The following is a 56991-nucleotide window of genomic DNA, read 5'->3' as shown; positions in this document are numbered from 1 at the left end:
AAAAAGCGATTGTGGCAATGAGAGAACCTTCCCTTGGTCCGAGTATGGGCATTAAGGGTGGCGCAGCAGGTGGCGGGTACTCACAAGTCATGCCGATGGAAGATATTAATTTGCATTTTACTGGTGATCTTCATGCAATTACTTCTGCCCATAATGCTTTATCCGCTTTAATCGATAACCATATCCATCAAGGAAATGAAGTTGGTTTTGATACACGCAGAATCACATGGAAGCGGGTAGTCGATTTAAATGATCGAGCTTTACGTCAAGTGATAGTGGGACTAGGAGGACCGACTCAAGGTGTGCCTCGAGAAGATGGATTTGATATTACGGTAGCTTCTGAAATTATGGCTATCCTTTGTCTGGCTTCTGATTTAACTGATTTAAAAAGAAGGATTTCATCAATTGTTATTGGCTATAATTCAGTGAAAGAACCGATTACGGTTTCAGATATTGGTGTGCAGGGTGCAATAACATTACTTCTAAAAGATGCTTTAAACCCTAACCTTGTTCAGACACTTGAGAATACGCCAGCCCTTATTCATGGTGGCCCATTCGCCAACATTGCACATGGCTGTAACAGCGTTGCTGCTACTAAAATGGCTCAAAAGCTCTCTGATTATGTTGTGACTGAAGCTGGGTTTGGAGCAGATCTTGGCGCAGAGAAATTTTTTGATATCAAAACAAGAGCTGGGGATATTGATCCTGCTGCAACTGTTATTGTAGCAACGATACGAGCGCTTAAAATGCATGGTGGTGTTCCGAAAGATCAGTTGAAAGATGAGAATGTTTCTGCACTTGAGAAAGGACTAGCGAATCTTGAGCACCACGTTGCATCAATCCAAAAATATGGTGTGCCATTCGTTGTCGCAATCAATCGATTCGTTACTGACTCTGATCTTGAAGTTAATAAGCTTCTTAATTGGTGCGAAGAGAATAATATACCTGTTGCATTAACAGACGTGTGGGCAAAAGGAGGAAAAGGTGGGATAGACCTTGCAAAAACCCTTCTTGATGAGATCAAGACGAAAGAAAATACCTTTAAGCCTATCTATGAGCTTGACATGCCGATTGAAGAAAAAATTCAAACGATTGCAACTGAAATATATGGTGCAGATGACGTGGAATTCTCTCCAAAAGCATTAAAGCAATTAAAGGAATTTGATTTGAACGGTTGGAGTCATCTTCCGGTTTGTATGGCAAAAACGCAATATTCCTTATCCGATGATCCTGCTTTACTTGGTAGGCCGTCAGGATTTACGATTACAATAAGAGAATTTAGACCTTCAATTGGAGCAGGCTTTATCGTGGCTCTCACAGGAAATGTGATGACCATGCCTGGATTACCAAAAAAACCAGCAGCCCTCAATATGGATGTTTCTGAAGATGGAACAGCAATCGGGCTTTTCTAGAAAGAGGAAGTAGACATGTCAGACACAGCGTTACCCAAAAAACTAATCCGTGCATCAAGAACAACAAAATCAAGCTTTGTCTTACCGTCAGATACTAATACTCACGGTACATTATTTGGTGGAAAGCTCATGGCTTACATTGACGACATTGCTGCGATTACAGCATCAAAGCACGCACGATCAGCTGTTGTTACTGCTTCCGCTGATTCCATTGATTTTCTCAGTCCAATTAGAGAAGGTGAAGTAGTAAGTCTTGAATCGTATGTTAGCTGGACACACAATACGTCAATGGAAGTCTTCGTGAAAATAGTTGCAGAAAATGTGTTAACAGGCAAAAAGAAAGTTTGTGCAACATCCTTTCTAACCTTTGTCGCATTGAATGAAGACGGCAAGCCTTCTAAAGTACCTGAAGCAATTCCAGAAACAAAAGAAGAGAAATACGTTCACGACGGCGGTTATGAGCGAATGATTGCAAGAAAAGCAAGGAGAAAGAACTCTGAGAAGATGGCGAGCGAGTTTGGCTCTTTTTCTTAGGCTCTTTTGGTAGGCATTGTTGCTGAAAGAGTGGATTCATTTCCGCTCCAGGATGCTCGCTTTCCGCGGGGCGGGCGGTGAGCCTCCTCGTCGCTAACGCTCCTGCGGGGTCTCACCTGTCCCGCTAGTCCCGCAGGAGTCGAGCATCCTTCCGCTCCAATTAGCTAAGTATGGTTTCTTATTCAATAATTATTTCAAAAGCAACAATCTTTTAGAAAAGAGCCTTTTATTAAGAACCGAGCATATTAGAGCGGGAATTAACCACTTTTAAAGCAATAATTCCTAGGAAAGCATCCAATACAACAGAAAAAGATCTGCTAACAGCAGATCTTAAGTATCAAATCCTAATATAAAGTCATTTTGGCAATCCTGAACTTGCTGTTGTGCTCGTGATAACGCATCACGCTGTTCAGGATTCGCACTATGAATCATTTTATCAAGCTCTACAGACATACGTTCAAGCAGCTGTTGAGTTTCGGTGTACCCTTTATCTGACACAGCTGGTTGCTGCTTTGTTGCAAGCTGTAGCTGTTCATCAGCAAATTCTACAAGTTCATGTGCATGTTTTAACATTTCTTCGACTTTACGGTAAGTAGACATCGTTCACGACTCCTTTTCGATTTGTGTCGATGTTAGTATTTACAACATAAAAACTTTTATGATAAATGATAAAAAACAAGCGGATGAAGTGATATACTAAGACGAGTAAAAAGAAAGGCGTGAATTAAGTTGGCAAGTGAATTACTAGCAGGAGAGATTACACAATTACGTGTAGCGCGTATGCAGGAATACGGCTACTTTTTAACGAATGGTTATGAAGATGTTATGCTTCACAAAAAAGAAGCTAAAAATAAATATGAAGAAAATGATGAGGTAGAAGTATTTTTGTATCATGATCATCAGGGCAGACTTTCTGCAACAGAAACAATGCCAACCGTTACACTCGACTCTTTTTCCATTCTTAAAGTGGTAGAGGTCAAGCGCAGTCTTGGTGTCTTCGTAGATATTGGCATCCAAAAGGACATGCTTCTTTCAAAAGACGATCTTCCTTACGATTGGGCCTTGTGGCCAGCAATTGGTGATGAGTTGTATTGTGGATTAAAGCTTGATAAAAAGCAGCGTCTTTTTGCTGATTTAAGTAAATTTGAAGAAATTCAAGAGCTATCCATTGTGGCACCAGCCGAATCAAAAAATACAGAAGTAGAAGGACTTGTCTTCAGATTTTTAGAAGATGGTGTGTCGATTCTAACAAGTGAAGGTTATCTTGCTTATCTTCATAAAGATGAGATGAAAGAGCAGGTAAGACTTGGACAGCGACTGACAATGAGAATAACTTTTGTTCGAGAAGATGGTCGAGTGAATGTATCGACACGACCGCTTGTCAAAGAAGCAAGAATTGAGGACTCTGACCGCCTTCTAACGTATATGAAGGAAAGAGATAATCAAATGCCTTTTACAGATAAGAGTGATCCTGAAGCAATTAAAAAGGAATTTAATATTAGTAAAGCAGCATTTAAGCGAGCAATGGGTAAGTTGTTAAAGGAAAAGCAAGTGGAACAGAAAGACGGCATGACCTTCATTAAATCATAATATGACTGTTATCTTTTTCTTCGTGTTATCGGAGCCACCATGTAGATACTATAGGTAAGCTCCTAGAAAGGGGGCAAGTCATTGGACATTACTGACTATGACAAAGCTCTTTATTACACCCACCACTGCGCTTGTATCGATTTAAGTGTATTGATGATGAAGACTCAAGATGACATTCTTTCCAAGCGAATTGAGACCTTCGTTTACGCGTTTATTCGTGAAACGGAATTCCTTAAAGTTAAAGAAGCCAGAGATCAGCTTCTTTCGTATATCGATTACGTGTATCGAATGGAGCCAGAAACTGGTGAAGTTGCTGCGATTAATCAGACTTTAGACTGACCTTTTTTCCTCGGGTTAGTCTTTTTCGTACAATAAAAAGGTTAAGATTTGTCGAAAAGGGTATAATCGTAGTAAAAAATAAGGAGCAGGTGAGGAATATGAATCAACATAAGCTGCACAGTGTTTTAGAGAGTATGCGGTTACCGAATGGCGCATATGTAGCAAGTACTTCAGATGACTACGATTACGTTTGGATTAGAGATGTATGTTATGCAGTAATGCCATATTTGAACTCAAAATGTACAAGATACGAAAAAGCCTATCATGCGCTACTTTCATTACTTAGAAAATATGAGTGGAAGTTAGATATTCATACAGAACAAAAGCCACAATATCTTCATGAATACATTCACGCAAGATACACGAGAAATCTTGAAGAAATACCGGTTGAGTGGGGTCATGCGCAAAATGATGCAATTGGGATTATGCTATACGGTATAGGACAGGGGATTCTTAACGGGAAACCAATTCTAAGAGATAAAGTCGATCTTAGAATCGTTCAAAAGCTTGTTAATTATTTAGAATGTCTTGAGTACTGGGAAAGTCCTGATAACGGGATGTGGGAAGAGAATGTTGAAGTTCATGCATCAAGTGTTGGAGCATGTGTCGCCGGACTAAAGGCAGTTAAAACACTTGTAGATGTTCCAGAATATATGATTGAAAATGGAGCAAACACTTTGAATAAACTTCTTCCTTGTGAAAGTGAGACGAAAGAAACCGATTTATCGCTATTATCCTTAATTTATCCTTTAAATGTCGTTACAAGACAACAAGCAATCCAAATTCTAGATCGTGTGACAGGACGTCTTGAGCGTAAAAGAGGCATTATCCGATATGAAGATGATCAGTATTACAATGAAGGTAGCGAAGCTGAATGGTGTTTCGGGTTTCCGTGGTTAGGCTTATGTTACGAACAAATAGGAGAACTTGATAAGATGAATGAATACTGGTCTAAGACAATGAGCATTACACCTGAGACTGGGAAAATTCCTGAATTGTATATTGGAGGAACGGATATTCCTAACAAGAACACGCCCCTTGCCTGGTCGATCTCAATGGCTTACCAACTTCAGGTAAGAATGAATGAAATGCAAGAAAATGTATCTTAAGAGTAATTTTGAGGTCTGCGCTTTATAGCGCAGGCCTTTTTTTATGAAAATAATTTCGAAATTTGACGAAAAAACTTTATTCTTTCGACAAATTATTTTTTAAAAGGAAACAACGCATCGTTTGTCGAATGTGTAAGATGTAAAGGATTTCTAAGGCGGAATCCCTATATCTTATCTAGAGAGCGAGGTGTCGCAATGACTGTAATGATGCCGACAGATTACGATCGGTATTTATTTCATCAGGGAAATTTATTTCAGGCGTATCGTTCCATGGGCGCGCATTTAAGGGCTGAGAATGGACGATATGGAGTACGCTTTACAGTCTGGGCTCCTCACGCAGTAGCCGTATCCGTGACAGGGAATTTTAATCATTGGGATCCCACTTCTCATCCGATGGCGAAAATTGAAGAATCAGGTCTCTGGTCTTTATTTATCGAAGAGCTAAAGGAAGACGAACTGTATAAGTTCGCAGTCGAAACAAGTAGTGGAGAGGTTTTAATGAAATCTGATCCATACGCCTTTTTCTCTGAATTAAAGCCAAAAACCGCGTCGATTGTTAAGAAGGTGGACGAATATGATTGGCAGGATTCAAAATGGATGAACCAGCGACAGAAAACGGAACCGTATCATGGTCCACTGTCTATCTACGAAGTTCATCCTGGTTCTTGGAAAAGGAAAAAAGATGGATCGTATTACTCTTACAGTGATTTAACAAATGAATTAATCCCATATGTGAAAGAACACGGCTATACGCATATCGAACTTATGCCAATTATGGAGCATCCGTTTGACAGATCGTGGGGCTATCAGCTTACTGGCTACTTTTCGGTCACCAGTCGATTTGGTGAACCACAAGATTTGAAAGCGTTTATTGATCGCTGCCACCAAGAAGGTATTGGCGTTATTCTAGACTGGGTTCCAGCTCACTTTTGTAAAGATGCACATGGTCTAGGTCAATTTGATGGTGGTCCTGTTTTTGAACCTTCAGATCCAGCAAAGGCAGAACGCCAAAATTGGGGTACTTACAATTTTGATTATAGTAAGCCGGAGGTTGTAAGCTTCCTTATCTCAAATGCGGTCTTTTGGTTTGATTACTATCATATTGATGGGCTCCGTATTGACGCTGTATCGCAAATGTTACTTTATCATCACGATGATGGAAACAGCGTTGATGTAGGAGAAAATATAGCTGCGAAGGAATTTTTGCAGAAGTTGAACAAAACGATTTTCGAGAAATTCCCAAATGCCCTAATGATGGCAGAAGAGTCCACAGATTATCCTCTTGTAAGTGCACCAATTCATGAAGGTGGTCTTGGGTTCAACTATAAGTGGAATATGGGATGGATGAACGACGTTCTCAAATACATGGAAACCCACATGCCTGATCGGAAGCATCATCATAATTTGTTAACGTTTTCGTTTTTTTACGCGTTCTCTGAGAACTATCTTCTTCCTTTATCACATGATGAAGTTGTTCACGGGAAGAAGTCGTTACTTAATAAGATGCCGGGCGATTACTGGCAGAAATTTGCCAATCTTCGAACGTTATATGGTTATATGATGGCTCATCCGGGAAAGAAATTGCTGTTTATGGGTGGGGAATTCGGCCAGTATGATGAATGGAAAGATTTATCTGAACTGGATTGGATGTTATTTGATTATGAAATGCATAAAAAAATGAACACCTACGTGAAAGATTTAAATCATTTCTATTTAGAGTCAAGAGCAATGTGGCGAATTGATCATGAACAAGAAGGGTTCGAATGGATTGATGCGAATGACAATACTCAATCCGTGCTTACCTTTATGAGAAAGGGAAAAGCAAAAGGGGATTGCGATATAGCAATAATCAATTTTTCTCCGAATGTTTATTACGATTATCGAATAGGTGTCCCTTCATCAGGCGCATATATCGAAATGTTTACTAGCGATCAAGAAAAGTATGGTGGATCAGGTCAGCTAAACGCAGAAACGCTTCAGAGCGAGAAGCAACCTTATCATAATCAACCTAATAGTCTGATGCTAAAAGTTCCACCACTTGGTATTGTGATTCTCGGCAAAAAAAATAAAAGCAACCTTGAAAGGAGAAGTCGCTATGTCTAAAAAACGCTGTGTCGCCATGCTACTTGCAGGAGGACAGGGAACACGATTAGGAAAGTTGACCACACGTTTAGCAAAACCAGCTGTACCATTCGGAGGAAAATACCGCATTATTGATTTTACACTTAGTAATTGCAGTAATTCTGGTATTGATACGGTTGGGGTTCTAACACAGTATCAGCCTTACATACTCAATTCTTATATTGGGATTGGGAGTTCGTGGGATTTAGATCGTAAAAATGGCGGTGTATCAGTGCTACCTCCTTACCTGGGTCAAAAAGGTGGAGAGTGGTATAGAGGAACAGCTAATGCTATTTACCAAAATATGTATTACATTAAACAATATGATCCCGAATATGTACTCGTTATTTCAGGTGATCACATTTATAAAATGGATTATTCTGAAATGCTTGATTACCACGAGGAACGCGGTGCTGACGCGACGATCGCTGTGTTAGAAGTTCCATGGCATGAGGCTAGTCGATTTGGCATTATGAACACAGATGATGAAGATCGAATTGTTGAGTTTCAAGAGAAGCCAGCTGAACCTAAAACAAATCTTGCATCAATGGGAATTTATATTTTCAACTGGAAAGCTCTTGAGAAATACTTAACAGAAGATGAACAAAATCCAGAATCCTCGAATGACTTCGGTAAGGATATCATCCCTGCCATGATTGAGGATCAAAAAAATGTCTTCGCCTATTCCTTTGATGGATATTGGAAAGACGTTGGAACATTACAAAGTTTGTGGGAAGCGAATATGGATTTGTTAGATGATGATCCATCTCTAGTTCTAAACGATCCTGCTTGGAAGATTTATTCTGTTAATCCTAACCAGCCACCACAATACATTGCGCCACAGGCAAAGGTAACGCGTTCCCTAGTAAACGAGGGTTGCGTTGTCTACGGTGATGTTTACCGATCTGTCCTATTTTACGGTGTTCATGTAGGGCTTGGTAGTACAATTAAAAATTCAATCATTATGCCAAATGTAAAAATCGGTGCGAATGTTACGATCGAAAATGCAATAGTTGAAAGTGGTACAGTTGTAGAAGATGGTATGACGCTTGGATCCAATGATGGTTCCATTTCATTAATTGCAGATGGCGAAATTGTTTCGGTACCAAAATAGGATAGGAGGATGAATCGATGAAAAAAGTAGTAGGAGTAATTAATTTAGTCGACGAAAAAAACAACTTGAGTGAGTTAACAAATCATCGGAGCTTTGCCTCTGTTCCTTTTGCGGGTCGTTATCGCCTAATTGATTTTTCGTTATCGAATATGACAAACGCAGGTATTAATACCGTAGCGGTGTTTACCCGTGAAAAATATCGTTCCCTTTTTGATCACTTAGGTTCAGGAAGAGAATGGGATCTAGATCGTCACAGAGGAGGTCTGTTCTTTCAACCGCCTGCTGACCATGAGCGAAAAAGCGAAGGAGATATTAGTTCATTTTACGAAAACCTTTCCTACTTTAAAAGAAGTCTTTCTGATTATGTACTAGTGACAAATGGCCAGCTTGTGTGGAACGTAGACTTTGATCAAGTCATTGAAGAGCATGAAGCTCAAAATGCAGATATTACGGTCGTGTATAAGCCGTGTGATGATCCTTATACAAGCGGTAAAAATTATAATGTTCTTTACACAAATGACGATGAGCGTGTTGATCGTTTGAATCTTGATGTTGAGGCATTGCCAGGAGATAACGTATATTTAAATACTTTTTTAATGAAATCATCCCTCCTTATCTCTCTTGTTGAAGATAGTGTAGGTTCAGGTAAATACGATACAATCAATGAAGCTATCGCAGGTAGTCTAGATCGTTACCATGTTCATGCGTATCATTTTGGTGGATATGTTACTTTCATTGATAGCATTGAAAGTTACTATCGCTACAGCATGGAGATGCTAGATCCAAATGTTACACAGGAGCTTTTCTACAATAAAGGACCAATCTACACTAAGGTTAAACATGAGTCGCCTGCCAAGTATCTCGAAAGCTCAAATGTTTCAAATTCCCTTGTTGCAAACGGATGTAAAATTTCAGGGACTGTCGAAAATAGCATTTTGTTCAGAGGTATAAGAGTTGGTAAAGGGGCAGTTATTCGTAATAGTATTATCATGCAAAAATGTGAGATTGGTGAAGGTGCGATCATTGAGAACGTTATTTTAGATAAAGATGTTTCTGTTTCACCTGGTGAGACAGTTAGATCTGAAGATGAGCCACGTGTAGTTGCCAAATCCACTGTTATATAGTAGGAGGAACATGTAATGAATGTTTTATTTGCAGCGTCTGAGGGCCACCCGTTTATTAAAACTGGGGGCCTTGGGGATGTGATAGGAGCCCTACCAAAAGCTCTTAAAAACCAAGGTGTAAACGTTTCAGTTATCTTACCTAAATATGAAGATATGAACGAGACTTTTAAAAGTCAACTTAAGCTTAAGGATACGATTACAGTATCTGTAGGATGGCGACATAAGTACTGTGGCATAGAAATGCTTAAGTACGACGGAATCACGTATTACTTTGTTGATAATGAGTATTATTTTAAGCGGAGTGGAAGCTACGGGTACGCCGATGATGGTGAACGGTTCTCCTTCTTCTGTAAAGCAGTTCTAGAGGCTATTCCATATCTAGAGGAGCAACCTGATATTCTTCATTGTCATGATTGGCAAACAGGTATGATTCCGGTATTGAAGAAAGCACATTACCGTAATCATCCAACATACGAGTCGATTAAGGTTGTCTATACTATTCATAATTTGCGTTACCAAGGCATTTTTCCGAAATCAATTTTACATGACCTTCTCGATTTAAGTGAGCTTCATTTTAACAATGAGGGTGTTGAGTTTCACGGTAATGTCAGCTTTATGAAGGGTGGCCTAGTGTATTCAGATTACATTTCAACTGTAAGTCCTTCTTATGCTGATGAAATTAAATTGCCTTATTTTGGAGAGTATCTCGATGGCATCATGCGTAAAAGGGAACAAGATTTTGTTGGGATCATAAATGGCATTGACACAGAACTTTACAATCCTAAAACAGATCAGTCGCTTCCTTTTAGATACCAGAGCACGAACCAGCTATTGAAGGAGAAAAACAAAACAGACTTGCAAAAAAAGGTTGGATTGCAAGTTGGTGAAGGTATCCCTGTTTTGTCAATGATTACACGTTTAGTTGAACAAAAAGGGATTGATCTATTCTTCCGCGTTCTTCCAGAGATTATGGAAGAGAATGTGCAAGTTGTTGTGCTTGGTACTGGCGAAGAACAGTACGAGCATATGCTGCGTGAAGCCGAGGCACGTTATCCAGGAAGATTTTCAGCTCATATTTATTTCGATGATGGCTTTGCCCGTCAATTATATGCTGCATCTGATCTCTTTCTAATGCCTTCGCAGTTTGAACCGTGCGGACTTAGTCAGCTTATTGCACTTCGATATGGAAGTTTACCAGTCGTTCGTGAAACAGGTGGATTAAAGGATACCGTTATTCCTTTCAACAAGTACACGGGTGAAGGTCATGGTTTCAGCTTCGCAAATTACAATGCGCATGAGATGCTAGATACGATCAAGCTTGCTCTCAATCTTTACCACCATGATGAAAAAACATGGCATAAGTTAGTTGCGAGAGCGATGCAACTTGACTATTCGTGGGAAGCGTCTTCTGAAAAATATCTTGATTTGTATGAAAATCTATTAAAATAAATATAGATTTGTCCGATAAAAAAAGCAGGAGATTAATTCTCCTGCTTTTTTTTGATAATTTAAGGATTAAACTATAGTATAGGTAAGGAGAAGATAATGAATGCTTGCATGTTCAAAATGCAATAGGATTCCGGATATATTGTTTGAAGGATATTTAGAAATTTACACACCAGTCCCGCAACTAGTTGAAAGCCTGAAAGAAATTTTTAACATGGAATCGGCAAATCCAATTTTGATTTCCTACGATAATGCCAATAAGCTCAAAGAACTTTGTGAGATAATTAATTGTTCCTTTAATACTAAGGCTAAAGAAATGTTGTATTGCTCAACATTAACTGCACCTGGAATCAAGGGAGCAACATCCATACCTTTTCTTCAGTTTTATTCGCGGGTTCAGCGACCAGATTACATAGAAATTATGAATAATTCTTTGTTTACTAACCATATGCAGCCTATTATAAAGTTAGAGGACAATGAAATATCCGGTTATGAATTTCTAATGCGTCCTACCAATCAAGACTATCCTTTTCAGCCTTATGATTTGTTTCAAATGGCGAAAGAATCTGGATTACAATCCTACCTTGATAGCGCTACTAGAATTTCTTCTATTAAAGTAGGTGCAGAGTACCTCCCTAAAGGGATTAAGCGATTTATTAATTTTTTACCTTCTTCAATCTACGATCCAACGCATTGTCTTCGAACGACATTCAAGGCGGTTGAAAAATATGAAGTGGACCCAAATGATCTTGTGTTTGAGGTAGTAGAAACAGAGAAAGTTAATGAAATAGATCATCTGAAAAATATCTTTAACACCTATAAAGCTGAAGGTATGAAAATGGCACTGGATGATGTTGGAGCTGGGTTTGCAACTCAGGAGATGCTGCTTGAATTAAAGCCGGATTTCGCAAAAATTGATCGTAGTGTTGTTTCGTATTGTGATCAGGATGTTGGAAAGCAGTCTAAGCTTTCTGAGTTGGTTTCTATTGCAGAGGCAGAGGGGATTATACTTCTAGCAGAGGGGATTGAGCGGAAAGAAGAAGCTCAGTTTTGTCGAGAAGTTGGTATGACGTTTGGTCAAGGTTATTATTTTGGAAAACCCACAGAGCGTCCAGTTCCAAGGATGAAGCTATAATCTTTAAAGAGGGGACAGTCCCTTCTTTTTTGTTATGGAAATTTAGCTCCAAAACCGATATGCTTACGACAGATGAATTTAGTGAGGTGAAAGCGTGTTAACTTTTTATAAGCGGTATGCGAGAACGGCATTTGATATCGGACTGATCGTATTAACCGTGTTTCTTATTATGTTTGTATCCAGTTTCCTATTTGATATTGCCGCTCCAATTCTTGTGGGCTATGTCATCTTCTTAATTATTGAGCCTTTTGCTCGCTTTCTAAATCGGAAAGGGCTCGGTAAAACAGCAGCTACGACAATTTCAACACTGCTTTTTGTTTTAGTTGTGGTGAGTGTTGTTTTTCTTGCTGGAGCAATATTTGTTCTACAGTTACAAAATCTAATTGCATTAATTCCTGAGTACGTTGCTAAATTTCAGGAACAGGTGATGAGCTACGTTCATTGGGGGCAACTCCAGTTGAATGCACTTCCTCCAGATGTCCTACAAAAAGCACAGGATTTCTCTTTAACTTTAGTTGAAAAGGCTTCATTCATGCTTACATCATTCTTAAATAGCGTGTTTGCTTTTGTTACCTCGATTCCTACCCTTGTGATTAATTTTATCATTGGAATCGTTTTGGCCTATTTCTTAAGTATTGAAATCGACATGTGGAAGCGCATTGCAGAGAAACGCACGCCGAATACGTTTAAATCCGCTTATTATTTTCTAAAAGAGAACGTACTTAGTGGAATTGCCTCCTATCTGAAGGCTCAGCTTAAACTAATTACGATCACCTTCGTACTTGTTCTTTGTGGATTATGGATATTACGAGTCGATAATGCATTTACTCTTGCACTCTTATCTGCATTCTTTGATGTTTTGCCATTGCTTGGAGTATCTGCTATCTTCGTACCTTGGGCTATTTATCTATTCGCAGTTGGCGAGTCATCCCTTGCTATATCATTGTTAATTCTACTTGCAGTTGTGATGCTTGTTAGACAAATAATGGAGCCGAAAATAACCGGTGACTCACTTGGTGTATCGGCATTTACAATTCTATCATTCATGATTATTTCGCTATCGCTTTTTGGTATTGCAGGCGTTGTGTTATCGCCAATTTTACTCATTTTAATAAAAGCTCTATATGATCATGGTTATCTAAGTAAGTGGATTCATCTTCCGAGTGAAGAATTTCAAGATCGGAACGACCGCAGCTAGGAAGGAAGAATAAATTTGAAACGACCAGGTGTAGCAATTCTAATAACAGTCATTATTAGCGTAGTTTTTGCCGTTCTTTTACAGAAGAACCCTGAAGCTTTTCCCACTCCATTGAAAAAGGCACATGTTCCAGAAGAATACATTGATCTCTACAGAGAGGCGGCTGAAGAATATGAGCTACAATGGGAACTACTTGCAGCTGTCCACCGAGTAGAAACAAAGTTCTCAACGATGGAAACGCTCGAAAGTCCAAAAGGGGCGATCGGACATTATCAGTTTATGCCACTTACATGGATAGGGTGGAGCTACGGTGGGAGCAGGCTTGGTGAACTTGATAAAGATGATTTAGTTGATATAACCGATCTTAAATTAATCGACAAATACGGTGGCTATGGTAAGGATGGAAATGGTGATGGTAAAGCTGATCCATACAATCTAACGGATGCCGCTTATACTGCAGCGAGCTATCTTTCGGCAAATGGTGCAAGTGAAGGCAGACTTAAAAGCGCGCTATTCGCATACAACCAGAGTGATGAATATGTAGACGAGGTGCTTTCCTTTTATAATGAGTACAGGGAAAACGCTACGGTAGTTAAGCTCGAACAATGATCCTCTGGAATGGTAGAGCTTAGTCACATATGATAAAATCACGAATAGAAGGGGGAGATTGCATGAAAATTGTTTCAATCGAACCGACACCAAGTCCGAATTCGATGAAAATTAACTTAAGTGAAGAATTAGAAGCTGGTGATACGCGCCAGTATAAACTGGATAGCGATCTAACGGACGCGCCGGATTTCATTCAGAAATTGATGGCTGTACCAGGAGTAAAAGGTCTTTATCATGTGATGGATTTTATCGCACTTGAACGAAATGCTAGGTACGCTTGGGAAGATATCTTGCCGGGTGCTAGGGAAGCGTTTGGACAAGAAGTTGAAGAATCTTCTGCACCTGATGGGCCTAAAGTTGAAGACTTTGGAGAAGTAAAGGTCTTCATTCAGATGTTCCGTGATATTCCAATGCAGGTTAAGCTTGAAGAAGGGGACAAGGAACATCGTTTTGGTCTTCCTGATCGATTTATGGAAGCGGCTATGAGCGCTTCTTCAGCATCTGATAATATGGTTATGGAACGAGAGTGGAAAGAGCAAAGTCCAAGATATGGTGGAGCTGAAGACATCGGAACGGAAGTAACGGAAGAAATAGCAGCAACTTATAGCAAAGAGCGCCTTGACGAGCTTGTAAAATCTGCGTTTGATCCAAATCGAACAACTCAATCGAAAAAAACAGATAAGAAAAAAGTAACTCTAGAAATGCTTGATGATCCAGATTGGAAATCAAGGTATGCTTCTCTTGATCGAATGGATCCTGATCTTTCGGATTTACCTGTTCTTGAGAAAGCATTGGACGACGATAAAGCTTCTGTACGAAGACTTGCAGCTGTCTATCTAGGTATGATCGAATCAAAAGAAGTGCTTCCGCTACTGTATAGAGCTTTACGAGATAAGTCGGTGACCGTAAGGCGTACGGCAGGTGATTGTATGTCTGATTTAGGTTATATTGAAGCGATCCCAGAAATGATTGAATCGTTAAAGGACTCGAATAAACTCGTCCGCTGGAGAGCAGCGATGTATCTGTATGAAGTAGGTGACGATACAGCTATTCCAGCACTAGAAGAAGCGACTCAAGACCCTGAGTTTGAAGTGAAAATGCAGGCTGGTATGGCGCTAGAGCGCATTAAAGGCGGAGAAGAAGCCAGAGGATCTGTCTGGCACCAAATGACTCAGGCAAGAAAGTCCAATTAAAATCAGGAGGTATCGGATATGAACCCATACGAAGAATACATGCGCCAAATGGCACAACCAATGCGTGATGAATTAACATCAGCTGGATTTGAAGAATTAACAACACCTGAAGAAGTTGCGACCTTTATTACTGAAAAAAAAGGAACGTCTTTAGTTTTCATTAATTCCGTTTGTGGATGTGCAGCAGGTCTTGCACGCCCTGCTGCACGAGAAGCGATTGAGAATGACAAGAAACCAGAACACTTAGTCACAGTATTTGCTGGTCAAGACAGAGAAGCGACAGGCAAGATGCGTGAATACCTAGAAGGATATGAACCATCTTCACCTTCTATTGCACTACTTAAAGATGGTCAGGTCCTTCACTTCATTCCAAGGGAAGAAATTGAAGATCATGAAGTAGAAGAAATCGTTGAGAATCTAACAGGAGCTTTCGAACAATATTGTTAATGACAAACTCCACTCATCCGAGTGGAGTTTTGTCGCTACTTTAAGGAGGATATTATATGGATCATATTTTTGAACTGAAAGGTAGTTGGAAAGGCGGACTATCGGGTGTAGGCAAAATTAGTACCGATCATTTAACAACAGATGTATCCATCCCCGCTTCGATGGGGGGAAGTGAGGTTGGTACGAACCCAGATGAATTATTGTTAAGTTCATCTGCAGCATGTTATTTTATGACAATTGGTTTGTATTTAGAGCGAAACAAAGTTCAGTTTGAAGATATTTCAATTTCATCTAAATTAATCGTAAGTGAAAAAGGAAGACTACATGTAGAGTCGATTCACCATTACCCTGTTATTTATCTTACTGAAGAGCCGGATGCAGCATTAAGTGAACAAATTTATAAGATTGCTCATCAAGCCGAAGATGGGTGTATGATTACACGAGCCATTAAAGGGAATGTGAAAGTTATTGTGGAGCCATCAGTTAAACAAGTGTGATTTTTCTCTGTTTCATTAACCGTTGTTAGCTAGAAGGGCACTCCTTTTTCATTTCCTAATCATTATTAAATTGGCTATGTTAATGAACAATGTTGATTTTTGGCTCATTTACGCCCTGCCCATTCGCTTCNGACCTTTCAGCAGAGCTGAAAGGCGAGTGAAACTGAGGTTTCACTCGAATGAGCCAAAAATCGAGAAATCAACAATATGAGCTAACATAGCCATTAAATTAAGCGATACAGTTGCATTTCGAGTAATTTTTATTATAATTAAGATTTGGAACGGTTCAACGACTGGCAAAAAGGAAACAGTGAAATAAAGGAGATACTAGTATGGATAAAGACTATCGCGTATTATTGTTTTATAAATATGTACAAATTGATCAAGCGGAAGAATATGTTGAAGAGCATCTAGCCTTTTGTAAGGATAACAACCTGAAAGGCAGAATTCTTATTTCTGAAGAAGGCATTAACGGAACACTTTCTGGAACAATTGAAGATACTCAAAAATATATGGATATGATGCATGCTGATGAGCGCTTTGCTGATATGTTCTTTAAAATTGATGAATCAACAGAGCATCCGTTCAAGAAGATGCATGTTCGCTATCGTGAAGAACTTGTCACACTTAGACTGGAAGATAATCATAATCCAAATGATGTGGGTGGCAAGCATCTTAAGCCAGCAGAATGGCGTGAAGCGATGCAACAGGATGACGTTATCATCCTAGATACTCGTAATGACTACGAATATGACCTTGGTCACTTCCGTGGAGCGATCCGCCCTGATATTCAGAATTTCCGAGATCTTCCTGAATGGGTTCAAGAGAACCTTGCTGATCAGAAAGAGAAGAAAATTCTCACTTACTGTACTGGAGGCATTCGCTGTGAGAAATTCACAGGTTGGATGGTGAATCAAGGATTTCAGGATGTTAACCAACTTGATGGTGGTATCGTGACGTATGGTAAGGATGAAGAGACGAAGGGTGAACTCTGGGATGGCCAGTGTTACGTATTTGACGGTAGAATTTCCGTTCCAATTAATCAAAAAGACCATGTAGTAGTGGGAAAAGACTACTTCACAGGCGAGCCGTGTGAACGGTATGTTAATTGTGCTAACCCTGAATGTAATAAGCAAATTATTACGTCAGAGGAGAACGAGCATAAATATTTGCGCGGATGTACCCATGAATGTAGAACTTCTCCGCGAAATCGCTATGTCGCAGAACATGGTTTATCGCAAGAAGAAGTAGACGAACGTATTCAAGATCTTATGAAAGAGCATATTGAGCAAGAAGTATAGAAAAGCTAGCTGTCGCCTTCTCGACAGCTAGCTTTTATTTATCGTATCTTAATTTACTCACTTTAAGAAGGTGATCCACTCTTGATAATCGATTTCCTTCGATTTTATCAAGGTATTCGTGCAGTGTTAATTCCATCTTACATAGCGCTTGAAACAGATCCTGATGACGGAGCTCTTGGTTTTCAGGTGACAGTGAGATATACCCTGTTAATAAATCGGGTAATTCAGTAGTGAGCATTCGTTTCACAACATGCCGTTCTTCAAGATCCAGTGGTTCAAGTTCAGGCAAGATTTTTTGGAATAAATTGATTAGCCTCGTAGATCTAGAGTGTATGACCCCTTTTATGGGCGAATGTGAGGTAATTCGCTTTAAGTTATCAAGTTGATTTAGAAGCAAAGGATCAATAGCTGGCGAAGAGCTAGTACCAGTAGGTGATGTGCCTAGTAGAGAATGGTCCAACAACCGAATTCTTTGATAAATTCCAGTGAAAAATGGCGATCGTTTAATGTTTCTTTTAATGATACGACCTCTATCATTTATTAATATTGTACCTTGTTTACAGCGTCCGCGATCTTTTTTCGCTACCATTTGTCTTTCCCACTGAATGAAAAACTTTTTAGGCATTGACGATCTGTTTTTCTGACTGTCATAGCCAGACAGAAGAATGAGGTTTCGTCTAATTTTTAAGTAAATCGTATAGCCTTGTTCAGATCGCTTCCATTTCTGAGGTTTATCTGATCCTGGGTCAAGTTTATCAATAAATTCATCTAACAATCGTTCAGCGTAAGTGAGGAAGCTCGTTGAACTTGCATCTTGAAGAAGCGCTGGTTCCACCGTTTTGTATTGTGGTGGTAAAAGCTTTTCAAGCCACTGTGATTCTAGAGAATCGAAAAGCCCCATACTAGTACCCTCCTGTCCTTAAAATCGATCAGCCGCGTCAGAAAGTTGCTTCTGTCTCTGAGTCGAACTGTCTAATTTAGCTTTCATTTCGTTATTTAAGTCATTCATTTCCGTAATAAATTTCTTACCACTTTCGATAATTCGTACGTTTGATTTCTCGGTAATATCAATTGCGTCAAACACATCGTTATATGCTTTGCGGAAAGATTCTATTGCAATCGCTGGCTTTTCAAGGGTCTTAACAGTGTCTTCAGTATTTTGCTTTAACATCTCCGCATTCCGAAGTAACATGGATTCAGTCGCTTCGTTCACATTCTGAACTGCAGAAATGACTTTTTGTTGGTTACCTAGAGCAAGCTGAATCGATGCTGTAACAGTAATGATGTTTTTGGTCATGGTTACGGCATTAAAGATCGCTTCCTCAAGCTTTTCATTGTTCTCAATAATAAGATCAACTGAAGCCATGGATTGACGAAGGACCATCACCGCCTGAGACATATTTTTCACTCTGCTTACTACTTTCTGCTGTGCTTTCTGAATCGGGAGAGGATTTTCTTTCCACTCCTCTTTGCTAGCTTCGTCATCAAGCATCGTCATGAGCGTTTGCCCAAGCTCCATTTGCTCTTCAAGTCCAACGATTCGATCCCTCGCAACGTCTTTTAGTTCCTTCAGCATCACATTGTCTTCCTCAAGCTTATCTTTACCTGTTAGAAGAGATTCAACAATGACTTCAACTTGAGATTCAACAGTTTTGTACTTTTTAGCGTATTGTTCAACTTCGTTTCGTCCCATTACTCGGTTTACTAATTTATTGAGTTTACTCTTTTTAAGATAAGAGGGCTCAAGTTCTGAAACATGTTCTCGAAGTTTATGAAGATGATCGGGTAAATCATTATTGGGCTGGTCAATCATCCCTTTAACAGGCCTTTTCAGTGCTTCAAGTGATTCACCGGCACTTCTTTGTGCATCTTCTCCTAGTCCTGAAAGAGATTGTAGTAGTTTTTCCGTATCATCTTCATGATAAAAGCTTTGTATTATTTCTGCCGCTTTTTCACGCTGGTCGTTTGAATGTTCAGGTTGTTGACTCATATATGTCACTCCTTCAATAGAATGAAATCATTAGGATGTGTAGCTTTCTTATTCTATACGATTAGATTTCGAGAAAAGTTTCAAAACACCTTCAGCAACCCAATTCCCCTGGATCTCTTATGACAAACTTTCTAGAACAGATGAGTTGAAAGATTTGTAACGTGGTGGTATGTTTTAGACGGAATTATTTGAGAACGATAGGATGTGATGATAGATGAAAAACGTTAAACTTTATACTCAACCAGCTTGCCCGCCTTGTGAATTTGTGAAGAATTACTTCCAAATGCATGAAATTACTTATGAACTACTAAATATTAAGGAAAATACAGCTGCACGGAACGAGCTCATTAACGAACATCAATCGATGTCTACACCAACAATTGTTATTGATGGAGAAGTGATTATTGGTTTTGAGAAAGAACGGATCGATGAACTCCTTGAAATCACTTCTTAATGATACGTTACACCGATAACAAAAGGAGAGTGCATAGAATGATTGGCCAATTCATTAGAAATGAGCGAGATCAAGAACTAATAACGTTAGCAGAGAAGCACAGGATTGAACTAAGCGAATATGCAGAAATGATAGATAAAGATGCTACTGTACCGTCACACATTATCGACAACATGAAGATGTCTGGCTTAACCGCACTCCCTGTTCCTGAGCAAGCTGGGGGGAGGAGCATGACCCTTTATGAACTCGTTTTAATTCAAGAAGAATTAGGAAAAGGTGAAGCATCTGCCGCATTATCAATTGGTTGGCATCTTGGAATATTAAAAGATTTACACGACCGCAAACCATGGGCAGAAGAGACCTACGCGAAACTATGTAACGATGTTGTGAATGGATCGATTATTAATCGTGCTCAAACCGAGGAAGAGACGGGTGACCCTACACGTGGAGGTTTGCCTGCTACAATAGCGACCCCTGTTGAAGGAGGCTATACAATAACCGGGAGAAAAACATTTACAACGTTAAGTCCACACCTTGATCAGGTTATTGTAAAAGCAACATGTGAAGGTGTTCCTGCCGATTTTCTCGTTTCAATGAATTCTGAAGGTGTGCAACTTGAAAAAACGTGGGATACACTTGGGATGAGAGGAACAAGGAGTGACGATTTAATTCTTAACAATGTGTTCGTTCAAACAGGTGCGCTCCTTGAAACTTATGATAAAGAACGGAAAACAAAAGCGCTACCACCGGCTTGGCTGCTTCATATTCCAGCTGTCTACCTTGGAATTGCTGAAGCTGCAAGGGTAGAGGCTCTGAACTTTGTTTCGAGTTACCAGCCAAATAGTCTTGATACACCGCTAAAAGATGTTCCGCACATACAAGATAAATTCGGTAAAATAGCTCTTTCACTAGTAACAGCACGTCATTTTCTGTACTCTGTAGCGGATCAATGGGATCGGTATCCAGAGGAACGAATGATGATGCAACCTCAACTGTTTGCAGCTAAACACCAGGCCGTGAGTAGTGCGATGGAAGCTGTTGATTTATCAATGAGGATTGTTGGTGGCAGAAGCTTAATGAAGAAGAATAAATTAGAAAGACTCTATCGTGATGTTCGTGCAGGGCTTCATAACCCTCCGAGTGATGAATTAACACTTCAGGTGCTTGGAATGAGTCAGTTTAAAGAGTAAGATCGAAACTCCTTTCGCTGGAAGGAGTTTCTTTCTGTTCTGGTATGTGGAAGTACGTCCTGTGTTTCCCTATTGATTCAGATGACCAATTCCTCTATCCTTGAATACGTGATTGAGAACGGTATAGAAAGGATGGGGTCTATGATCAAATCGCTATCTATTCTTCTTACGATGAGCTTGTTGCTAACACTATTTTCTGCTCAATCTCATCATGTTGAAGCGAAGACGATGATTAAAGCTGGAACGTCTGTATTCGAAGAAGAAATGACAGTTCCTGAGTATGTATTACCAGAACCTGATACGAAACAGGATGTTGCTCTACTCTTAAACCTCCCTGTTAAACATATGAACGACGTAAAGCAAGTCACGAAAGATCAATTGTCCGTTACGAAGTATTCTGTAGAAGAAATTGAAATGTTAGCCAAATTAATTAATGGTGAGGCAAGAGGGGAGTCTTTTGAAGGGAAAGTAGCGGTTGCAGCTGTGACCGTTAATCGTGTCTCCTCTTCTGAATTTCCTAACTCTATTGAAGAAGTAATATTCCAGAGCGGTGCCTACACGGCTGTGTCAGATGGCCAGTATGATCGAAAGCCAGGTAAAGACGCTTACAAAGCTGTTTACACTGCGCTTATCGGAGAAGATCCAAGTTCAGGTGCGTTATTCTATTACAATCCTGAAACGGCTACAGATAACTGGATTCGAAGCAGGCATATTATTAAAGAGATTGGAAAGCATGTATTCACAAGATAAAATCCTCCTGACACAGGAGGATTTTATGATATCATCGACGTGAAGAATCATAGAAGATGAAGGAGTGAAGTTGTCATGTCAGAGCATAAATCATTTCAACCAGGAGAAATTGTTACAGCAGGTTACAAAACAGGAAGATATATCGGCGAAATTGTAGATTTGAAATCTCCAAAGGCTGTCGTAAAGATTCTTGCAGTTATGAAACACCCTACACAAGGTGATCTTCATAATCCAAAAGAGCTGGATGTTCCGCTTTTTCATCAGCGTAAAGCACTAGCAGAATTTGAAAAAGCGCTCGTTCCGATGTCAGCAATTAATCATTATGAGGGTGAAGTTCCTGATTATAAAGCATCATTACAAGAAGCACTGGATACACAATCTGCAGAATTAAAACACGAAGGTGGCCGCTGGGCAGAAGCTTCTTTAACAGAGATTGAAAAACTCAAAGATGATTATTTTCCAAAAAGCTAGTCTTCTTTACATCAATTAAGAGATAAGGTAAGATTTATTATTGGTTTAAGAAGACGTAAAGGTGGTTTTTGACTTGCAATCAGAAGCTTCAGCATATCAAGTGCTGTTATATTATCAGTATGTCGAAATAGAAGATCCTGCCTATTTTGCGAAAAAGCATCTAAAGTTTTGCCAATCTCTTAATTTAAGAGGTAGGGTGCTAGTAGGCGTTGAAGGTATAAACGGAACTGTTTCGGGTACAATTGAAGACACAGAACGCTATATGAAAGAACTAAAGGAAGATCCGCGTTTTGAAGATATGGTCTTTAAAATTGATAAAGTAGAAGGTCACACATTTAAAAAGATGCACGTTCGTGCACGCGATGAGATCGTTTCTCTTCGTCTCGAGGAAGATATTAATCCTAAAGAAATAACTGGTGATTATCTAGAACCGAAAGAATTTATGGAAGCACTAGAAGATGATGATGTGATCGTTATTGATGCGAGAAATGATTATGAATATGACATCGGTCACTTCAGAAACGCAATTCGTCCTGATATTAAAGCGTTTCGAGATTTACCTAGCTGGATTGAACAAAATTTAGCTGACCAAAAAGATAAAAAGGTTCTCACGTATTGCACAGGTGGAATTCGCTGTGAGAAATTCTCTGGATACCTCATGAAACAAGGATTTTCTGATGTTTCTCAGCTTCACGGAGGCATTGTCACATACGGAAAAGATCCAGAAGTTCAAGGTAAGTATTTCGATGGCAAATGTTTTGTATTTGATGATCGACTAGCTGTAAGTGTCAACAGGACTGATGAAGATAAAGTAGTAGGGAAATGCTATCACTGTGAGACGCCAGCAGATACGTATATTAATTGCGCGAATGTTGAGTGCGATAAGCTTCATATCGTTTGTGATTCTTGTAAAGAGACACATCAACATTATTGTTCATCTTCATGTGAAGAGCACGCAGTTAGTTTCCAGTAATGTAAAGCGCAGCGTTGATCGCTGCGCTTTTTTGTATCGTGAATCGTGAAGGGAGAAGAGTAGCTATGTGCTTAATTGGTATCGCCCTACATGCACATGAGAAATACCCGTTTATCCTCATCGCGAATCGAGATGAGTTCTATGAACGACCTACAGAACGAGCGCAGTTCTGGCAAGATGAACCTCAAATTCTAGCAGGTCGAGATCTTAAAGCAATGGGGACGTGGCTTGGCGTAACAAGCTCAGGGAAAGTTGCTGCACTAACCAATTATCGAGAGCCTGGAGAGAAGCCTAAAGAGAGATCCAGGGGAGATCTCCCATTAGACTATTTAAGAACAAATCAAAGCATCACTACATATATGGAAGAAGTGGATTCGAAAAGCACCGAATACAATGGCTTTAATCTGATTGCAGGGCATTTTAATGAATTGTATTACTACTCGAACCGTCAGAATCAAATCATTCAAATGCAAGAAGGAATTCACGGAGTTAGCAATCATTTATTAAATTCTAGCTGGCCAAAAGTTGATGGATTGAAAAACGAATTATCAAATTATCTTTCAAGTGAACCAGACATTCGTATTGATCACTTGTTTGAAATGCTTAACCAGGCAGAACCAGCCCCAGATGAGGCTCTCCCACATACGGGGGTACCAATCGAATGGGAGAGGATGTTATCTCCTATCTTTATTGCTTCTGATTCGTATGGAACAAGAGCCCAAACGATTATTACAGTTAATAATGAAGGTCATGTCACATTTACAGAGCGCTCAAAAGGACAAAAAACGAATGAAAAACATTTTGCGTTCATAATTAATCGCTAATCATTCATAATCGAAGCATTAGAAGAATACATTAGATGTTACCTGTACCTTTTACTATAAATAAAAATAAAAAGATTTGGTTTAGACATCGTCTAGCAGGGGTAATAATGAACTATTACTCATGAGGAGGGGTTTTTTTGAAACGAAAGCGTCACTATGTAGAAGATCAGCTTTTGAGGGAATCGTCTGACATGAAAGAGTACCGCAAATATGATTCTGATATGGTGACCAGAAAAAGACCAGAACTCAGCAGGAATAACAAAAAACCACTTATGAAATCGCCAGTATAAGCAGGGACTTTCCCTGCTTTTTTTATTTGGAAAAAGGGTTGCAATTGTTTTAGAAGGATGGTAAGATTACTCTTGTCCTCGAAAAAAACAAAAAACACATTAAAAAAAAGTGTTGACGAGTTAATGTGATACATTATATAATATAGAGGTCGCTGTTTAATGGAGGATTAGCTCAGCTGGGAGAGCATCTGCCTTACAAGCAGAGGGTCGGCGGTTCGAGCCCGTCATCCTCCACCATTTATTTTAAGTAGATTTCATAATACTTCGCAGGTCTAGCTCAATTGGTAGAGCAAGGAGCAAGACATCTACGAATAATCAACGACTTGTCTCGACGCAGTTTACTTCAAAGCAAAGCTAGTAGAGGAAGAGACAACAACATGAGTATGCATCATAATACTTCGCCGGTCTAGCTCAATTGGTAGAGCAACTGACTTGTAATCAGTAGGTTGGGGGTTCAAGTCCTCTGGCCGGCACCACACATGCGGGTGTGGCGGAATTGGCAGACGCGCTAGACTTAGGATCTAGTGTCTTACGACGTGGGGGTTCGAGTCCCTTCACCCGCACCATATAGTTTGCGAAAGTAGTTCAGTGGTAGAACACCACCTTGCCAAGGTGGGGGTCGCGGGTTCGAATCCCGTCTTTCGCTCCAGGAAACACGCGCCCGTAGCTCAATTGGATAGAGCGTCTGACTACGGATCAGAAGGTTAGGGATTCGACTTCTCTCGGGCGCACCAAAATGGGGCCTTAGCTCAGCTGGGAGAGCGCCTGCCTTGCACGCAGGAGGTCAGCGGTTCGATCCCGCTAGGCTCCACCATATAACACGGAGGAATACCCAAGTCTGGCTGAAGGGATCGGTCTTGAAAACCGACAGGGGCTTAATCGCCCGCGGGGGTTCGAATCCCTCTTCCTCCTCCATTTTGCGGGTGTAGTTTAGTGGTAAAACCTCAGCCTTCCAAGCTGATGTCGTGGGTTCGATCCCCATCACCCGCTCCATTTAGTTTTGGCCCGTTGGTCAAGCGGTTAAGACACCGCCCTTTCACGGCGGTAACACGGGTTCGAATCCCGTACGGGTCACCAACGAAATTTATATGATTGTATGTTAAGCATCTCAACGAGAATGCTTTTTTTGTTTGTTTTTTATCGGTACGTCTCCTTGTAATACCGCATACATTGGCTGTAACAAGAGAGAGGGGATGGACCGTATGTATTATGAAGAACATGAACATATTGAGTATCATTATGACATTGGTGACCAGAGTCGCCAGCAGCCTGTGACCGCTCCAACATCTAGTCCGCCAGCTTCCGAACCACCAAGACCTCAACAATCAGCACAAGCTGGGTTGCAAGCTGTCGATCCTGGGGCAATTAGAAGGTGTATGTATCGCTTCACTTATATTTGGATGAAGGGTGGAAACTCTTTTTGGTTTTGGCCAGTATTTGTTGGACGCACATCCGTATCTGGGTTTCGTTGGACAGGAAGAAGATGGGTTTATACAGGAATAGGCCTTAATCGAATTGATATGTTTACTTGTTAATCCAGTAAGGAGCGCTTAGCGCTCCTATAATACATAATATTTAGAAAAATAGAGTAAACATCTGGCTTTTTTAATTCGTTCATGCGAAAATAAAGAGAACAATTGAACTTTGAAAGTCAGGTGCGAACAATGAAATTCCCTCTTTGGATGAGAAAGTTATTCGTTGCATTTGTCGCTGTCATTACGCTTGGAACGGTTGTTCCAACAGGCTATCTCGCAGATGACAAAACAAAACCATCAGAGAACTATCAAGATGACAGCTTTCTACTAGTTGATACGAGAGACGAGCTTACAGATCTAAATGATAACGAAAGTCAGGATGAACTTGATTGGCCATCACTTGCTAAGTATGCACCATCCTCAGAACTGCTTACAGGTTTTGTGAACTATGCTAGCGTTCAATCAGAAGAGATTGGTTTAGTGAAATTTGGTGAAACGATTTCTAATCGCGTTGGTAATGAGTATACAGATACGATTGTACCTAAAATCACTGAAGCGATAGAATCATCAGTTAAACTGCTTGATGAAGAAACCATTCGATCGCTTCGTTTGACGGACAAGCCTTCAAGTGGTTATGGTGAACGTATTATGCACGTATACAATGAAGAAACAGGAGAAGATCTTCTTCGATTCCACGTAAGAAGAGACCATCCACCACAAGATGGGTACTGGTTTAATTTTCATTATCACGATGCTTCTGATGATTTTGAAGAACATTATGAAGTGGGTAAGATATATTGGGATAAAAACACTCCGCCTAAGTGGCTCTCTTAAGAGAGGCACGCGGAGTGTTTTTGGTTGGTAATAAGGGAGGACTACAACATAGATGGAACTTGTACAGTGTATTAGAGATGTTTTTGAAGAAGAGCCTTTATCTGGAGCAGAGAATCCGTTAGATAGAAAATTGTTTAAGGAAGGTAATTTCTATCCTGTCTATCGTGATGAGCACAATAGTTGGATAACAGTAGACGATGATGGAGAGCAGCACATTATTGCCTCAGGAGTAACGTTAATGGAGGACTTTTGGTTTACATTTCGATTTCGCATCGCATAGCAAAACGCCGCTTAATAAGCGGCGTTTTGCTATTTCTTTTTAGGTCGCGCGTTTTGCGGACCTCTTTTTTTATTCATAAGAAGGGCATTTTCGCCTTCTTTTTCACCTTGAACACCGGTTTTAGGGTCATATCCATTTCGGGTTTTCATTAGAAGTGCCTCCTTTTTTGGGATTCACTAATTAGAATGCCCGATTTGAATTAAAACATCGGATTTTCTTCAATGAATTGGTATACATTGTCTATAAGCTCATCTGGCGTATCACCAGTTACGCGTTCGCCATTTACGAGACAATACATTTCTTGGCTACAAAGTGTGCAATGGCCTAGACAAGAGTACTCAAGCACGTCTAAATCAGAATCTTTTTCAAGTATTTCCATTGCTTTATGTGAACCGCTTGAAAGATTGCTCATGCAGAATTCTACGATTGGATTCATCTTACATTCACCTCTGGTTCTTCATACATATTGTACACTGACTCTATTTTATCAAGAAGGAAGGAAAATAAACAACCATTTCACATTGTAGTAAGAATGAAGTATGAAATAAACGATACTATTTGTAAGAGAGGGGTTTATTTCTTGGAATTTAGGAAAAATAACATAATGAAGTCAATAGAGGAGGGTCATTATGCATAAAGCAGTAATTGTAGGCACAGGACCAGCAGGTTTAACAGCAGCCATTTACCTCGCGAGGGCGAATATGGAGCCACTAGTAATTGAAGGACCTGAACCGGGCGGTCAGCTTACTTTAACAACCGATGTCGAGAACTTCCCGGGGTTTCCTGATGGTGTACTTGGACCTGAATTAATGGAGAATATGAAAAAGCAGGCACTTCGCTTTGGCGCTACGATTGAACGCGGATGGGTGAAGGACATTGATTTCTCTGAGCGTCCTTATAAGCTCTCTACGGATACACTTGGTGATATTCATGCAGAATCTGTTCTGATCTCAACAGGAGCTTCTGCAAAACTTCTAGGTATTCCAGGAGAATCTGAAAATATGGGGAGAGGCGTTAGCACATGCGCAACGTGTGACGGTTTTTTCTTCAGAGGCAAAAAGATTGTTGTGATTGGTGGAGGTGACTCTGCAATGGAAGAAGCGACTTTCTTAACAAAGTTTGCATCTGAAGTCACTGTGCTTCATAGAAGAAACGAGCTTCGTGCATCTAAGATCATGCAAGAACGAGCTCGCAAAAATGATAAAATAACCTGGAAGTTGAATTACTCACCAGTAGAGGTAGTAGCAGAAAACAATAAGGTAAGTGGAATCAAAGTACAAGATAGTGATACAGGTGAAGAAGAAATTGTAGAAACAGATGGAATCTTCGTTGCGATTGGTCATCGTCCTAATACAGATTTCTTAAATGGAAAAATAGATATGGACGACCAAGGCTACATTAAGGTGGAGCCAGGAACGACCAATACGAATCTGCCAGGTGTTTTTGCTTGTGGAGACGTCCAAGATTTCACCTATCGCCAGGCTATAACTGCTGCAGGAACAGGTTGTATGGCAGCAATGGACTGTGAGCGATTTCTTGAAGGAAATGCGTTTATTGATTGGAGTATGTAACATAAGAGCGGAGGCCTTAGCCTCCGCTCTTTTTAATCGATGGGTAAATACGAAGAGTCTTCTTGTATACGATCATCCTTCGGTATTTTAATTTCTAGGATGCCATTTGCGTACTTGCCTTTAACGTTCTCCATTGAAAAGTGATAGGGTAACTTAATGATTCGACTTGTACTTGAATAAGATCGTTCCTGTTTATAAAACTTTTGTTTGTCATTTCGCTCTTCTTCGTAGCTTTTAGATTCAATTGAAATTCGAAGTCCATCTCCTAGTGGTTCAACCTTTATTTGATCCTTCGTAACTCCAGGTAGTTCTGCTTCCACAATAAAAGCTACATCTGTTTCGTAAAGGTCTACACGAAACGATTGGGCGGGCAGTAAATTTGCGAAGGGCTCTTTAAAGAAATCATCAAATGTATTCATCCAGCTTTGAATCGTAGGGTCCTGAAACAGTTTAGGCAACTTATCGCCTTTTTTCACTTCGCTTCATCCTCTCACTAATTTCTGATATACAATATGACAGGTAAATTAGAATGTTCCATCCGTGCTATAATGAAAACTTTCTTCGTGTTACAATAACTTGTAGTGAATTGAAGGAGGAGTAAGATGAAGACTTATTTAAACTTATGCGAAGAAATTCTACATAATGGAACCAAGAAATCAGATCGAACAGGGACAGGTACAATCAGCGTGTTTGGTCATCAGATGAGATTCGATTTACAGGAAGGATTTCCGGCTTTAACAACAAAGAAATTACATCTACGCTCTATCATTCATGAGCTACTTTGGTTCTTAAAGGGAGATACAAACGTAAAGTATCTGCAAGATAACGGCGTGCGAATTTGGAACGAATGGGCAGATGAAGATGGTGAACTTGGTCCGGTTTATGGACATCAGTGGCGATCTTGGAGTGCAAATGGAGAAACGGTTGATCAAATATCTAAAGTTGTTGAACAAATTAAAACGAATCCTAATTCTAGAAGAATGATCGTAACCGCTTGGAATCCTTCTCAAGTCGATGAAATGGCTCTACCTCCATGTCACTGTCTGTTTCAATTTTATGTGGCAGATGGAAAACTTTCTTGTCAGTTATACCAGCGCTCAGCTGACGTGTTCCTTGGTGTCCCATTCAATATTGCTTCGTACGCGTTACTAACAATGATGATGGCGCAAGTATGTGACTTAGAACCCGGTGAATTCATTCATACCTTAGGTGATGCTCATATCTACAATAACCATATTGAACAAGTACAACTACAGCTAACGCGAGATACGCGTACTCTTCCAAAGATGAAAATCAATCCAGATGTGAAATCGATTTTTGATTTCACATTCGATGATTTTGAGTTAATCGAGTACGATCCTCACCCACACATTAAAGGGGAGGTTTCTGTATGATTTCATTTCTACTCGCTATGGATGAACAGAATTTAATTGGCAAAAACAACGATCTACCATGGCATATCCCTGCTGACCTTGCATACTTTAAAAGAATGACAACAGGAAAGCCAATTGTGATGGGAAGAAAAACGTTTGAATCGATTGGCAAAGCTCTACCTGGACGAGAGAACTATTTGATTACAAGAAAAGATCTTGAGTATGAAGGAGTCACAACACTCCATTCGGTTGAAGCATTTTATGAAATGACCCAAAATGAAGAAAAAGAATGGTTTGTTATAGGAGGAGCAGAAATATACAAACAGCTATTACCTCGCGCTGATCGATTGTATATTACTGAAATTCATGAATCATTTGAAGGAGATACGTATTTCCCTTCATTCTCAAAGGATGAGTGGAAAGAAACATCAAGGGAAAAGCATTCAAGTGACGATAGAAATAAATACGCTTTTGATTTTGTGGTCTATGATCGCAAATAACGAAAAACCCCAGAGTGTGGAGATCGATCACTCTGGGGTTTTCTTATGTTTTTGGAAATGTAAATCCTTCACCAAATACGTCTCTTACATCATGTACAACAACAAATGCTTTATCATCAACCTGTTGAATCATCTTTTTTAATAGAAATAGTTCTTGCTTATTAATGACAACATACAAAATATCTTTTGCTTCATTCGAATAATGACCTCGTGCGTTGATAACCGTAACGCCTCGATCCATTTCAGCACTTACTTTTTCAGCGATGGCTAGTGTGTTTTGAGAAATAATTGTAACAGCTTTTCTAGTATCGAAACCGTCAATCAAGTAATCTAATATTTTCGTACTAATATAGATTGAAATACCTGTATACATCGTATTCTCAATCCCAATAACGACAGATGAACCAAGAACAACTAGAATATCGAATACAAACATGGATGTACTAACACTCCAGCCAAAATGCTGATTTAGCATACGAGCGATAATAGTCGAACCTCCCGTTGTTCCACCTGAGCGCAAGACTAGTCCAAGTCCAATTCCGATAAATACGCCTGCAAAGACTGTTCCTAGCATAATATCGAGTGGATTTCCCATGCCTTCTGTTAAATGAATAAAAAGGGACGTAAAGAAGATCGCAATCATTGTATACCACGTTACTCGTTTATTTAGAACCTTATAGCCGATTGCTAATAGAACACCATTCATAACAAAGTTCGTAATACCTGGCGACCATCCTAGAAGGTAGTAAAGCGTCATCGAAATACCTGTAACGCCGCCCTCACCAAGTTCATTAGGAATAGCAAACCAGTTTACGCCAAGCGCAAAGAACAGGGATCCAATAATAATTAGCGTAATTTCTTTCCCTGTGTTATTCATATAATCACTCCGTTCTATTCTGAATACGTAGGATAATATATCACAGTGAAGTAGTTTGAACAAGATTGTTCTACAATATTGTTCAAACTGAATATATAATAATAAATAAATATGATAAAATAGCTAAAAAAGAGCGGTTGGGCGGGTTAATTAACATGCGAAAAGAAACAGTTGAACAAAAGGTATATCACTTAATAAAGAATGCGATTATGAAGAGACAAATTGCACCTGGTAACCAGTTGTTTGAGAATGCCATTGCAGAGAAAGTTAACGCGAGTAGGACGCCTATTCGAAGTGCAATTACGAAATTAGAATCAGAGGGGTTAGTAAACATTGTTCCCAATAAAGGAGCTTTCATTGTGCAGCCGACGATTGAAGAAATGATTCAAGCTTTTGAAATGAGAAAAGCACTAGAAGAAATGGCTGTTCAAAAAGGGTTCTCGAATCTTGGAGAAAATGAGATCACTCAACTACATCAATATGTAGAAGAAATGAGAAAAGCTTATAAAGACCGTGAGATTGCTATTTATCAAGAAAAAAACAATGCTTTTCACCTCTTGATAGCAAAGGCAAGTGGAAACAGCTATTTAATTAATTTCATGGCAGAAATATTAAATCAAATAACAATCTATATGGTCCTATATGATGTATTTAATGGAGATGATGAGGAAGAAAAGGATATCCTTGAACATGAAGAAATGATTACGTATATCGAAAATGAAGAGAAGAAAGAATTTCAACTACTACTTTTTCGTCATCTAGATAGTAGCTTAAGAAAGCTTGAGCAGGATAAATTGAATTATCAGTCGCTTACGACGCTTTTTTAATTGAAGGAAGCCAGTCTATCGAAGACGAGGCTTCCTTCTTGTTCACTTACTCAGCTGGTCTTGGGCCAGCATCAAGGCCAGAACTTTCAACGGTCATCGCTGGTTTAACTTCACAATCCCCATTTACACGAACTTGACAGGATAAACGTAGATTATCTTCTACACCTTTTTTCTTAAATGCTTCTTGCTCAATCTCAGTCAAATCTCCAAATTCCCCGTCTACAACTTCAACACGACAGGTTGTGCATTTAGCATTCCCTCCGCAACGGTGAAGAATTTGCACCCCATTGTCTTCTAGTGCAAGTGTAAGCTTTGTTCCTTCTGCAACTTCAAATGTTCCGTGATCTGGTACTGTAACTTTAGCCAAAGAACTTCCTCCTTTAAGAAAATATTTCCTTTACATTGTCTATCATAACGGTCTTTCATTATAGTGTGCAATTCGATATGTAAAAATCGTCGAATAATGTGTAAAGAATGGAGGTAAGGGTAAAGAAGTAGTAGTAAAGAATAACCAGGAGGATAATGATGGAAAAAAAGTATTTTACCGTAGAAGAAGCAAATAATTTGTTGCCTGAGTTAAAAAGAGAGCTTGCCGCACTTAAACGACTTAAAATCCAATTTAGCGAACACTACGACCAAATTGAACAGCATAAAAAAACCCTCCTATATAGACATAAGACGAAAGTAGATGAAGATATTATCTTCAAAAAGGAAGCAAGAATGGAATTTATGGAAATGGAAGCTCAAACGTTCATTCTTAACTTGAAAGCACTTGGTGTGGAGATTAAAAATGTAGATGCAGGCTTAATAGATTTCCCTGCTCGTATTAATGATCAGGAAGTGCTGTTGTGTTGGAAAGAAGGGGAGGAAGAAGTTTCTTTCTACCACTCACATAAAGGTGGATTCTCTACAAGAGAACCAATTCAAAAACTCATGAAAGAAAGCGATGAAGGCTGACTTAGGTCAGTCTTTTTTGTTTGGCTCATTTACGCCCTGTGGTGACCAATCAGCAGAGCTGAAAGGCGAGTGAAACTGAAGTTTCACTCGAATGAGTTAAAAATAGAGAAATCAACAATATAAGCTAACATAGCCTTTTGTTTAAACCAAAATAATTTCACATACCGTATTAAGTATAAATTTTTTCAAGAAAGATCACATTAAGAAAGGAGCGGAGGTGAGAATCATGACAAATCCTAAACAGAATCATAAGCATGAAACTGAGTTTGCAAGTGAGCTTGCAGCAGATCAGAATAATAACAAGAAACACAAGAAAAACAAGCAACAGAAAAAGAATAATTCATGATTAGAAGAAGCTCTCTAGAGAGCTTCTTTTCTAATACCGTTTTTCTCCTTTGTAGATTAGTTCCTTTCTTCTCACAAAACAGTTAAAATAGAAAGCAGACTATAGAGAGAAAAGGATGAATGTCATGAGCTTACTTCAAGCTGAATTAATAACAAAGTCTTACGGAGAAAAGACGCTTTTTGATGGTATATCTTTTTCCTTAGAAGAGAAACAGCGGATCGGGTTAATTGGAGTAAATGGAACTGGTAAATCCTCATTGCTTAAAATACTAGCGGGAATTGAATCGATGGATAGTGGTACACTTTATCATGCCAATCAATTTCATGTGGAATATTTGCCACAAGACCCTACTTTTAATGATAAGAAGACAATTCTTGAAACGGTTTTTGATAGCGATATACCACTATTCAATGCAGTTAGACAATACGAGGAAGCACTCCAAAATGTAATGAACAATCCAGAGCGGGAAGTTTATCAAGATCACTTACTCCATGCACAAGAGGAGATGGATCGTCTTGGGGCATGGGATTTCAGTACACAAGCAAAAACGATTCTAACAAAGCTAGGCTTAAATCAGTTTGACGCTAGGGTAGACGAGCTATCAGGGGGCCAGCAAAAACGGGTTGCCCTTGCTAAGGCGTTCATTAATCCAGCTGATTTATTAATACTGGATGAGCCGACGAACCACATAGATAATTCAACAGTCGAATGGTTAGAACAATACCTTGCTAACTATTCAGGCACGCTTCTGCTCGTTACGCATGATCGTTATTTCTTGAATCGTGTAACGAACCGAATTTTTGAACTTGATAAAGGTCGGTTGTTTGAATACGATGGGAACTACGCAACTTTCCTTGAACAGAAGGCTATGCGAGAAGAACGAGAGATGAAAGAAGAAGATAAGCACAACAAATTGCTGAAAAGCGAGCTTGAATGGCTGAAAAAAGGTGCAAAAGCTCGAACAACGAAACAAAAGGCGAGAAAACAGCGGATCGAAAAGATGAAAGAAGTACCGGGTAAAAGCACTGAGGGAAATGTTGACATGGAACTTGGAGCTAGTCGACTTGGTAAGAAAGTTATTGAAGTAGACAAAATTTCTAAATCAATTAACGGTAAATCATTAACGGACGAATTTAGTTACCTTGTTCTTCCACAAGATCGAATCGGAATCATTGGTCCGAATGGGTCAGGGAAGACGACCTTGCTAAATATGCTTGCTGGGAGAACAGCTCCAGATACAGGAACTGTTGATATCGGTGTTACAGTCAAAGCCGGATTCTATAGTCAACAAAATGAAGGACTTGATGAATCACAGAGAGTGATTGAGTATATTCGAGAAGGCGGAGAAGAAATTCGCTTGCGTAAAGGTGGAACAATAACAGCTTCTCAAATGCTTGAACGGTTTCTATTTACTCCTGATCTACAGTGGACCTACATATCAAGACTTTCTGGTGGGGAAAAGCGACGCTTGTATTTACTGCGCATTTTAATGGAAGAACCTAACGTTCTTTTTCTTGATGAGCCTACAAATGATCTTGATGTTCAAACTCTTGCCGTATTAGAAGACTATTTATCAGAGTTTCCAGGAGCTGTAATCACAGTATCCCATGACCGGTACTTTCTCGATAAAGTAGCACAGCAGCTCTTTGTGTTTGAAGGTAACGGTGAAATAAAGCATTATTACGGTGACTATTCTGACTATCTTGACGTGGTCAAAAGAGAGAAAGAACTTGTAGCAGAAGAGAAGAAGCAGGTAAAAGAAGAAGTTGTTCAAGAGAAAACACGGTCTACAAAATTGTCTTACAAAGAAAAGAAAGAATGGGAAACGATTCAAGAAACCATTGAAAAAATTGAGCAGCGGATTGAAGAGGTAAAGAACCAAATAACAGAATCCGGAAGTGACTTTGCTAAAGTCGACGAACTCTATAAAGAAGAGCAAGCTCTGACGATGGAATTAGAAGAAAAAATTGAGCGCTGGTCTGAGCTCTCTGAAAAAATGGAATAGAATGTGATAGATAGTAGTTCAATCTAGGTACGCAGGTTTTGTGTGTACCTAAAATGGACTGCTTTTTTATTTGGCTATTTTAATGAAAAGTATTGATTTTGACTCATTTACACCCTGTGGTGACCTTTCACTCGAATGAGGCAAAAATCGAGCTATCAACAATATGAGCTACCCATTTTTTGTTTTCATTAAAACGCGAAAAAGGGTTTAAGTATAGTAAATCGAATATAGGTATTGGAAGCTAAATAAAAGCATGTCTCATTAAATAATGAAGGAGGAAATGACATTATGGGTAGAGTCATTCATTTTGAAATACACGTTGATGACATGGCGCGGGCAAAGGAGTTTTACGGCGAAGTCTTTGGGTGGAAATTTGAGGATTGGAGCGAGTTTGCGGGCATGCCATATTTTGGTGCTGTTACTGGTGATAATAATGAATTAGGCATTAACGGCGCTCTAATGCAAAGACAAAGTGCACCTCCAGTGTTAAAGCAGGCTGTTAATGCTTATACGTGTACGATAGGTGTAGAAGATTTGGATTCAATCGAAGCTAAAATCTTGCAATATGGATGCAAGATAGCCTTGCCTAAATATGCTCTTCCTGGAATGGCTTGGCAAGCATACTATTTCGATACCGAAGGAAATATATTTGGTGTTCATGAACCAGACGAAAATGCTAAATAGTTATATGAATTAGTATCATTTTATCAAAAAGGAGAGGTACTCATGAACCTAATAGAACACGATATATAACAACTTTATCCGCTTATTAGGGGGCCTCCATATTGTAGTAGAAAACGAAATAGGATAAGTAAACTACTAATTGGAGGTACTCGAATGGACACAGATGCGCAATTCATGGATTATCTTAAAGACGTAGATCATGATTTTACAGGATGGGACTTTTCCTTTATAACAGGTACTGGAAGAATGCAAACCCAATTACTTCCATGGTCGTATGGAAGTATTGCGAAAACAGCGATACAACAATCCAAAATCATGTTGGACATGGGTACTGGTGGGGGTGAGTTTCTATCTTTGCTAAGACCTTTGCCAGATCATGTTTACGCTACGGAAGGATACGAACCGAATGTTGCAATTGCTAAAAAGAGACTTGAACCCCTTGGGGTTAAAGTGATTGAGTTTGTAGATGATGCTATTCTACCCTTTGATAATGGACAATTTGATTTGATCTTGAACCAGCATGAGTCGTATTCTGCTATAGAACTTCATAGAATCAGTTCGAGTGGAGGAAACATTATTACTCAGCAGGTCGGTTGGACAGACTGTTATCAAATAAATGACAAGCTAGGGGTTCCTTTAAATGAAGATCCTTTAAATGAAGATTTTCAAAATTGGTGCTTGGAAAAAGCTTTAGAGGAACTTGAAGGAAGCGGTTTTAAGATATTAGAGAGCAGCGAAGCATTTCCAGTACAGCGTTTTTACGACATAGGAGCATTAGCTTATTATTTAAAAGCAATCCCCTGGCAAATACCAGACTTCAGTATACAAGGGTATATGAATGAATTGTATAACGTGCATTGTATGATAAAAGAAAAAGGGTACTTCGATGTAAATCAGCATCGCTTCCTTATTAAAGCAGAAGCAAGATAAAGAGATGAAGCCTTCATACGAAGGCTTTTTTTTATTTATAAGGGTCTTTTCTTAAAGATTGTTGTTTTTGAAAGTATTTTCGTAAAAGAACCTGACTACGCTAATTGGAGCGGAAATTAACCCACGCTTATAGCAACAATGTCTACGAAAGAGCGATTTATAAAAAATGAGCTTTTACCCACATGAAAGGAAGGTAATGGAAACAGTTTCTTTTGGGAATGATGAGAAGTAAGAAAGGGGTGCTTGTCATGGATATATTAATGGATAGCGTAAAGGTCATTTTCCGTATCATAACCATACTCCCGCTCATGCTTGCAATCGTACTCTACATGGGAAAGCGCTCAATCGGTGAACTTCCAGTTTTTGATTTCCTAGTCATTCTTGTTTTCGGAGCTGTTGTAGGTGCGGATATTGCAGACCCAAAGATTAATCATTTTCATACGGTTGTCGCAATGATTATTATTGCCCTTCTACAAAAACTAATTATCTACTTGAAGTTAAAACATCAGAAAGTAGGAAAGTTACTTACGTTTGAACCTACTGTTGTTCTATATCAAGGTGTATTTTTAAAGGAAAATATGAAACAAATAAAATACTCGATTGATAACATTCTACAGATGCTCAGGGAAGATGGTGTATTTCATACAAAGGATGTTGAGCTTGCTATTGTGGAAGCTAACGGCAAGTTAAGCGTGAAATTATACTCTGATAAAGAGGCCGTTATCCGTGAAGACCTATCGATTCATAAATCGGATAATCAATTTGAATTCCCAGTTGTCCTCGACGGGATTGTTCAGACAGACTTGCTACACCATATGGATAAATCAGAAGCCTGGCTAATGGCGGAGTTAGAGAAAATTGGAGAATCTAATGTTTCCTCCTTTTTTTATATAGGTCTAAATACAAAGAATGAACTCATCATGTCCAAAAAGCACACGGTGAAAACGAAGAATGTTCCTCCTTTTTACCATTGAACGATCGTATAAGCTTCGTATCAAAAAAGGTCATCATATTGATGACCTTTTTTATTGTGGGACGTTATAAGGTTAGTACTTTTATCCCGATTTAGTTCTATTCTGGAGAGGGTATTTTGAGAGAAAATATAGGTAATATGTAATAAAACTACATTTATTTTTTAGAATATTTTGAGAAAACAAGTAAATGGTGGTATAATTGTTCAGAAAGTTAAGAAAAAAGAAGGGGAGGAGGGCAATTTGTGAAGTTTTATTTATCAGTGGATATGGAAGGAATTAGTGGTCTAGTAGATGATACGTTTGTTGATTCTAGTAAACAAAACTATCTTCGCGGTCAAGAGATTATGACGAAAGAAACCAATCATGTGATTGAAGCTGCACTTGATCATGGGTGTAGAGAAGTAATTGTAAACGATAGCCATTCCAAAATGAATAATCTGCTTTTTGAGAAGTTACATCCAGAAGCAAAACTAGTTTCAGGAGATGTAAAGCCATTTTCAATGGTTCAGGGGTTGGATTATACATATGACGGCATGGGGCTTATTGGTTATCATGCAAGTGCGTCCAAGCCGGGTGTAATGTCGCACTCAATGACGTTTGCTGTAAAGAATTTCTACATAAACGATCGAACAGTTGGTGAACTTGGTCTGAATGCATATGTTGCAGGATATTTTGGCGTACCCGTTTGGTTAGTTGCTGGAGATGACAGGGCAGTAATTGAAGCGAAGGAGCTTCTTCCGAACGTTACGACAGCTGTAGTCAAGGAATCGATTTCTCGATCATCAGCACTTGTTCTATCACCTGAGAAAACTGGTCAGCTTCTTAAGAACAAAACTGTGCAAGCGATGGAGAACAGGCGGAATGTAGAGCCATTAATCCCACCAAAACAACCAATTCTTCGTATCGAATTTACAAATTATGGACAGGCAGAATGGGCAAGTATTATGCCTGGAGCTGAACTTGAAAAAGGTACAGTCGTCAAGTTTCAAGCGAAAGATATGCTAGAAGCCTATCAAGCTATGCTTGTTATGACCGAATTAGCAACTAGAACAACATTTTGCTAGAAAGTAGGGATGCCTGTGGCGAAATATGTATTAAGTCGATTGATCGCTATGGTGATTACATTGTGGATAATTGTGACCATTACATTTTTCTTAATGCATGCGGTTCCAGGTTCACCATTTAACCAAGAAAGAAATACAAGTGAAGCGGTCCAACAAAATCTCGAAGCGCACTATCATTTAGATGAGCCTGTCTTTATTCAATATGTTATTTATATCAAATCACTTGCAACACTTGATTTTGGTCCTTCTATTAAACAATCATCAACATCTGTGAACGAAATGATTGGGAGAGGATTTCCTGTTTCTGCAGAGTTGGGGGTGATTTCATTATTGATTGCAGTTATTTCTGGAATGATTCTAGGTATATTGGCTGCTCTTAAACACAATGGGGTCATTGATTACATAGCTATGACATTCGCTGTTATCGGTATATCGGTTCCAAACTTCATTATGGCAACCTTGCTTATTCAGCAGCTCGCTGTTACGTGGGAGATTTTCCCGGTGGCTACGTGGGCAAGCCCAGTTCACATGATATTGCCTTCAATTGCTTTAGCTACCGGGCCAATGGCCATTATTGCTCGATTAACACGATCGAGCATGATTGAAGTACTTAACCAAGACTATATTTTAACTGCACGAGCAAAAGGTATGACAACGTTTCAAATTGTTACGAAACACGCGATGCGAAATGCGCTACTTCCTGTTATCACAATCCTTGGAACGCTTGTAGCGGGTGTTCTCACTGGTAGTTTTGTTATTGAGAAAATCTTTGCTATACCAGGTATGGGAAAGTACTTCATTAATGGGATCAATGACAGAGATTATCCTGTCATTATGGGTACAACAGTGTTTTATAGCGCCTTTTTAATTCTCATGCTTTTTGTTGTAGATATTGTCTACGGGATACTAGATCCGAGAATCAAGCTACATAAGAGGGGGAATTAAGATGGGGCTCCCAGAACAAAAAGAAGGAAAGATACAAGCGCCAGACGATTTATTCGTACCTCTCCGTGAATCATCAGCTGATGCTGAAATGATAGCCAAGCCTAGCATTTCTTACTGGAAGGATGCCTGGTTAAGGCTTTCGGGAAACAAACTTTCCATGTCGGGTCTTGTTATGTTAATTCTACTTGTCACAATGGCGATCATTGGTCCAATGATTACACCTTATTCATATGAACACCAAGTTTTAACAGAGGGAAATTTACCTCCTTCGTTTGAACACTGGTTTGGAACCGATAACCTTGGGCGTGACATGTTTACAAGAACATGGAATGGCGCAAGAATTTCATTATTTGTTGGTTTTATGGCTGCGATTATCGATTTCCTGATAGGTGTAGCTTATGGTGGTTTTTCAGGTTATAAGGGCGGTAGAGTAGATCATTTCATGATGAGAATCATTGAGATTCTATACGGCCTTCCGTACTTACTCATGGTCATCCTATTAATGGTCGTTATGGGGCCAGGTTTATTCACGATTATTATTGCGTTGACTGTAACTGGTTGGGTAGGGATGGCGAGAATTGTTCGAGGACAGGTGCTTCAATTGAAAAATGCAGAACACGTTCTCGCATCTCGCACATTTGGAGCGAGTGCTAGTCGGGTGATTCGTAAGAATTTACTACCGAATACAATGGGACCAATCATAGTTCAAATGACATTAACCGTGCCGACGGCAATTTTTGCAGAAGCATTTTTAAGCTTTCTAGGTCTTGGTGTCCAGGCTCCTGTCGCAAGCTGGGGAGTAATGGCTAATGATGGATTATCCGTTATTTTATCAGGGCACTGGTGGAGATTATTCTTTCCTGCGTTTTTCATTTCATTAACAATGTTTGCGTTTAATGTTCTAGGAGATGGGTTGCAAGATGCACTGGATCCTAAACTTCGTAGATAGTGGTTTAGTCTATTAATTATCATAAAGGGGGAATTGGTTTGAAGAAACTAGTAGTACTTTTACTTTCACTTGTGCTTTTGTTAGGAATTGTAGGGTGTACAACAACGGAAAACAGTTCTTCTAACTCAGGCTCTGAAAATGATGAGTCTAAGGAAGAAAGCAAGAAGGTATTGAAACTTAACAACGGTAGTGAACCGACTTCTTTTGATCCGCCTATTGGATTTGATAGTGTTTCATGGAATGCATTGAACAACTTAATGGAAGGTATGACTCGTTTAGATCAAGACGACCAACCGCAACCCGCAGCGGCTAAAGAATGGGAGTTATCTGATGATGGCAAAACGTACACGTTTCATCTTAGAGATGCTAAATGGTCTAATGGAGAGCCAGTAACAGCAGAAGACTTTGAGTACGCGTGGAAGCGCCTTGCGAATCCAGATACAGCATCTCCAGCTGCTTTTCTTGCTTATTTTATTGAAGGAGCTGAAGCCTTTAATACGGGTGAAGGTTCTGAAGAAGATATGATGGTGAAAGCGGTTGACGAATCAACGTTAGAAGTACAGCTTGAAAGTCCTGTACCTTACTTCCCAAGTCTTGTTTCAAACCCAGCATTTTTCCCTGTGCATAAAGATACTGTTGAAGCAGATCCTGAATGGCATACAGAAGCAGATACGTATGTAAGTAATGGGCCGTTCAAGCTTACGAAATGGGAGCATGATTCTAAATTTGTCTTTAGTAAAAACGAGAATTACTGGGACGTAGCTAATGTGAAACTCGATGAAGTTGACTGGGCAATGGTCGACGATACGAATACAGAGTACCAAATGTACAAAACAGGCGAACTTCATACATCTGATGTCCCTGCTGACTTAAGTGAAGAGCTGTTTGATAATGGTCAAGCTCAAGTAGAGGATCAATCAGGAACGTATTTCTACCGTTTTAATCTAGATATGGAGCCTTTCCAAAATGAGAACATTCGTAAAGCCTTCGCAATGGCTATTGACCAACAGAAAATCGTAGAATTTGTTACTAAGAATGAAGAAAAACCAGCTCACGGCTTTGTCGCATATGGGTTTGAAGATGCGTCAGGAGGCGATTTTAGAGAAGTTGGTGGAGATCTTGTAACAACAGATGCTAACAAAGCGAAAGAGCTACTCGAAAAGGGAATGGAAGAAGAAGGATATAATGAACTCCCTAATGTTACTTTAACTTACAATACAAGTGATGCTCACAAGAAAATAGCTGAGACGCTTCAGCAAATGTATAAAGAAGTGTTAGGTGTAAATATCGATCTTGCAAATCAAGAATGGAATGTGTTCTCTGATGAACAGAAGCAACTGAAACTTCAATTCTCGCGTAGCTCGTTCCTTGCAGATTATGGAGATCCTATTAATTTCCTTGAAAGTTTCCAAACAGGACACTCCATGAACCGAACTGGTTGGAGTAGTGAAGAATACGATAGCTTAATTCAGCAAGCTAAAGAAGAAACTGATGAAGCTAAGCGGTTTGAATTAATGCACGAGGCTGAAGCATTGTTATTTGAAGAGATGCCTATATTCCCAATTCATTTCTACAATCAGGTGTACCTTCAAAATGAAGATGTGACAGGGATTGTTCGTCACCCTGTAGGTTATATGGAATTGAAGGATGCAGCTATTAAATAAGTCATCTGAGCCCGTCTTTCGAGAACGGGCTCTTTTCAATGATTTAGTAAACAGATGTTGGCATTTAATCCAATATAAAGGAAGTTCGGTTAATGAATACGAGAATGTTTCATATTCTCTGTCTCTTTTCTCAGGAAAGGGCTATAGTTCTAAGGAAATCATTGATAGAATTGTAGGTGGAGCAAAAGTCCTATTTTACTTAAAATACATGCAGTACTGGGAGGGTCTATCATTGGAATTGATTCGTAAAACGATAGCAGTTACAACAGCAACACTATGGACTTCGCCAGAAAAAGCACGACCGATCGATCAAAAAGCGATTACTAATCCAGTAAAGCTTGAAAGCTGGATAGAGAATCTTACATACTCACAGAGTCTTGAATTATGCGATGATAACCATATTCAATCACAGGTTCTGTACGGTGAAGAAGTCATAATCTTAGACGAACGAGGGAATTGGTCATATGTTCTTGTGCCCTCACAACCTTCTTCAAAAGACGAACGTGGTTATCCTGGTTGGATTCCTACTGTTCAATTATCAGAACAAGTGCCAGAGCAATTCGATTCTAGCATTACGGTTAACAAACACGGTGCAAGAATGATCACAGTCAATGGCGACACGGAACTTTCTTTAAGCTTCCAAACCGTTCTACCATTGATGGAAGAGAGTCAATCAGACTACCTCGTGTGGACTCCACACGGAAAAAGCATCGTACAAAAAGATGATGCCAATTTGCGTCCTTCTAAGACGCCTTATGGAACAGGTGAAGACCTTGTACATGAAGCTGAACAATTCATTGGTCTCCTTTATCTATGGGGCGGCATGTCATCATTCGGATATGACTGTTCGGGGTTTAGCTACAATATGGCGAGGGCAATTGGATGCACCATTCCAAGAGATGCCCATGATCAGTTTAAGGGTGGGAAGGTAATAAAAGATGGAGAGTGGGAAAAAGGAGATTTACTTTTCTTCGCTTACGAGCAAGGTAAGGGGGCTGTTCACCATGTCGGTATCTATTATGGTGAAGGTAGAATGATCCATTCTCCGAGTACTGGACGTTTTATTGAAATCACTCCTCTAAAAGGAACGCTTTATGAAGAAGAGCTTTGTGGTGTACGTAGATATTGGGGGAACAGTTGATGAACTTTAGTCAAGTATCAGAAAGAATTCTTGATTGCTTTCGTACTCTAGAAGGCAATCAATCACTATATGTATTTGCTCCTGATGGAGAGATAGCATTAAATGAAGATCAGCCAGTCTCATCAGCTAGCATTATTAAACTCGCAATTATGATAACAGCCTTAAAAAAAGTAGATAATAGAGAACTTAGCCTTGATAGCATCATTCCTATTGAGTTAAGTAATAAGGTGGAGGGAGCAGGTGTAATTTCTTTCCTCTCTAATGACTTACATTGGACACTTTCGGACCTTATTAAGCTAATGATCGTTTCGTCAGATAATACTGCAACGAACCAGCTAATTGAATTACTAGGTGAAGCTGAAATCAATCATACAATGAAATGTGCAGGAGCATACCATTCAAAGCTTATGAGAAAAATGATGGATCGGGAAGCGTTTAAAGATGGAAGAGATAATATGATTAGCGGTAAGGATACCTACTTATTGCTAAACGAACTTGTTACGACACATCTTCTGTCAGAATCGTTAATGGAATGGGGTACCACTGTTCTTATGCAGCAGCAGTTGAAAGATAAATTCCCTGCTAAAATAGCTAAACTACAAAACAACGTTCTCGCTCATAAAACGGGAGAACTTCCTGGAGTGGAACATGATTCTGGAATATTGTTTACTTCAAAAGGACCAGTTATTTATGCGTTTCTAACTGCAGGACTGATCGAAAATCGTTACGGTAGAGATGCGATTTCGAATGCTGGTCGTCTTTTATATGATTACTACATGTAAATCCTTTTATTAAACACCGTCAGTGAGACGGTGTTTTTTTGAATGAATTTTGTCTTACTGACCTATCGTAACGGATGTTCCAATTGGAATAGTCATTGCCAGCTCTTCTACATCACTATTTTGCATTCGGATGCAACCACGCGATACATACTTACCAATAGATGAAGGATCATTTGTACCATGGATACCATAATGGATTTTCGAAATACTCATCCACATTGTACCGAACGGGCCACCAGGATTTGGAGCTTTGTTAATGATGATAAAGTTTCCTGATGGAGTCTCATGAAGCATACGTCCAACGCCAACAGGGTATACCTTAATAACGGAGCCGTTTTTTAGAAGTGAAAGAGTTCGGTTTTTCAGAGATACATAGATTGTGTAAGGAAGAGTAGAGGGATCTGGGTATCCTGGGATTGTAATAAGCTGACCTGGATAAATCAAGTTTGGGTTAGAAAGTGAATTCGCTTGGATGATGGATAATAAAGGAACGCGATAATCTCCTGATATAGAACTAAGGGTCTCACCGGGTTTCACAATGTGTCTCACGTGCATACCCCCTGTAAATAATAGTAAGATGAAGGGAATGAAAGAAGTGAAGGTAATTGTTGTAGGTGACACTCATATGCCTCGAATGGCAAAGCAGCTTCCTGAACGTCTGCTTAGTGAATTAAGCAATGCTGAGCTCATTATTCACGTTGGCGATTGGCAAACAAGAGAGGTTTATGAGCAATTGAAGCAATTTGCACCTGTGGAAGGTGTCTACGGTAACGTTGACGAACCTTTTTTTCATGATCACTTTCATAGCACACTAGTGCTTAATCTTGCTGGGCATCGGATTGGTGTGACACACGGCCATGGGAAGGGTAAGACAACGGAGAAGCGGGCATTCGAGCAATTAAGCGATCAAGATGTTGAATTGATTCTATTTGGTCATTCACATATTCCACTCCATAAAGAATATGAAGGAACCGTTCTATTTAATCCTGGATCACCTACAGATAAAAGAAGACAATCTCATTACTCCTTTGGAAAGCTTACTATTTATAAGGATGAGCCCATTCAAATTAAGCATATATTCTTTGCTGAAAAGAACCAATGATGGACACGGCATATTGCTTGTGCCTTAATTGTTGAACAAAAAAGCCTCAGTATGTATAATGTTTGTATAACTTATGTGCGAAGTGGCATATGCGGATAGAAGGGAAGAACGTCATGACAACAACAAAACGAATTATTGTAATCGGGGCCGGACCAGGAGGTTTAACTGCCGCAATGCTGTTGGCTAGCAAAGGATACTCGGTTACTGTTTATGAGAAGCAGCCTTTTGTTGGTGGTAGAACATCAGGATTTGAGCGAAATGGCTATAAATTTGATAGAGGACCTACCTTTCTTAATATGCCGCATATTCTTGAAGAAATGTTTGAAGAAGCAGGACGAAACGTCCATGATTATCTTGATTTAGTAGAAATTGATCCGATGTATGAATTGAAATTCGATGATGTATCGTTCTACCCTACTAGAGATCAAGATGAGATGGTAACAAGGATCGAAAAGACGTTTCCAGGAGATGGAGAAGGCTATCGACGCTTTATGAAGGAAGAAAAAGAGAAGTTTGAAGCATTGATGCCTATTTTACAGAACAAACATGATTCCCTACTAGACTATGGGAGATGGCGTTTTGTAAAAGCGTTACCGAAGCTCACTGTTACGGAAAGTGTTTATAAGCGATTAGCTAGTTATTTTGACGATGAACGCCTTCGTCTTTCATTCACATTCCAAGCGAAGTATCTCGGCATGTCACCATGGGAATGTCCCGGAGCCTTTACGATCCTCTCTTACATGGAGCATGCATATGGAATCTTCCATCCAATTGGAGGACTTAATCAAATCCCTGAGGCCATGGCAAGGGTCATTAAAGAAGAAGGCGGAGAGGTTCATACTGGAAGAGGTGTGAAACAGCTTTTACTTGATGGGAAAACAGTTGTAGGTGTAGAACTAGAAGATGGAAGCAAAGATTATGCAGATGAAGTAATCATTAACGCTGATTTTGCGCATGCAGTGAATCATCTTATTCCATCTGGGGCAGTAAAGAAATACACCCCAGAAAAAATGGAGCGGAAGAAATATTCATGCTCGGCCTTTATGCTTTATTTAGGAGTGGATAAAACTTATGATTTATCACATCACTCCATCGTCTTTTCTTCTGATTATAAGAAAAATGTGGAAGAGCTTACGAAGCAGAAAATGCTCTCGGGTGATCCATCAATTTATATACAGAACGCTTCTGTTACGGATAAAACACTTGCACCAGAGGGCAAATCAGCACTCTATATTTTAGCACCAGTCCCTAATAATTTTAGTTTAATTGATTGGGAGAAGCACAAAGATGATTTTAGAAGACTTGTTCTGGATCAGATTAAAAGAAGAACAGAATTTAAGGATTTAGAAGAGCACATTGAAGTTGAAGAAATGTATACGCCTACCGATTGGGAAATGGACATGAATGTATACAAGGGAGCTACGTTCAATCTTGCTCATAATCTTCCGCAAATGATGTATTTCAGACCACCTAACCAATTTAAAGAGCTGAATAACTGTTGGCTTGTTGGAGGGGGAACACATCCAGGAAGCGGACTCCCTACAATTATGGAATCTGCCCGTATAACTAGTAGAATGTTGCATGAACAACCTTCATTAATGGGGACAGAAGCATGAGTATCGGTATAGTTGGTGGAGGAATTGGCGGAATGTTTTCAGCGCTCTTTCTCACACAAAAAGGGTACGATGTAACGATTCATGAGAAAGCAACATCACTTGGAGGTCGACTTTCTTTCATTGAACGAGATGGATTCAAAATTGATAAAGGTCCCACCATCGTTTTACTTCCCAACATGATTTACGAGTTTCTTGATAAAGCAGGAATTCCAAGAGAAGAAGTTGAGATGGTGCGCTGTGATCCACTTTATCGCATGATCTACCCGGATGGTACGACGTTTACAAAAACAAGTGATGTTGACAAACAGCTTGACGAAATCAGTCGTGTTTTCCCTGGTGAGGAGGAACACTTTTTATCCTATTTAAGTGACATGCGTGTTCGGTTTACTAAAGGAAAAGAGGCCTTTCTGGAACAGTCCTTCGTGAATAGGAAAGACTTTTTCACCCCAGCTAACATTAAGCTATTGCTTGAGCTTAAAGCGTATCAATCCGTTGAGTCTCAAGTGGGAAATTATTTTACACATAAACGAATGCAAGATGCTTTTTCTCTACAGACGCTATATATTGGTGGAAAACCATCCGCTTCACCTGCTCTTTATTCACTTGTTCCATTTAGTGAGTACGAACATGGGATTTGGTATATAAAGGGTGGATATGCTAGCTTAGTTTCTATTCTAGAAAAGCATCTAAAAATTCAAAATGTAACGGTTCATTTGAATTCTGCTGTAGAAGAGCTTCTTATTGAAGGCAACACCTGTAAAGGAATTCGAACATCAGATGGCGAACATTATTACAACAAAGTTGTATACAATGGAGATTTCCCACTAATTAACAAATTAATAAAGGGTAAAAAACCTCCTAAAAAGAAATACAAAGCCTCATCTGGCTGTCTACTACTTTACATGGGTCTTGATCGCGTTTATGACGAGGCAGATGTCCATCAATTTTTTATGACTGATGATTTTTCAGCACATATGAAGGATGTATTCAAAAGTGGGAAACTGACTGATCAACCTGCTGTTTACACGTTTAATCCGTCACGAATTGATGATTCGTTAGCTCCACCAGGGAAGGGAGTTCTATACGTATTAGTTCCTGTCCCTTCAGGTGAATCAATTGATTGGAATGAGAAAGAAGAAGTAGCCAACAGAATGATTCAATTAATAGAAGATCGAGGCTTTCCTAATTTAAAAGAATCAATTGAGTGGTTAGAGATCCGCACACCAAGTGATGCAGAAAAAGAAGGGCTGTATCGGGGCGGAAGCTTCGGGATTGCACCTACACTTACACAGTCTGGTGCTTTTAGACCTCAGGTTAAGCCGTTTAAATATGATAATCTTTATGCAGTTGGGGCTTCCATTCATCCAGGTGGAGGAATACCGATCGTGATTCAGGGAGCAGATCTTCTAGTGAAAGAAATCGAAAGGGTGTGAGCGAAAGATGCTGGAACAAGCTTATAGTCACTGTGAAGCCATTATTAAACATCATTCTAAAACATTTTACAAAGCTTTCTCTTTTTTACCTCCTATAAAGAGAAAAGCCGTTTGGGCTGTTTATGGTTTTTGTAGACAGGTCGATGACATTGTCGATGAAGGCACAGATCCAGAAGCACAGTTAACGGTCTTTCGCGCTCAATTTGCCTCTTTTCTTAATGGACAAGTACCAGGTAATGATCCAATGTGGCTAGCTCTTGAAGACGTATTTCAGAAGTTCCCAATGGAACCACAAGCTTTTCATGATATGATTGCAGGCCAGGAAATGGATCTCTATAAAACGGAATATTATACAATGGAGGAGCTCGAACACTATTCCTATCATGTCGCAAGTACAGTTGGATTAATGTTACTTCCAATCCTTGCTCCCAAAAAGGTTGATGAATTGAGGGATAGTGCAATTGCTCTTGGTCTTGGAATGCAAATCACGAACATTCTTCGTGACATTTCAGAAGATCTTGAGAGGCAGCGAATTTATATTCCAATAAATGAAATGATTGCTTCAGGTTATATGGTCGATGATCTACTTAACCATCGTTTAACGAAGGAGTTCATTGAAGTTTGGGAAAGACTAGCTTCAAGAGCAGAAGATCATTATGAGAAAGCTTTCTCAGCTATGCACCACTATCCGTTAGATGCGCGTCTACCTGTTAAAAGCTCTGCTGTTTTTTATCGGGCGATTCTAAAGTCAATCCGCAAGAAAGACTATAACATTTTTGAACAGCGTGCCTTTGTAACAGAAAAAGAAAAAGAAGAATTATTGGCTGGTATAGCTGGTCACTAAATGATCGCTTCCTCACTTCATTGAGGAGGCTTTTTTATTGCTTATTACTCTGATAAGGCAAGAAGTTGTTGAGAAAATGGTTCAGTTTTGAAATAATTGACATTGTGTAAACCTACAGGAAGCGAAAGAGGACATGAAAATATGAAGAGTGTAATGATTTCAGAAATGCTACATCTTAATGATCTTTGTCAGATTGATTCACAAGTAATCGGTGACGATAGAAGAAGGCACGAAATAGAGAAAGCGATACAAGAACAAAGATGCTTAACTTGTGTTTTAGATCTTGAAACTGCTGGTTTTCTTATTTATCATACATCATTTTTTGAGTATGCATTCATTTCGTTGTTAATGGTCCGTCCCTCTTCAAGGCGGAATGGTGTTGCGCGTTCCTTGATCGATCGGTTTGAAGAGATATCTCCAACGAAGAAGATTTTTTCTTCAACTAACAAATCCAATACGATCATGCATCAATTGTTTCATTCGCTCGGCTATGTGAAAAGCGGCTCAATCGATCATATTGATGAAGATGATCCTGAAATTATTTATTATAAGTCGAAATAGATAAAAAACGATTCATAAGGTGGGAACAACTTTTGATAACGATTTCGAAAGATAAAATTATGTTAAGAGAAGCCACATGGAATGATATTAATGTACTTTACTATTGGAAATATGAGGAGGTTGAACAGGAAGCGAAGAAATGGAATGGTCCTTACATCCCTGAAAAGAAGATAACTAGGCGAGAGTATCGAAGAATGTGGGAGCATAACAATGAAATTCTACCCGGGATACCAGATACTCTTGTCATACTAGCTGGGGAACATGTGATTGGAACGGTTGGCTCCTATTGGGTGGATCGTAATACAAACTGGCTAGAGACTGGAATTGTGATTTACGATAAACAATATTGGAATGGTGGGTATGGATCTGAAGCATACAAAGTATGGATTGATTTTCTCTTCCGTTCAACAACACTCCACCGCCTTGGCATGTCAACCTGGTCTGGAAACCATCGCATGATGAAAGTGGCTGAGAAGCTTGGCATGAAAGAAGAAGCGAGAATAAGAGATGCGAGAATGGTAGATGGAGAGTATTATGATGCCATCAAAATGGGAATGTTGCGTACAGAATGGGAGATTCTTAATAAATCTTAGTTTCCCTGTGTTTTTTTACATAGCCTGTGGCATGATAGAGAACGAGCGAGTCAAAAATTGGAGGATTCTATGAAAATAATGACATATACACATTTATTAAATGAGACGATTGCTATTTATGATAAGAGCGGTAGTCTAAAAGCTTATCAGTTTATGAAAGAAAATGCCGATGGAGTAGAAGGAAATAAGGCACAACTATATAACTTCAAATATGCATTAGCAGCAGCGTCAGGTCTAGAGAAAGAAGCACTAGCTACGATGAAAGAAGCAGTCATAGATTATGGATATTGGTACGCCTACGACTATTTACAGTCAGATGAAGACTTAAATTCCCTTCGTAACTATGATGAATTTAAAGAGTTGGTAGCTCTTTGTAGAGATCGAGAACGAGAAGCAAAAGAAGCGACAAGTGCGGAACTGATTATTGAAGGTGATGGCGAACACCCCGTTCTAATGGCACTTCATGGTGATCAAGAAAATGCTGAAATGACCAAAACTGCATGGCTAGGTGCTCTCAAAGAAGGATATACATTAGCGCTTCCTCAATCCTCACAAATACAATTTTCAGATGCGTATGAGTGGGAAGATGTTGAACAAGGAGTAGCAGAAGTATCAGAGCATGTTCAAAACCTTAATAACAGTAAGAACATGGTCATCGGCGGATTCTCAGCAGGAGGTCGCGTAGCACTGAAAGCACTACTAGATAAGCGCTTTTCGGTAAAAGGGTTTGTATTTGCTGCACCATGGCTTCCAGAAGTAGAGGAGTGGCGCAATGCTCTAGATCACTTAGAAGGAGAAGGTATAAGAGGTTATATTATCTGTGGTGATCAAGATGAAGACTGTCTTGAAGGATCTCAAAAACTATCAGAATTGCTGAAAAAGAAGGGAATTCAGCATGAACTGAAGATTATAAAGAACCTTGACCATGAATATCCTGAAAACTTCAATGAAGAATTAGCAAGTGCACTTAAGTACATTAACAAGGATAATTAGAATCTTTTTCTACGAAGGTAAGTAAGAGGTGGTTCGATGAAAGAAAGGGTAGGCGAATGTGCAAACTGTCATAAACCAATTTATTGTTTAGATGGTTTCCTGGATGGGGTTATTTCTGAAAACCGGACACTTTACTGTTTCTCTTGTAAAGATCTTGCTGATAACGTTACTGATAAATATGATAGTAAGGAATATGGTAGTTAGATGTTAGCCTACTTGTTAAAAAATTGGCTTCCCTTTGCTTTAGGAATAGTGATCATTGTACCATTAGTCAATCTAGTGGATGGTGAAGGGAATAGTTTAAAGTATAGTATTGGTATGAGTATAGGTGCCATATTTGGGTTTATGTTGAAATGGTATGTCAAGAAGGGGAACGAAAAAAGCAAAGACAATTAATGTGAGTAGTTCAGTTATGGAGGAAAAAAACAATTTGTCTCCTAAACTGAGCTGCTTTTTTATAGGGAAATAAAACAAAAAATGAAATCGGAACTGTCAGTTTAATTGATGAATGTATTGTGATATGAAGGGATACGATTGTTCTGTTAAAGGGCAGGATAATGGAAGACTTGAATTCGAGATAATATGAAGATGTGAAGTTTTTGTGCAATCAAGCTTAAGATTTCTTTTTAAAATTTCATAGGATTAGGGCGTTTAAGAGGAGAGGGAGAAAGTTATGAGTGAGCAAGGTCAATCCTTAAATGAATTTATTGATCTAGAAGATAGATTGAGATTAGTTTATCAAGAACCTGAAGAATACTTTAAATATTATTCAATTTATTATGGACAAAAATATTCAGACTACTTCTTTAGAAGGTCCTCTGAGACAATGAAAGAAATTGCAACCATTTTTGACTGCGGATATTTAATCATAGAGGATGAAAACGTCATTGGTGGTGTATTTCTAAGATCTAATTTTATGGCGGATTTATTCGTAGTACCACCTTATGAGGATTACGAAGGATTAGTCGATAAGATCTTAAACCATTTAAAAAAGATATCAAAGACTGAAGAAAAAATTATTGTTAGAGACGTTGTAGAAGAACACGTTACAACGTATGAGAAAAGAGGATGCCAGATTAATGAAGTTAATTATTGGATGATTCGTCCAACCCAACAAATAGAGGCAATGCTTCCAGAAGGGTATTCTTTAAAATCAGTATTAGATGAAAATAAAGAAGATATAGCAGATTTAATTTTAAAATCCTATAAAGCAAATCCAGCTTATAAACAAATCGGAACCAAAGAGGATTATACTAAACATGTAAAGGAGTTTATAGAAAAATATCAAAACAATAAAATAATGGAAGAGTGTTCAAGAGTCATTATAGAAAAGAGTACGAACAACATTGTGGGTGTATGTCTGCATATGGAATTTGAAGATTATCCTCTCATCATGAGTTTAGCTGTAGACCCAGAACATCAACATAAAGGTCTTGGACGATTTTTATTAACCCATTCTATAAACATTTCGAATAAAGAGTACCAAGCTACACGTTTAGCTGTAATCAAAGATAATCCAGCGATTAAGCTTTATGAAAAACTTGGATTCATTAGGAATAAATCTATAACTGATATGTATCTAGTATTATAAAAGGTTCAAGTGATTGCAATGGGAGGGTTAATATAAATAGATTCCATTTCAATTTACAAGTCACAAAAATGGAAGGGGTTTCACCTTAATGATACGTACTTACAATGAAAGAGAAGATAAAAAAAAGTTATTAACTTTTATAAAAAAGTCAGGTGTTGAAGATAATGTTGGTAGTTTAGATGAATTAACCTCAAAATCTAATCGACTTCTTTTGTATGAGTGTAATGGTTTGAGAGGGTACTCATATGCATCTATCTCTCCAAATGAAGAAGAGTCAATTACCGAAATTATTACATATGTTGAACCGAAGTATCGCTTAAAAGGGATTGGAACTGCATTATATAAAGAAATTGAAAAGTTAGTTTCAGAGACTAAACCTGATTTTTTGTGTACTTATATTGGAATTGAATCAGGAAATCCAGTTGGATTCGCTAAAAAAATGGGGTATGAAAAATGGTGGGGCTCTCCTGAATTAGTCTACACGGGAGGGTATTTCCCTAAAACAGACATAGAGTTTGTAAAATATGAAGATCAGTTTTTTAAGCGTTTTGTTAAAGTAGTGCAAGATTCTTATTATGATTTGCATAGAAAGAATGATCTTAAACCATATATTACTTCAGAAAAAACCGTGAAACAGTATAAATTAAATAATAAAGATAAGATTTATTTAATTTTAGATAATGATCAAATTGTTGCATCAGTCACAACTGGTGAAGGAGAAGTAGATAATTTAATGGTTGCACCAAGATACCAGGGGAAAGGTTATGGACGTAAGGCTCTGCAATTTGGTATTAACAAAATGCTGAATGAGGGTTATAAAGATATTCGCATTTGTTTTGTAGAGGGAAATGATAATGCTAAGAAGTTGTACATCTCTTTAGGGTTTAAGCCACTTCATTATACTCAAGTATATCGTAAGTTCTTGTAGAAATTATTTCTTATTCAGCAATATCGGAGCGATAGCTGCACTTTGGCTATCGCTTGTTGTGCAGTAAAATTATACAAGAAAGTCACAGGGGAGATATTAAATGATGAAAGGAATATATGAATTTATAAGTGAAGCACAGTTAAAAAAGTATGCAGAACTTGCTGTAGGAGCAGGTGTGAATCTGCAAAAAAATCAACTATTGATTATTCATAGTGATATACAAAATGCTACGTTTGCACGTCTAATCCAAACGGTTGCCTACGATGCTGGAGCTTCAAATGTATTTATAGATTGGACAGATGAACAGTCTACGAAAGAATTTTACTTAAATGCAGCAGATACTGCCATCGATCACTTTCCTGATTGGCAGGCTGCCCGTTTTAAGGAATGGGACGATGCCGGTGCTGCTTACATACATATTATTTCTGAAAACTTAGAGGTCTTTAAGGAGGTTTCTACAGAAAGGATAAATCGTTTTCAAAAAGCCTCTCGTGCCAAGTTGAGGGATTATCATGCGAAAATTAGTTCCCACGAGGTACGCTGGTGTCTTCTAGCTGTCCCGAGCGTTGAATGGGCAACAAAAGTATTCCCTGACCTAAGTAAAGAAGAAGCTTTACGATCATTGTGGGAATTAATTTTAATAGGGTCTCGGGCAGATGGGAAGAATCCTATAAAAGATTGGGAGACTCACAATAGAGCCTTTGAATGCCGAAAAAAGATCCTAAACGAGAGCCAATTTGAATCTCTGCATTTTACAAATAGACGCGGAACTGATTTATCAGTTGGTATGCCTAAAAATCATCTCTATATCGGTGGGGGAGTCATAGATAAAAAGGGAACGCCTTTCTTTCCGAACATTCCTACGGAAGAAATATTTACTGCTCCTCATAAAAATATGGTGAATGGCAAATTAGTAGGTACAAAGCCTCTTATCTATGGAGGAAGTGTCATCGATGAATTTTATCTGATTTTTAAAGATGGACGGATTATCGACTATTTTGCCGCTAAGGGACAGGAAGTGTTAAAAAATCTCATCGAAACAGACGAAGGATCACATTATCTAGGTGAAATTGCCTTGGTCTCTAATAAATCTCCTCTTGCTCAGGCGGATACTCTTTTTTTCAATACCTTGTTTGATGAAAATACGTCCTGTCATATTGGAATCGGAAATGCATCTCCCTCTAATATTCAAAATGGCATTGAACAATCAGAGGAAGAGTTGAAGGCGTCAGGTCTAAATACGTCACTTTTGTTAATCAATGTGACCTTTGGTACCAAAGATATGAAAGTAGTGGGCATTAAAGAAGGTGAAACGGAAGTCCTGCTAATGAAGGATGGGGATTTCCAATTCTAATACGTCTACAACTTAAAATAGAGAAAACTGATTTCTGGTGGATTATACTTAGTGCTAGTTATAGTGAAAACAAACTGGTGCATTAGAAAAAAATCTGTTTCAATATCTCGAAATCAAGTCTTCCATATAATCGGAGCTTATCTGCAAAAAGATAGCTTTTCAATAGAAGAGTAAGTGAGGTATTTAGAAATAAGTTAAAATAATTGGTAATGGTATATTGTGCAGTAAATAGGGAGTGTTGAAGATGGAATTTCCAGGAGAGTTAAACCTAATATCCGTTTTCGAATCAATACCTGAAAGAAAAGATAGAACAGATGATTTTAATAATGATAAATCAAAATTCTCATTTGAGAATGATCACGAATCATTTGAAGTAATTATTTCGCCTTTCTATCAAGAGTTTGCCTTAAGTGTAAAGGATAAGAAAACAACAAACGTTTTGTCTTATATTGAATTTCGTTCCGTAAAGAAACTAGAAATTGTAGAGGATAGGAAGAATTGTTCGAAAATTCGATTGATACATGGGGAGACAGAAAGATTTGAAAATATTATCGAGATTACACTAAAGCCTAGATACAAATTTATATTCAGAGAACAGTATCGTTAAGTTTTGAGAATAGGTTACTTCAGAATCTCGGAGTGATAATCTAGCAAGGATTACGCTCCTTGTTGTTTAATATATTTTCAAGGCAGTTTAATTCAATATAAACTATTAATTTGTTTAAAGGAGTATACTAATTGCGAAAAGTAACTTATCCATTCGTACCTAAATCAAATAAATTTTTATTACCAGGACAATTCTGGGCAATACCTTTGGAATCTGGTAGATATGCTTGTGGCCGTGTTATGCAAGTATCTAGAGAGGACACCCGAGGGTTTTTGGCAGGATTGATGGATTGGATTGGGGACGGTCCTCCAACTATAGATAATATTGAAGGTTATAAAATTATTGATCAAGGTGATGCTCACATTAAGACAATACAGGAAACAGGTATGGATGGAACGATACTAGGTTTCCGGTCACTAGAGTTAGACAACATTGAGCCAGGTTATTTTAAATCTGCAGAGTTCTTTGATGAGCATTGTATTCTTATGAAAGGTTATGAAGAATTACGGCCAATAATTAAAGGCGAGTGGGAGAGGTTTCCAACATTCAGCACTTGGGGTTATCTTTTTATAAAAGAATTAGCAGATCATCTATAAATCACGAATCAAGGTAGTATAAATTACGACTTATAACTTCCTGTTAAGCGGATTACAGAGCATCTTCTATAATCGGGTGCAATTATGTAATATCATAGCAGCGTCAACGTTGAAGAACGATCTTCATTATTCGGGCGTAATTCCGCACTAAGGAATTACGTCTTTTCTTTCAAGAAAAGGTTGAGTAAGTGATTTAGTTTTGAAATAATTGGAATTAAGGAATAGTGGCAAGATTGTCGAGCAAGATTTTTAATAAAGTAATAGAGGTTGGGGATATATCTTGTTAAGAACTTTTTCTGTATATATGAATTCTTTTAATGAAGATAGAAATATCAGAGTTTATCTTCCTAAGAGCTACCCTAGAGGTGAAGTTAGATATCCAGTATTATATATGCACGATGGACAAAATGTCTTTCGGGATGCAGATGCAATCGGTGGAATATCTTTATCACTTGAAGATTATTTAGAAAAAAAAGATTTAGAG

63 protein-coding genes and 9 tRNA genes (2 of these 72 running past the window's edge) are annotated in these 56991 nt (G+C 38.9%); 64 read left to right on the top strand and 8 right to left on the bottom strand.

Going from position 1 to position 56991, the window contains the following annotated elements:
* Positions 1 to 1412, top strand: the 3' portion of a protein-coding gene (locus AB986_RS04415) for a formate--tetrahydrofolate ligase (protein ID WP_048309654.1). 277 nt of this gene lie to the left of the window's left edge; the window shows 1412 of its 1689 coding nt (coding positions 278-1689); its start codon lies off the left edge, out of view; it ends in the stop codon at positions 1410 to 1412.
* Between the two features lie 15 nt (positions 1413 to 1427).
* Positions 1428 to 1946 carry an acyl-CoA thioesterase gene (locus AB986_RS04410; RefSeq protein ID WP_048309653.1) on the top strand — a complete coding sequence of 173 codons (519 nt, stop codon included), beginning with the start codon at positions 1428 to 1430 and terminating at the stop codon, positions 1944 to 1946.
* Positions 1947 to 2276: 330 nt separating this feature from the next.
* Here the strand turns inward: AB986_RS04410 and AB986_RS04405 are convergent, their stop codons facing one another.
* Positions 2277 to 2546, bottom strand: a complete 270-nt coding sequence (locus AB986_RS04405) for a DUF2524 family protein (protein ID WP_053216036.1) — start codon at positions 2544 to 2546, stop codon at positions 2277 to 2279.
* A 129-nt stretch (positions 2547 to 2675) separates the two neighbouring features.
* On the opposite strand from AB986_RS04405, the gene AB986_RS04400 reads away from it, so the two are divergent.
* The 14 genes from AB986_RS04400 (at position 2676) to trhO (AB986_RS04335) (ending at position 17169) form a co-directional block, all read left to right on the top strand.
* Positions 2676 to 3536 (top strand): CvfB family protein, encoded by an 861-nt coding sequence (locus AB986_RS04400; protein WP_053216035.1) that lies wholly within the window; start codon positions 2676 to 2678, stop codon positions 3534 to 3536.
* Positions 3537 to 3617: 81 nt separating this feature from the next.
* Positions 3618 to 3875 (top strand): YhdB family protein, encoded by a 258-nt coding sequence (locus AB986_RS04395; protein WP_048309652.1) that lies wholly within the window; start codon positions 3618 to 3620, stop codon positions 3873 to 3875.
* 98 nt (positions 3876 to 3973) lie between these two features.
* Complete coding sequence (locus AB986_RS04390; RefSeq protein WP_048309651.1) at positions 3974 to 4984, top strand: glycoside hydrolase family 15 protein; 1011 nt, start codon at positions 3974 to 3976, stop codon at positions 4982 to 4984.
* Between the two features lie 195 nt (positions 4985 to 5179).
* Positions 5180 to 7087 (top strand): 1,4-alpha-glucan branching protein GlgB, encoded by a 1908-nt coding sequence (glgB, locus tag AB986_RS04385; protein WP_048309650.1) that lies wholly within the window; start codon positions 5180 to 5182, stop codon positions 7085 to 7087.
* The gene (locus AB986_RS04380) at positions 7080 to 8219 is read left to right on the top strand and encodes a glucose-1-phosphate adenylyltransferase (RefSeq protein ID WP_048309649.1); all 1140 of its coding nucleotides are present in this window, start codon (positions 7080 to 7082) and stop codon (positions 8217 to 8219) included. The genes glgB and AB986_RS04380 overlap by 8 nt, the downstream gene beginning before the upstream one ends.
* 17 nt (positions 8220 to 8236) lie before the next feature.
* Entirely contained in the window at positions 8237 to 9343 is a 1107-nt protein-coding gene (gene glgD, locus AB986_RS04375) for a glucose-1-phosphate adenylyltransferase subunit GlgD (protein WP_048309648.1), read from the top strand.
* Between the two features lie 15 nt (positions 9344 to 9358).
* Complete coding sequence (gene glgA / locus AB986_RS04370; RefSeq protein WP_048309647.1) at positions 9359 to 10792, top strand: glycogen synthase GlgA; 1434 nt, start codon at positions 9359 to 9361, stop codon at positions 10790 to 10792.
* Positions 10793 to 10892: 100 nt separating this feature from the next.
* Entirely contained in the window at positions 10893 to 11924 is a 1032-nt protein-coding gene (locus AB986_RS04365) for an EAL domain-containing protein (protein WP_048309646.1), read from the top strand.
* Between the two features lie 94 nt (positions 11925 to 12018).
* Positions 12019 to 13122 carry a sporulation integral membrane protein YtvI gene (gene ytvI, locus AB986_RS04360; protein ID WP_048309645.1) on the top strand — a complete coding sequence of 368 codons (1104 nt, stop codon included), beginning with the start codon at positions 12019 to 12021 and terminating at the stop codon, positions 13120 to 13122.
* Positions 13123 to 13137: 15 nt separating this feature from the next.
* Positions 13138 to 13731, top strand: coding sequence for a lytic transglycosylase domain-containing protein (locus AB986_RS04355; RefSeq protein WP_048309644.1), 594 nt, complete (start codon positions 13138 to 13140; stop codon positions 13729 to 13731).
* A gap of 62 nt (positions 13732 to 13793) precedes the next feature.
* Positions 13794 to 14924: a conserved virulence factor C family protein gene (locus AB986_RS04350; RefSeq protein WP_048309643.1), complete on the top strand. Its 1131-nt coding sequence runs from the start codon at positions 13794 to 13796 to the stop codon at positions 14922 to 14924.
* An 18-nt stretch (positions 14925 to 14942) separates the two neighbouring features.
* Positions 14943 to 15371, top strand: coding sequence for a BrxA/BrxB family bacilliredoxin (locus AB986_RS04345; protein WP_048309642.1), 429 nt, complete (start codon positions 14943 to 14945; stop codon positions 15369 to 15371).
* Positions 15372 to 15427: 56 nt separating this feature from the next.
* Positions 15428 to 15868, top strand: a complete 441-nt coding sequence (locus tag AB986_RS04340; RefSeq protein ID WP_048309641.1) for an OsmC family protein — start codon at positions 15428 to 15430, stop codon at positions 15866 to 15868.
* A 332-nt stretch (positions 15869 to 16200) separates the two neighbouring features.
* Entirely contained in the window at positions 16201 to 17169 is a 969-nt protein-coding gene (trhO, locus tag AB986_RS04335; RefSeq protein WP_048309640.1) for an oxygen-dependent tRNA uridine(34) hydroxylase TrhO, read from the top strand.
* A gap of 34 nt (positions 17170 to 17203) precedes the next feature.
* Here trhO (AB986_RS04335) and AB986_RS04330 read toward each other — a convergent pair whose 3' ends face one another.
* Together AB986_RS04330 and AB986_RS04325 are read right to left on the bottom strand one after the other, a co-directional pair.
* Positions 17204 to 18070 (bottom strand): hypothetical protein, encoded by an 867-nt coding sequence (locus tag AB986_RS04330; protein WP_048309639.1) that lies wholly within the window; start codon positions 18068 to 18070, stop codon positions 17204 to 17206.
* Between the two features lie 18 nt (positions 18071 to 18088).
* Positions 18089 to 19159, bottom strand: coding sequence for a toxic anion resistance protein (locus tag AB986_RS04325; protein ID WP_048309638.1), 1071 nt, complete (start codon positions 19157 to 19159; stop codon positions 18089 to 18091).
* Between the two features lie 214 nt (positions 19160 to 19373).
* On the opposite strand from AB986_RS04325, the gene AB986_RS04320 reads away from it, so the two are divergent.
* The 19 genes from AB986_RS04320 to AB986_RS04235 all read left to right on the top strand — a co-directional run bounded on the left by AB986_RS04320 (position 19374) and on the right by AB986_RS04235 (position 26700).
* Complete coding sequence (locus AB986_RS04320; protein WP_048309637.1) at positions 19374 to 19613, top strand: glutaredoxin domain-containing protein; 240 nt, start codon at positions 19374 to 19376, stop codon at positions 19611 to 19613.
* 38 nt (positions 19614 to 19651) lie between these two features.
* Positions 19652 to 20803, top strand: coding sequence for an acyl-CoA dehydrogenase family protein (locus tag AB986_RS04315; RefSeq protein WP_053216033.1), 1152 nt, complete (start codon positions 19652 to 19654; stop codon positions 20801 to 20803).
* Positions 20804 to 20944: 141 nt separating this feature from the next.
* Positions 20945 to 21553, top strand: a complete 609-nt coding sequence (locus AB986_RS21060; protein WP_053216032.1) for a cell wall hydrolase — start codon at positions 20945 to 20947, stop codon at positions 21551 to 21553.
* Between the two features lie 75 nt (positions 21554 to 21628).
* Entirely contained in the window at positions 21629 to 22024 is a 396-nt protein-coding gene (gene kapB, locus AB986_RS04305) for a kinase-associated lipoprotein KapB (RefSeq protein ID WP_048309635.1), read from the top strand.
* A 73-nt stretch (positions 22025 to 22097) separates the two neighbouring features.
* The gene (gene trhO, locus AB986_RS04300) at positions 22098 to 22997 is read left to right on the top strand and encodes an oxygen-dependent tRNA uridine(34) hydroxylase TrhO (protein ID WP_048309634.1); all 900 of its coding nucleotides are present in this window, start codon (positions 22098 to 22100) and stop codon (positions 22995 to 22997) included.
* 65 nt (positions 22998 to 23062) lie between these two features.
* Positions 23063 to 23821 (top strand): NRDE family protein, encoded by a 759-nt coding sequence (locus AB986_RS04295; protein ID WP_048309633.1) that lies wholly within the window; start codon positions 23063 to 23065, stop codon positions 23819 to 23821.
* A gap of 137 nt (positions 23822 to 23958) precedes the next feature.
* Entirely contained in the window at positions 23959 to 24111 is a 153-nt protein-coding gene (locus AB986_RS22220) for a hypothetical protein (protein WP_161797327.1), read from the top strand.
* Between the two features lie 161 nt (positions 24112 to 24272).
* Positions 24273 to 24348 (top strand) — tRNA-Val (locus AB986_RS04290).
* Positions 24349 to 24511: 163 nt separating this feature from the next.
* Positions 24512 to 24587: transfer RNA gene (locus tag AB986_RS04285), tRNA-Thr, on the top strand.
* A 5-nt stretch (positions 24588 to 24592) separates the two neighbouring features.
* Positions 24593 to 24677 (top strand) — tRNA-Leu (locus tag AB986_RS04280).
* 8 nt (positions 24678 to 24685) lie between these two features.
* Positions 24686 to 24760: transfer RNA gene (locus AB986_RS04275), tRNA-Gly, on the top strand.
* A gap of 8 nt (positions 24761 to 24768) precedes the next feature.
* Positions 24769 to 24845: transfer RNA gene (locus tag AB986_RS04270), tRNA-Arg, on the top strand.
* 4 nt (positions 24846 to 24849) lie between these two features.
* Positions 24850 to 24925 (top strand) — tRNA-Ala (locus tag AB986_RS04265).
* 8 nt (positions 24926 to 24933) lie between these two features.
* A tRNA-Ser gene (locus AB986_RS04260) sits at positions 24934 to 25026 on the top strand.
* Positions 25027 to 25030: 4 nt separating this feature from the next.
* A tRNA-Gly gene (locus tag AB986_RS04255) sits at positions 25031 to 25104 on the top strand.
* Between the two features lie 9 nt (positions 25105 to 25113).
* Positions 25114 to 25188: transfer RNA gene (locus tag AB986_RS04250), tRNA-Glu, on the top strand.
* 125 nt (positions 25189 to 25313) lie between these two features.
* Entirely contained in the window at positions 25314 to 25646 is a 333-nt protein-coding gene (locus tag AB986_RS04245) for a hypothetical protein (RefSeq protein ID WP_084006389.1), read from the top strand.
* A 129-nt stretch (positions 25647 to 25775) separates the two neighbouring features.
* The gene (locus tag AB986_RS04240) at positions 25776 to 26420 is read left to right on the top strand and encodes a YpjP family protein (RefSeq protein ID WP_048309632.1); all 645 of its coding nucleotides are present in this window, start codon (positions 25776 to 25778) and stop codon (positions 26418 to 26420) included.
* 52 nt (positions 26421 to 26472) lie between these two features.
* Positions 26473 to 26700: a hypothetical protein gene (locus tag AB986_RS04235; RefSeq protein WP_048309631.1), complete on the top strand. Its 228-nt coding sequence runs from the start codon at positions 26473 to 26475 to the stop codon at positions 26698 to 26700.
* 199 nt (positions 26701 to 26899) lie between these two features.
* Here AB986_RS04235 and AB986_RS04230 read toward each other — a convergent pair whose 3' ends face one another.
* A complete protein-coding gene (locus AB986_RS04230) occupies positions 26900 to 27136 on the bottom strand; it encodes a YuzB family protein (protein ID WP_048309630.1) in 237 nt (78 codons plus the stop codon).
* 193 nt (positions 27137 to 27329) lie between these two features.
* Here AB986_RS04230 and trxB point away from each other — a divergent pair, with 193 nt between their 5' ends.
* Positions 27330 to 28271 (top strand): thioredoxin-disulfide reductase, encoded by a 942-nt coding sequence (trxB, locus tag AB986_RS04225; RefSeq protein ID WP_048309629.1) that lies wholly within the window; start codon positions 27330 to 27332, stop codon positions 28269 to 28271.
* Between the two features lie 32 nt (positions 28272 to 28303).
* Here trxB and AB986_RS04220 read toward each other — a convergent pair whose 3' ends face one another.
* Positions 28304 to 28747 carry an Hsp20/alpha crystallin family protein gene (locus AB986_RS04220; protein ID WP_053216031.1) on the bottom strand — a complete coding sequence of 148 codons (444 nt, stop codon included), beginning with the start codon at positions 28745 to 28747 and terminating at the stop codon, positions 28304 to 28306.
* A gap of 126 nt (positions 28748 to 28873) precedes the next feature.
* On the opposite strand from AB986_RS04220, the gene AB986_RS04215 reads away from it, so the two are divergent.
* Together AB986_RS04215 and AB986_RS04210 are read left to right on the top strand one after the other, a co-directional pair.
* The gene (locus tag AB986_RS04215) at positions 28874 to 29665 is read left to right on the top strand and encodes a thymidylate synthase (protein WP_048309628.1); all 792 of its coding nucleotides are present in this window, start codon (positions 28874 to 28876) and stop codon (positions 29663 to 29665) included.
* The gene (locus AB986_RS04210; protein ID WP_048309627.1) at positions 29662 to 30144 is read left to right on the top strand and encodes a dihydrofolate reductase; all 483 of its coding nucleotides are present in this window, start codon (positions 29662 to 29664) and stop codon (positions 30142 to 30144) included. The genes AB986_RS04215 and AB986_RS04210 overlap by 4 nt, the downstream gene beginning before the upstream one ends.
* A 43-nt stretch (positions 30145 to 30187) precedes the next feature.
* On the opposite strand, the gene AB986_RS04205 is transcribed toward AB986_RS04210, so the two are convergent.
* Positions 30188 to 31021 (bottom strand): YitT family protein, encoded by an 834-nt coding sequence (locus AB986_RS04205; protein WP_048309626.1) that lies wholly within the window; start codon positions 31019 to 31021, stop codon positions 30188 to 30190.
* A 155-nt stretch (positions 31022 to 31176) separates the two neighbouring features.
* On the opposite strand from AB986_RS04205, the gene AB986_RS04200 reads away from it, so the two are divergent.
* Complete coding sequence (locus AB986_RS04200) at positions 31177 to 31848, top strand: GntR family transcriptional regulator (protein WP_048309625.1); 672 nt, start codon at positions 31177 to 31179, stop codon at positions 31846 to 31848.
* Positions 31849 to 31894: 46 nt separating this feature from the next.
* Here the strand turns inward: AB986_RS04200 and AB986_RS04195 are convergent, their stop codons facing one another.
* Positions 31895 to 32215 carry a 2Fe-2S iron-sulfur cluster-binding protein gene (locus AB986_RS04195; protein WP_048309624.1) on the bottom strand — a complete coding sequence of 107 codons (321 nt, stop codon included), beginning with the start codon at positions 32213 to 32215 and terminating at the stop codon, positions 31895 to 31897.
* A 158-nt stretch (positions 32216 to 32373) separates the two neighbouring features.
* On the opposite strand from AB986_RS04195, the gene AB986_RS04190 reads away from it, so the two are divergent.
* The 11 genes from AB986_RS04190 (at position 32374) to AB986_RS04140 (ending at position 44289) form a co-directional block, all read left to right on the top strand.
* Complete coding sequence (locus AB986_RS04190) at positions 32374 to 32805, top strand: DUF2203 domain-containing protein (RefSeq protein WP_048309623.1); 432 nt, start codon at positions 32374 to 32376, stop codon at positions 32803 to 32805.
* A 470-nt stretch (positions 32806 to 33275) separates the two neighbouring features.
* Positions 33276 to 35156, top strand: coding sequence for an ABC-F family ATP-binding cassette domain-containing protein (locus AB986_RS04185; protein WP_048309622.1), 1881 nt, complete (start codon positions 33276 to 33278; stop codon positions 35154 to 35156).
* A 288-nt stretch (positions 35157 to 35444) separates the two neighbouring features.
* Positions 35445 to 35840 carry a VOC family protein gene (locus AB986_RS04180; protein ID WP_048309621.1) on the top strand — a complete coding sequence of 132 codons (396 nt, stop codon included), beginning with the start codon at positions 35445 to 35447 and terminating at the stop codon, positions 35838 to 35840.
* 153 nt (positions 35841 to 35993) lie between these two features.
* A complete protein-coding gene (locus AB986_RS04175) occupies positions 35994 to 36770 on the top strand; it encodes a class I SAM-dependent methyltransferase (protein WP_048309620.1) in 777 nt (258 codons plus the stop codon).
* Positions 36771 to 37018: 248 nt separating this feature from the next.
* Entirely contained in the window at positions 37019 to 37744 is a 726-nt protein-coding gene (locus AB986_RS04170) for a DUF421 domain-containing protein (protein WP_048309619.1), read from the top strand.
* A 242-nt stretch (positions 37745 to 37986) separates the two neighbouring features.
* Positions 37987 to 38808 carry a M55 family metallopeptidase gene (locus AB986_RS04165; protein WP_048309618.1) on the top strand — a complete coding sequence of 274 codons (822 nt, stop codon included), beginning with the start codon at positions 37987 to 37989 and terminating at the stop codon, positions 38806 to 38808.
* A gap of 15 nt (positions 38809 to 38823) precedes the next feature.
* The gene (locus tag AB986_RS04160; RefSeq protein ID WP_152670920.1) at positions 38824 to 39753 is read left to right on the top strand and encodes an ABC transporter permease; all 930 of its coding nucleotides are present in this window, start codon (positions 38824 to 38826) and stop codon (positions 39751 to 39753) included.
* 1 nt (position 39754) lies between these two features.
* Positions 39755 to 40702, top strand: a complete 948-nt coding sequence (locus AB986_RS04155) for an ABC transporter permease (protein ID WP_048309616.1) — start codon at positions 39755 to 39757, stop codon at positions 40700 to 40702.
* 38 nt (positions 40703 to 40740) lie between these two features.
* Entirely contained in the window at positions 40741 to 42366 is a 1626-nt protein-coding gene (locus tag AB986_RS04150; protein ID WP_048309615.1) for a peptide ABC transporter substrate-binding protein, read from the top strand.
* Positions 42367 to 42598: 232 nt separating this feature from the next.
* Positions 42599 to 43507 (top strand): C40 family peptidase, encoded by a 909-nt coding sequence (locus tag AB986_RS04145; RefSeq protein ID WP_048310851.1) that lies wholly within the window; start codon positions 42599 to 42601, stop codon positions 43505 to 43507.
* Entirely contained in the window at positions 43507 to 44289 is a 783-nt protein-coding gene (locus tag AB986_RS04140; RefSeq protein WP_048309614.1) for a serine hydrolase, read from the top strand. The genes AB986_RS04145 and AB986_RS04140 overlap by 1 nt, the downstream gene beginning before the upstream one ends.
* Before the next feature lie 54 nt (positions 44290 to 44343).
* Here AB986_RS04140 and AB986_RS04135 read toward each other — a convergent pair whose 3' ends face one another.
* Positions 44344 to 44844 (bottom strand): L,D-transpeptidase family protein, encoded by a 501-nt coding sequence (locus AB986_RS04135; protein WP_048309613.1) that lies wholly within the window; start codon positions 44842 to 44844, stop codon positions 44344 to 44346.
* A 31-nt stretch (positions 44845 to 44875) separates the two neighbouring features.
* Between AB986_RS04135 and AB986_RS04130 the strand changes: the two genes are divergently transcribed.
* The 14 genes from AB986_RS04130 to AB986_RS04065 all read left to right on the top strand — a co-directional run.
* Positions 44876 to 45391, top strand: a complete 516-nt coding sequence (locus AB986_RS04130) for a metallophosphoesterase family protein (protein ID WP_048309612.1) — start codon at positions 44876 to 44878, stop codon at positions 45389 to 45391.
* 113 nt (positions 45392 to 45504) lie between these two features.
* Positions 45505 to 47007: a phytoene desaturase family protein gene (locus tag AB986_RS04125; protein ID WP_048309611.1), complete on the top strand. Its 1503-nt coding sequence runs from the start codon at positions 45505 to 45507 to the stop codon at positions 47005 to 47007.
* Positions 47004 to 48440: a phytoene desaturase family protein gene (locus AB986_RS04120; protein ID WP_048309610.1), complete on the top strand. Its 1437-nt coding sequence runs from the start codon at positions 47004 to 47006 to the stop codon at positions 48438 to 48440. Before AB986_RS04125 ends, AB986_RS04120 begins: the two co-directional genes overlap by 4 nt.
* A gap of 7 nt (positions 48441 to 48447) precedes the next feature.
* Positions 48448 to 49284: a phytoene/squalene synthase family protein gene (locus AB986_RS04115; protein ID WP_048309608.1), complete on the top strand. Its 837-nt coding sequence runs from the start codon at positions 48448 to 48450 to the stop codon at positions 49282 to 49284.
* Between the two features lie 141 nt (positions 49285 to 49425).
* Positions 49426 to 49845, top strand: coding sequence for a GNAT family N-acetyltransferase (locus tag AB986_RS04110; protein WP_048309607.1), 420 nt, complete (start codon positions 49426 to 49428; stop codon positions 49843 to 49845).
* Positions 49846 to 49877: 32 nt separating this feature from the next.
* Positions 49878 to 50438, top strand: a complete 561-nt coding sequence (locus AB986_RS04105) for a GNAT family N-acetyltransferase (RefSeq protein ID WP_048309606.1) — start codon at positions 49878 to 49880, stop codon at positions 50436 to 50438.
* Between the two features lie 69 nt (positions 50439 to 50507).
* Entirely contained in the window at positions 50508 to 51431 is a 924-nt protein-coding gene (locus tag AB986_RS04100) for an alpha/beta hydrolase (RefSeq protein WP_048309605.1), read from the top strand.
* Between the two features lie 36 nt (positions 51432 to 51467).
* Positions 51468 to 51635 (top strand): hypothetical protein, encoded by a 168-nt coding sequence (locus tag AB986_RS22545; RefSeq protein WP_169749936.1) that lies wholly within the window; start codon positions 51468 to 51470, stop codon positions 51633 to 51635.
* A gap of 469 nt (positions 51636 to 52104) precedes the next feature.
* Entirely contained in the window at positions 52105 to 53022 is a 918-nt protein-coding gene (locus AB986_RS04090) for a GNAT family N-acetyltransferase (protein WP_048309603.1), read from the top strand.
* Between the two features lie 88 nt (positions 53023 to 53110).
* Positions 53111 to 53950, top strand: coding sequence for a GNAT family N-acetyltransferase (locus AB986_RS04085; protein WP_048309602.1), 840 nt, complete (start codon positions 53111 to 53113; stop codon positions 53948 to 53950).
* A gap of 100 nt (positions 53951 to 54050) precedes the next feature.
* The gene (locus AB986_RS04080; protein ID WP_048309601.1) at positions 54051 to 55304 is read left to right on the top strand and encodes an aminopeptidase; all 1254 of its coding nucleotides are present in this window, start codon (positions 54051 to 54053) and stop codon (positions 55302 to 55304) included.
* A gap of 244 nt (positions 55305 to 55548) precedes the next feature.
* A complete protein-coding gene (locus AB986_RS04075; RefSeq protein ID WP_048309600.1) occupies positions 55549 to 55911 on the top strand; it encodes a hypothetical protein in 363 nt (120 codons plus the stop codon).
* A gap of 131 nt (positions 55912 to 56042) precedes the next feature.
* Positions 56043 to 56507, top strand: a complete 465-nt coding sequence (locus tag AB986_RS04070) for an Imm26 family immunity protein (protein ID WP_048309599.1) — start codon at positions 56043 to 56045, stop codon at positions 56505 to 56507.
* A 280-nt stretch (positions 56508 to 56787) separates the two neighbouring features.
* Positions 56788 to 56991, top strand: partial view of an alpha/beta hydrolase gene (locus AB986_RS04065; RefSeq protein ID WP_048309598.1) — the 5' portion only. Its footprint extends 561 nt past the window's final position; the window shows 204 of its 765 coding nt (coding positions 1-204); the start codon lies at positions 56788 to 56790; its stop codon lies beyond the right edge, outside the window.

Origin of the sequence: Guptibacillus hwajinpoensis (assembly GCF_001039475.1) — a bacterium.
GTDB lineage: Bacteria > Bacillota > Bacilli > Bacillales > Guptibacillaceae > Guptibacillus > Guptibacillus hwajinpoensis.
This window is presented reverse-complemented; position numbering and strand designations above follow the sequence as displayed.

Excerpts from the sequence above, each read along its gene's own strand:
- AB986_RS04230 (WP_048309630.1), bottom strand. The coding sequence starts at position 27,136 with ATGAATCCAATCGTAGAATTCTGCATGAGCAATCTTTCAAGCGGTTCA.
- AB986_RS04110 (WP_048309607.1), top strand. The coding sequence starts at position 49,426 with ATGAAGAGTGTAATGATTTCAGAAATGCTACATCTTAATGATCTTTGT.
- AB986_RS04245 (WP_084006389.1), top strand. The coding sequence starts at position 25,314 with ATGTATTATGAAGAACATGAACATATTGAGTATCATTATGACATTGGT.
- AB986_RS04155 (WP_048309616.1), top strand. The coding sequence starts at position 39,755 with ATGGGGCTCCCAGAACAAAAAGAAGGAAAGATACAAGCGCCAGACGAT.
- AB986_RS04345 (WP_048309642.1), top strand. The coding sequence starts at position 14,943 with ATGAACCCATACGAAGAATACATGCGCCAAATGGCACAACCAATGCGT.
- glgA (WP_048309647.1), top strand. The coding sequence starts at position 9,359 with ATGAATGTTTTATTTGCAGCGTCTGAGGGCCACCCGTTTATTAAAACT.
- AB986_RS04080 (WP_048309601.1), top strand. The coding sequence starts at position 54,051 with ATGATGAAAGGAATATATGAATTTATAAGTGAAGCACAGTTAAAAAAG.
- AB986_RS04215 (WP_048309628.1), top strand. The coding sequence starts at position 28,874 with ATGAAGACTTATTTAAACTTATGCGAAGAAATTCTACATAATGGAACC.
- AB986_RS04365 (WP_048309646.1), top strand. The coding sequence starts at position 10,893 with ATGCTTGCATGTTCAAAATGCAATAGGATTCCGGATATATTGTTTGAA.
- AB986_RS04350 (WP_048309643.1), top strand. The coding sequence starts at position 13,794 with ATGAAAATTGTTTCAATCGAACCGACACCAAGTCCGAATTCGATGAAA.
- AB986_RS04340 (WP_048309641.1), top strand. The coding sequence starts at position 15,428 with ATGGATCATATTTTTGAACTGAAAGGTAGTTGGAAAGGCGGACTATCG.
- AB986_RS21060 (WP_053216032.1), top strand. The coding sequence starts at position 20,945 with ATGATCAAATCGCTATCTATTCTTCTTACGATGAGCTTGTTGCTAACA.
- AB986_RS04120 (WP_048309610.1), top strand. The coding sequence starts at position 47,004 with ATGAGTATCGGTATAGTTGGTGGAGGAATTGGCGGAATGTTTTCAGCG.
- AB986_RS04240 (WP_048309632.1), top strand. The coding sequence starts at position 25,776 with ATGAAATTCCCTCTTTGGATGAGAAAGTTATTCGTTGCATTTGTCGCT.
- AB986_RS04410 (WP_048309653.1), top strand. The coding sequence starts at position 1,428 with ATGTCAGACACAGCGTTACCCAAAAAACTAATCCGTGCATCAAGAACA.
- glgB (WP_048309650.1), top strand. The coding sequence starts at position 5,180 with ATGACTGTAATGATGCCGACAGATTACGATCGGTATTTATTTCATCAG.
- AB986_RS04200 (WP_048309625.1), top strand. The coding sequence starts at position 31,177 with ATGCGAAAAGAAACAGTTGAACAAAAGGTATATCACTTAATAAAGAAT.
- AB986_RS04320 (WP_048309637.1), top strand. The coding sequence starts at position 19,374 with ATGAAAAACGTTAAACTTTATACTCAACCAGCTTGCCCGCCTTGTGAA.
- AB986_RS04090 (WP_048309603.1), top strand. The coding sequence starts at position 52,105 with ATGAGTGAGCAAGGTCAATCCTTAAATGAATTTATTGATCTAGAAGAT.
- AB986_RS04115 (WP_048309608.1), top strand. The coding sequence starts at position 48,448 with ATGCTGGAACAAGCTTATAGTCACTGTGAAGCCATTATTAAACATCAT.
- AB986_RS04125 (WP_048309611.1), top strand. The coding sequence starts at position 45,505 with ATGACAACAACAAAACGAATTATTGTAATCGGGGCCGGACCAGGAGGT.
- kapB (WP_048309635.1), top strand. The coding sequence starts at position 21,629 with ATGTCAGAGCATAAATCATTTCAACCAGGAGAAATTGTTACAGCAGGT.
- AB986_RS04100 (WP_048309605.1), top strand. The coding sequence starts at position 50,508 with ATGAAAATAATGACATATACACATTTATTAAATGAGACGATTGCTATT.
- AB986_RS04390 (WP_048309651.1), top strand. The coding sequence starts at position 3,974 with ATGAATCAACATAAGCTGCACAGTGTTTTAGAGAGTATGCGGTTACCG.
- AB986_RS04135 (WP_048309613.1), bottom strand. The coding sequence starts at position 44,844 with ATGCACGTGAGACACATTGTGAAACCCGGTGAGACCCTTAGTTCTATA.
- AB986_RS04325 (WP_048309638.1), bottom strand. The coding sequence starts at position 19,159 with ATGAGTCAACAACCTGAACATTCAAACGACCAGCGTGAAAAAGCGGCA.
- trhO (WP_048309640.1), top strand. The coding sequence starts at position 16,201 with ATGGATAAAGACTATCGCGTATTATTGTTTTATAAATATGTACAAATT.
- AB986_RS22545 (WP_169749936.1), top strand. The coding sequence starts at position 51,468 with ATGAAAGAAAGGGTAGGCGAATGTGCAAACTGTCATAAACCAATTTAT.
- AB986_RS04085 (WP_048309602.1), top strand. The coding sequence starts at position 53,111 with ATGATACGTACTTACAATGAAAGAGAAGATAAAAAAAAGTTATTAACT.
- AB986_RS04170 (WP_048309619.1), top strand. The coding sequence starts at position 37,019 with ATGGATATATTAATGGATAGCGTAAAGGTCATTTTCCGTATCATAACC.
- AB986_RS04205 (WP_048309626.1), bottom strand. The coding sequence starts at position 31,021 with ATGAATAACACAGGGAAAGAAATTACGCTAATTATTATTGGATCCCTG.
- AB986_RS04330 (WP_048309639.1), bottom strand. The coding sequence starts at position 18,070 with ATGGGGCTTTTCGATTCTCTAGAATCACAGTGGCTTGAAAAGCTTTTA.
- AB986_RS04180 (WP_048309621.1), top strand. The coding sequence starts at position 35,445 with ATGGGTAGAGTCATTCATTTTGAAATACACGTTGATGACATGGCGCGG.
- AB986_RS04140 (WP_048309614.1), top strand. The coding sequence starts at position 43,507 with ATGAACTTTAGTCAAGTATCAGAAAGAATTCTTGATTGCTTTCGTACT.
- AB986_RS04190 (WP_048309623.1), top strand. The coding sequence starts at position 32,374 with ATGGAAAAAAAGTATTTTACCGTAGAAGAAGCAAATAATTTGTTGCCT.
- AB986_RS04235 (WP_048309631.1), top strand. The coding sequence starts at position 26,473 with ATGGAACTTGTACAGTGTATTAGAGATGTTTTTGAAGAAGAGCCTTTA.
- AB986_RS04185 (WP_048309622.1), top strand. The coding sequence starts at position 33,276 with ATGAGCTTACTTCAAGCTGAATTAATAACAAAGTCTTACGGAGAAAAG.
- AB986_RS04380 (WP_048309649.1), top strand. The coding sequence starts at position 7,080 with ATGTCTAAAAAACGCTGTGTCGCCATGCTACTTGCAGGAGGACAGGGA.
- glgD (WP_048309648.1), top strand. The coding sequence starts at position 8,237 with ATGAAAAAAGTAGTAGGAGTAATTAATTTAGTCGACGAAAAAAACAAC.
- AB986_RS04405 (WP_053216036.1), bottom strand. The coding sequence starts at position 2,546 with ATGTCTACTTACCGTAAAGTCGAAGAAATGTTAAAACATGCACATGAA.
- AB986_RS04295 (WP_048309633.1), top strand. The coding sequence starts at position 23,063 with ATGTGCTTAATTGGTATCGCCCTACATGCACATGAGAAATACCCGTTT.
- AB986_RS04075 (WP_048309600.1), top strand. The coding sequence starts at position 55,549 with ATGGAATTTCCAGGAGAGTTAAACCTAATATCCGTTTTCGAATCAATA.
- AB986_RS04210 (WP_048309627.1), top strand. The coding sequence starts at position 29,662 with ATGATTTCATTTCTACTCGCTATGGATGAACAGAATTTAATTGGCAAA.
- AB986_RS04130 (WP_048309612.1), top strand. The coding sequence starts at position 44,876 with ATGAAAGAAGTGAAGGTAATTGTTGTAGGTGACACTCATATGCCTCGA.
- AB986_RS04175 (WP_048309620.1), top strand. The coding sequence starts at position 35,994 with ATGGACACAGATGCGCAATTCATGGATTATCTTAAAGACGTAGATCAT.
- AB986_RS04315 (WP_053216033.1), top strand. The coding sequence starts at position 19,652 with ATGATTGGCCAATTCATTAGAAATGAGCGAGATCAAGAACTAATAACG.
- trxB (WP_048309629.1), top strand. The coding sequence starts at position 27,330 with ATGCATAAAGCAGTAATTGTAGGCACAGGACCAGCAGGTTTAACAGCA.